We start from the raw sequence: 41,301 nt of genomic DNA on the forward strand, positions 1-41,301 counted from the left end.
GCACCCATCCCTGTATCTTATGGGAGTAAGCATCCGTAATCAGATGCAGATAACAGACTTCACCATTGGTAAGTGGTATATAAGTAATGTCACTGACCCACAAGTGGTTGGCTGAAGTCAAGGTCACTCCTTTGATTAAGTTCTTCCACTTGTGATAGCGATGGTTGGAGTTCGTCGTATGCCGGGTCTTGCGGGCAGGAAGCATCAAGCGGTGTTGCCGGAGCAATGCATAAAAGCTGTCCCGCCCAGGCATGAACCCGGCTCCAAAAAGCACGGTGAGCATAATCCACAGTTTGTAACAGCCTATACCCGGATCTTCGATACGGATATCACGGACAGCATCCAGCATGAGACGTTCCCTATGTATCTGACTCTCAATGTCAGCCTTTGACTGGTAGTAGGCTTGACGACAATGGCCAAACAGACGGCAGGCCAACGCAACTTTCAGGTTGCGCTGACTGACCAGTTCCGTTACGATTTGGCCCCAGATTTTTTTCTGATAGGGATGTTGAAGAGTTCTTCAGCACGCGTAATCATCAATTCACGGGCTTCTGTTTCCAGCTTGGAGAAAGACAGAGCTTTCTCCAGCTCTTTAATGCGCTTTTTTAATTGGGCATTTTCATCTTTGTAGGCTTCCTTGCTGCGATTGGACATATCTGGTGATTCTTGTTCAGAAGGCAAAGATAGCTCTTCTGCTAAATTTGAATACTTTTTAATCCAACTATTTAGCAAGGCAGGGCAACAAATGCCATGTGCCCGGCAAAAGGCATGCTTACTCATACCTGATTGGTAGTAAGAGTGAAGAAAAAACAGTTTTTCATCTTCACGATAAAGCTTTCGTTTTGAAGTCATAATAGTAACACATTTATTAGTTTGTAAATGTGTCTACCTATATCAAGATAAGACAGCTAAACATATTTACCGGATATTGAAGTCAAGTACTTTCCCTTCCCCAAGATAGCCCTGCAAGTGCTGTCCGATGCTGATGGGACCTACTCCCACAGGGGTACCCGTGAACAGCAAGTCACCGATTTTCAAGGTCATGAAGCGACTGACATAGGCAATGATATCATCTACCCGGAACAACATATCCGATGTATGGCCACGTTGCACCTCCTTATCATCAATCGTCAGATGGAAGTCCAGATTCTGTACATTGCCGCCCACTTGTTCCAAAGGGACAAAGGTGCCGATAGCTGCCGAATTGTCGAAACCTTTGCAAAGCTCCCACGGATTACCCGCCTCACGGAACTTACGTTGCAAGTCGCGTGCCGTGAAGTCGATGCCCACCGTCACCGCATCATAATAGCGATGGGCAAAGCGAGGAGCAATATTCTTGCCCAAACGGCAGATGCGCACCACCACTTCCGTCTCATAATGTACCTCGTTGGAAAAATCGGGGATAAAGAAAGGCTTGCCATCTTTCAGAATGGCCGAATCGGGTTTCAAGAAAATAACCGGTTCCTTATTCTCGTGTGTATGTCCCAGCTCTTTGTTGTGCAGAGCATAGTTCATTCCTACAGCAATAATCTTCATTACTTGATTTCGTTAAAGTTCAGTCTGTTAAACATCACGGCCAGATGGGCATAAAGGGAAGTGTTCTGCACGACAATGTTCTCGGGAACACGGATACGGAACGGGGTGAAGTTCCATACGGCCTTGATACCGCCCTCTACCATGGAATCCGTTATCTGCTGGGCTATTTCGATAGGTACCGTCAGCACGCCTATATTGACATCGTACTCCTGCATCTTCTGCTTGAACTCGTCCGAGTGATAGATGGGGATGCCGCTCAGTGTCGTACCCACCAGTTCGGGCTTCACATCGAAAGCAGCCACTATCTCCAAACCGAAATGGCTTAGGCCCGAGTCGCGCAGCAAGGCACCTCCCAAGCTTCCGACACCGAACAGAAAGGCTTTGTGTATATTGGTAAATCCCAGGAAGTCCTCCAGTACAGCTATCAGTGTGTCCACCTCATAGCCCACACGCGTACGCCCCGAGATATTGACATACGAAAGGTCTTTGGCAATTTGTGAAGCATCAATATTGATTTCCTTGGAAATCTGGGTGGATGATACGAATCGTTCCCCCTTTTGTTTCAGCAACTTTACATTAGAAAGGTACCACGGAAGCCGGCGCAAGGTAGGTTCCGGCACCTTCATGGTTTCTTTTTTCTGTAACGGACTGCTCATAGTTTCTTATTTAAGTTCTCAATATTGCGATTGACAAAAGTAGTGCTTTTTTTCTAATCAGTAACACGGATGCAACAAAAGCTTAACATAATTTCTAATTGCATAATTCCACATAATATCGTACTTTTGGGAAGTTTAAAAGAAAGAAGTATGAAGAATAATGATTGGAAAGAACGGTTGAATATAGTCTATTCCACCAACCCGGACTACAACTATGAGATGAATGACGATGAGGAGCAAGCTACCCTCCCCCCTGCACAACAACGCCTGCGTGTACAGCTGGACCGCAAGAACCGGGGTGGCAAAGTCGTCACTCTTGTCACCGGTTTCGTGGGCACCGACAATAATCTGAAAGAACTGGGCAAATTGCTGAAAAGTAAATGTGGAGTAGGCGGAAGTGCCAAAGATGGAGAAATCATCGTGCAAGGCGACTTCAAACAACGTGTCATCGACCTCCTGAAGGCAGAAGGATACACGCAAACCAAGCCCGTGGGATAAACGCATCATCCGTCTCACTGCAACTGTAGAGGCATAAAAAAGTGACCGTTTAGGAATTCAACTCCATATACGGCCACTTCTTTTTATAGAATCGTTTCTAAGCGGAATTATTCAGCGCGCAAAGTAAAACGTTTGAAGTCAACAACCTTCAATTCAGGATCAGCTTCTTTCAAGACTTCTCTAACTGTCTTCTTGCCGTCCATGATGTCTTCCTGGTTCAGCAAGCAAACTTCTTTCAAGAACTTGCCAAGACGGCCCTTAGCAATATTCTGAATCATTTGTTCAGGCAGATGTGCAGCTTTCTCGGCAGAAACAGTAGCAATGATTTCCTTTGCCTTTGCCACGTCTTCAGCAGTAATCCAGCCTTTGGCCATGTTGCTTTCCATGTGGTCTTCGCTGTCCACGTGAGCCGGGTTGATACCAGCCTTCTTCAAAGCAGCCTCAACAGCCTTCTGTACCTGTTCAGCTTTTGTCTTCTCGATAGCAACATCTATTTCCTTCTGCTTGATTTCTTCAGATACGCCATCTTCGTCTACTGCAATCGGGTTCATGGCAGCAATCTGCATGGCAATCTGCTTAGCCAGTCCTTCTTCAACAGCCTTGTTGAAAGCAACAATAGTGCAGAGGCCATTTCTGTTCATGTGGTTATAAACCACAGTGCTTGCACCTTCTACAGTCATGTAACCATCCAACTCCATCTTCTCGCCAGTGATACCGCTACGGTCTGTTACAGCATCCTGTACAGTACCGTTGCCCATCGGCAGAGCTTTTACTTCGTCCAGAGTCTTGCACTTGTTAGCCACGGCAAGGTCCAGAATGTCCTGAGTCAATTTCACGAAATCAGCATTCTGAGCCACGAAGTCAGTTTCGCACTTCAGAGCGATGATAACGGCAAAGTCACCCGTAGTCTTAGCCAGCACACAGCCTTCAGAAGCCTCGCGATCTGAACGCTTAGCTGCAACAGCTTGTCCCTTCTTACGGATAATTTCCATTGCCTTGTCGAAATCGCCTTCAGCTTCAGTCAAAGCATTTTTGCAATCCATCATACCAGCACCGGTCATCTTGCGGAGCTTGGTTATATCAGCCATACTTACAGCCATAATATCTTTTTATTTTAATTGTTAATAATATCCTTATAAAGTAATTGAGAGTTGAGAATAGAGAATTGAGAATTGCCGTAAAGTAACTCTCAACTTTCAATTCTCAACTCTCAACAGTATGATTAAGCCTCTTCTTCCTTCATGAAAGCAGCAGCCTTAGCGGCATTGATTGCTTCCTCGTCGGACTTGTCGAGTCTTGCTTTTGTAGCTTTCTTCTTACCTTTGTTGGCAGGAGCTTCACCGGCAGCTTCCATGTCTACCTTTTCGGCCTTACGTTCTTCCAGACCTTCCTGCATAGCAGCGCAGCAAGCATCAAGAATAACTTCTACTGACTTAGTAGCGTCATCATTTGCCGGGATTACGAAATCGATATTCGTAGGATCGGAGTTTGTATCAACGATACCGAATACGGGAATCCCCAGACGATTAGCTTCACGAACTGCGATGTTTTCCTTCATTACGTCGATAACGAACAGAGCAGACGGCAGACGAGTCAGGTCAGCGATAGAGCCCAAAGTCTTGTCCAACTTTGCACGTTGACGTGAAATCTGAAGAATTTCTCTCTTGGAGAGGTTTGAATAGGTACCGTCGCTTGTCAACTTGTCGATGGTAGCCATCTTCTTGACAGCCTTACGGATAGTCGGGAAGTTAGTCAACATACCACCCGGCCAACGCTCGATTACATAAGGCATATTTACAGATGCAGCCTTATCGGCAACCACCTGCTTAGCTTGTTTTTTAGTAGCAACAAACAGGACTTTCTTTCCTGATTTAGCGATTTGCTTCAAAGCTTCAGCAGCTTCGTCAATTTTAGCAACCGTCTTGTTGAGGTCAATGATGTGAATACCATTGCGCTCCATGAAGATGTAAGGAGCCATTGCAGGGTTCCACTTTCTTTTCAAGTGACCGAAGTGGCAACCGGCTTCTAATAATGTATCAAAATTTGTTCTAGACATTTTCTTTTAAATTAATCGTTTACTTTCTTTTTTGTTTCTTCTAAACCAACCGCCGGGTAGTCTGAATCTGAAGAGTCCCGGTAGTTTAGATACTAAACGCTTTTTCAGTTGAGAGTTGAGAGGTGAAAGTCGAGAATTAAGCAACTTGTCCGCCCCAACCGTTCTCCAACTCTTAACGTTTACTGAACTGGAATCTACGACGTGCTTTCGGTTGTCCCGGTTTCTTACGTTCAACAGAACGAGGATCACGAGTCATGAAACCTTCAGAACGGAGAGCAGCCTTGTCCTCAGCATTGATTTTCACCAGTGCGCGGGCAATTGCCAAACGCAAAGCCTGAGACTGGCCGGTGAAACCGCCACCGCAGAGATTAACTTTGATGTCGTACTTTTCAGCAACACCCAGCTTATTCAACGGCTGTTTAACTACATACTGAAGAATGCTTGATGGAAAGTACTCTGCGAGGTCTCTCTTATTAATAGTAATCTTTCCAGTACCTTCGCTTACGAAAATACGTGCAATTGCACTTTTACGTCTGCCTAATGCATTTACTACTTCCATTATCTCTTATTTAAGTACGTTAATATCAATCATTTTCGGGTTCTGAGCATCGTGTTTGTGCTCGCTGCCGGCATATACATACATATTGCCCAGCAATTTTGCGCCCAACTTGTTCTTAGGCAACATACCCTTTACTACTTTTCTCAGTAACTTGTCATCACCGTTCGGTTTTGCCTGCAAACGGGCAGGAGTGATTTCTCTCTGGCCGCCAGGATAACCTGTATATGACAGATATACCTTGTCATTCCACTTGTTACCGGTTAATTTTACTTTGTCGGCGTTGATAATGATTACATTATCGCCACAATCTACGTGAGGGGTAAAGTTAGGTTTATACTTTCCTCTCAACAGTTTCGCAACTTTTGCGCCCAGACGACCCAATACCTGGTCTGTAGCGTCAACAATGACCCATTCTTTAGTCACTGTAGCTTTGTTTGCAGAAATGGTCTTGTAACTTAAAGTATCCACTCTTAATTGTTTTTTAAAATGTTACTACTAAAATGTTTTTCTTCACCGCAAGCCAGTCATCCCGGACAATGGAAGATTAACTCGCTATGAATTAAATGCTTATCCTTTTGAGATAATAATCGGCTTGCAAAGGTACGGTTTTTCTTAGAACTGGCAAAAGTTTTCCACTTTTTTTTAGAGAGCCACTTGGCTGATATACAACAGACAAAGTTATCCTGCGGAGAAACGAAAGAATCTCCGCTAGAACAACTCTTTATGATGCGGCCTTCATCGGCCAATGCCATCATAGAAGACCTTCAAAGCTGCATTGAGAAAGAAACGGGAAAGAGAAAGAAATATCAACGGACAAGGTCCTCGGGGAATTTCGCGGGCATGCCCACCCGCTTCCATGTTTCATGGAACCATGTATTCAGTTCATTCCCATTCAAGTCCTTAGCTATAAAATACTTCAGGTACATTACCCCGTCGTCCCCTATTTCAAACTCCAATATATTGTCTTTGTGGTCCAACATGGGCAGATGGATGTTTTTCTCAATACTTTCCTTATAGGAATTATCCGTCAGCTGCTGATAAGTCCCATACCCCGTGATGATGGCATCCTTGCCAGGAATCATTGTAAAGTTGACAATGCGGCCGTCATCACTCAGCACTTTAAAGGTATTACTCGGTTTCAATATCCCGGGAACATCCGGGATTTCGGACACATAATGACATAACTGCCAAATTCCTGCCAGTTCCGCAGGCCTAAACTCTGCGCTCTCCTGCGCATTGGCTCCCGCTACCGCAAGCAGCACCGCTGCCAGCATGGTAAAGAAATAGTTCCGTTTCATATTCGTATGATGTTGGTTAACGTTATGTCGTTCCGCTAGACACAAATATAAAGATTTATTTTGAGATTATAACATTTTTGGGTATAAAAAAACCGCACAAACAACAGAATGTTTGTGCGGATGATTTTATCCAGTTTGTATATTCCGAAACTTAGAACTCGGCGTTGCGCGGCGTACGCGGAAACGGTATGACATCACGGATATTCGTCATGCCCGTAACGAACAGCAGCAAGCGCTCAAAGCCCAAACCGAACCCGGAGTGGGGACATGTACCGAACTTACGGGTATCGAGATACCACCACATATCCTTCATCGGGATGTGAAGTTCGTCAATGCGCGTCATCAGCTTGTTGTAATCCGATTCACGTTCGGAACCGCCAATGATTTCTCCAATCTTCGGGAAGAGTACATCCATGGCACGCACGGTCTTGCCGTCTTCGTTCTGCTTCATATAGAACGCTTTGATTTCCTTCGGATAGTCAGTCAGGATAACCGGACGCTTGAAGTGGTCTTCCACCAGATAGCGCTCATGTTCGGAAGCCAAGTCAACTCCCCAGTACACCGGGAATTCAAACTTATGCCCTTTGGCAACAGCCTCTTCCAATATCTTGATACCTTCCGTATAAGGCAGGCGCACGAAGCTTTCTTTCAAGACACCTTGCAGACGTTCAATCAAGCCCTTATCAAACATGTCATTGAGGAACTTCACATCGTCGGCACAGTTGTCCAAAGCCCACTGTACACAATATTTGATGAAATCTTCCGCCAGGTCCATATTGTCCGTAATATCATTGAACGCCACTTCCGGCTCAATCATCCAGAACTCTGCCAAGTGGCGGGGAGTATTGGAATTCTCGGCACGGAACGTAGGACCGAATGTATAGATGGCTCCCAATGCAGTAGCGGCAAGTTCGCCTTCCAACTGTCCGGAAACAGTCAGGCTGGCCTGCTTTCCGAAAAAGTCATCATCGTAAATAATGGAACCGTTCTCATCTTTCTTTAAGTCGTAAAGGTTCTTCGTAGTCACCTGGAACATCTGGCCTGCGCCTTCACAGTCGGAAGCCGTGATAATCGGAGTATGAAAATAGAAGAATCCTCTGTCATGGAAGAACTTGTGAATGGCAATCGCCATATTATGACGAATACGGAACACAGCCCCGAACGTATTGGTACGGGGACGCAGATGGGCTATCTCACGGAGGAACTCCATGGAATGACCTTTCTTCTGCAACGGATACGTGTTATCGCAAGTTCCCAGCACTTCGATTTCGCGGGCCTGCACTTCGGCCTTCTGACCGGAACCGACAGATTCCGTCAGCACACCGTTTACGCTCAAACAAGCACCGGTAGTAATCTCTTTCAGCATCTCCTCATCGAAGTTACCCAAGTCTACTACAATCTGCACATTATTTATTGTAGAACCGTCATTCAGCGCGATAAAGTTTACTTGCTTACTACCTCTGCGGGTACGAACCCAGCCCTTCACGTTGACCATAGCGCCAAAATCTTCACGCTTCAGCAGGTCAACAATCTTTGTTCTACTAATCTTTTCCATAAAACAGTTATTATACCTTATTATATATATTACTCAAAAGAACCCATGCGCAGGAAGTTCACCTCTTGTTCCGTGAGGTAACGCCATTCGCCGCGGCGCAGGCCTTTCTTGGTTAAACCGGCAAAATACACACGGTCCAGTTTCATCACCTTGTATCCCAGCGATTCGAAGATACGACGCACGATACGGTTCTTGCCGGAGTGGATTTCAATACCGACATCATCTTTCTTGAAGTCATCCGTATAGCTGATGGCATCTGCATGGATTTCCCCATCATCCAGTTGAATGCCGGCTGCAATCTGCTCCATATCGGCTTTTGTCAGGTTCTTGTCCAAATGCACATGATATATCTTCTTCTTCAGATACTTGGGATGCGTCAGCTTGGAAGCCAGGTCACCATCGTTTGTCAGCAGCAATACACCTGTAGTATTGCGGTCCAGACGACCTACCGGATAAATACGTTCGTCGCATGCGCCCTTCACCAAATCCATCACCGTGCGACGTGCCTGGGGATCATCCGAAGTAGTCACTGTATCTTTCGGCTTGTTCAGCAGGACGTAAATCTTACGTTCGATGCTGACCGTCTGGTCGTGGAACTTCACTTCATCGCCACGCTTAATCTTGGTTCCCAATTCCGTTACCACCTCTCCGTTTACAGAAACGACTCCAGCAGTGATGAATTCATCAGCCTCGCGACGGGAGCAAACACCGGCATTGGCCAGGAATTTGTTCAGGCGGATAGGCTCGTTCGGGTCCACAAACTGCTCCTTATATTCTATCTGTTTCTTCTTGCTGTACTTAGCATTGGGGTCATAATCGGCCGAACGACGGACTGGACGGCTATAGCTGTCTCTGTTGCCGTATCCGCCAGGTCTTCCACCACCCGAATTGAAGCGTGGACGATAAGGACGGTCACCACCCTCATTATTGTAGCGAGGACGCTGCGGACGGTCGCCATCTTCGCTGTTGTAGCGCGGACGATAGGGACGGTCCGTATTATAAGAACGGTCGCTGTTGTAGGAGCGGTCGCCGTTATAAGGACGTTGCGGACGGTCACCACCCTCATTGCCATAACGCGGGCGCTGCGGACGGTCACTATTATAAGGGCGTTGCGGACGGTCGCCACCTTCGCTGTTATAGCGCGGACGGTAAGGACGGTCACCCGAATTGTTTCCATAAGGGCGTTGCGGACGGTCGCCGCCTTCGCTGTTATAGCGCGGACGATAGGGACGGTCGCCATTATCGTTATTGTAACGAGGACGCTGCGGACGGTCACCATTGTCCGCACCAGGATTAAAGCGCGGGCGATAAGGGCGGTCACTGTTATAAGGACGCTGCGGGCGGTCCCCGTTTTCACTGTTAAATCTGGGGCGATAAGGACGGTCGCCATTATCACGGTTGTAAGACGGACGGCTGTAGCCACCTTCCTTGTTAAATTGGTTACCATCGCGGCCGGCACCTGAGTTCTCCTCTGCGGAAGAAGCATCACGCCAAGTTTCGTTTTCTGTACTCATTGTTTTTTATTCGAATAAAATTAAACCTTGGCCTCACGGCCATTCATTGTCTCTATTATACCTTGAATTTTATATGTTTCTATAACAATTGCCGGAGTAAAAAGTTGAAATTCCTCCGGTACACTTCTGTGGTTGCTTAAATTCCCGTATAAGTATGGGGGGTAATCACCCGCAATTCTTTCTTTATCTCTTCACTTACATTCAGTCCCTCTATAAATTCCTTGATAGACGCTTCCGTAATGGCCTGATTGGTACGGGTCAACGCTTTCAACGCTTCATAGGGATGCGGATAGGCCTCGCGGCGCAGAATGGTCTGGATAGCCTCGGCCACCACGCTCCAGCAATTGTCCAGGTCACGGTAGATGGCCGGTTCGTTCAACAGCAACTTACGCAAACCCTTCAAAGAACTTTGTATGGCAATAATGATATGCCCGAACGGCATACCCACATTGCGGAGCACGGTAGAGTCCGTCAAGTCACGCTGCAAACGGGAAACCGGCAGTTTTACCGCCAAGTGCTCAAGAATAGCATTCGCCATGCCCAGGTTTCCTTCCGCATTTTCAAAGTCAATCGGGTTCACCTTGTGCGGCATCGCGCTGGAGCCCACCTCACCGGCTTTAATCTTCTGCTTGAAGTATTCCATAGAGATATATTGCCAGAAGTCACGGTTCATATCAATCATCACCGTATTGATGCGCTTCATGGCATCAAAGATGGCAGACAGATTATCGTAATTGGATATCTGGGTAGTATACTCCTCGCGTTCCAAGCCAAGCTTTTCGGAAACGAACTTATTGCCGAATGCCTTCCAGTCATATTCCGGATAAGCCACATGATGGGCATTGTAATTACCCGTAGCGCCACCGAACTTTGCTGTCACCGGACAAGCCTTCAGCGTTGCCAACTGGCGTTCCAGACGGTAGACAAACACCATTACCTCCTTGCCCAAACGGGTAGGCGAAGCCGGTTGTCCGTGTGTCTTGGCAAGCATGGGGATAGCGGCCCACTCTTCCGCATAAGCACGGAGCTGCGCTATCAGTTCCTCTATTTGAGGATAGTACACCTGCTCCAACGCCTCCTTTACAGACAAAGGAACAGACGTATTGTTGATATCTTGTGAAGTCAGGCCAAAATGGATGAACTCCTTATAGTCGTCCATACCACCCAACTTGTCAAACTCTTCTTTTAAGAAATACTCCACAGCCTTCACATCATGGTTCGTCACGCTCTCAATGTCCTTAATGCGTTGCGCGTCGGCTTCGGAGAAGTTACGGTAAATGTTTCTCAAGGTTTCGAAAACGCCCTTATCCACCCCTTTCAGTTGCGGCAAAGGCAGCTCACACAGCGTGATAAAGTATTCTATTTCAACTTGTACACGGTATTTAATCAGTGCAAATTCTGAAAAATAGGCAGCCAAAACATCCGTTTTGCCTCTGTATCGACCGTCAATCGGAGAGATTGCGGTAAGTAAATCAAGTTTCATACGTCGTATTTATGATGATAATTATCGGACTGCAAAATTACTGCTTTTTTCTGAGTAACAAGACATAAAGGATAAAGATTTTAAGAAAAGGAAGTTAACGGATAAAAAAATGGCCTTACAATCACTTGCAAGACCACCTTCGAATGAAAATTTCCAGTGGGCGTTGACGGATTCGAACCGCCGACCCTCTGCTTGTAAGGCAGATGCTCTGAACCAGCTGAGCTAAACGCCCTTTTGATGAACGAAAGTGCTTGGATTTTGTGTGGGCGTTGACGGATTCGAACCGCCGACCCTCTGCTTGTAAGGCAGATGCTCTGAACCAGCTGAGCTAAACGCCCGTACACTTCCGTTTCAAAAGCGATGCAAAGGTACAGCTTATTTTGACATTACCAAAACTTTTGCATAATATTTTTCGATATTTTTTTAGTCATTTAGCGACACGCTCTGTTTCTCAAGCATTTAGTACGTTCACTTTTTTGCCTCATTTTTCCGGATGACCTTTGCCGGATTACCAACGGCTATGCTATCGGATGGAATATCTTTCGTCACCACACTACCCGCACCGATGATACAACGGTCGCCGACGGTGACGCCTGGACACAGAATGGCACCGCCGCCAATCCAGCAATCCTCTCCTATCGTCACCGGATAGGCATATTCCTTTTCCGTACGACGCTCGATATAATCCATCGGATGATGGGGAGTGTATATCTGTACGCATGGACCGACCAACGTATGGGCACCAATCGTGATATATCCCCCGTCCAGGAAAGTGCAATTGGCATTGACAAAGACATGCTCACCCAGCCGGATCCCATCCCCGTGGTCGCAATGGAAGGGCGGGCAGATGATGGAAGTAGCGGGAATACCTGGCACCAGTTCCTCCAGCAAACTCCGGTAATCCTCATCGTAAGTACTCATCACACGCATTTTTGCCAGCAAGCGCTTGGCATGCTCGAACTTCACCTGTATCTCCGGAACGGACATATCCGCCAACTGGGAGCTACGCATTTTTTCCACTTCATTCATATTATTTCTTCTTTTGATTCATACAGAGACTCAGCCCCGAACAAAAATACGGAAATAAACGCAGTATACCAAAAGAGCGGAAAACCTTTCGGCTTTCCGCTCCTGCAATCGTTTATAGAGCAAACAATTTATTTGTACTCCTGCCAGCTCTTAATCTGGATATCTTCCAGCTTCATTTCGCAGAATGCCTCGATAAAGGCACTTGCCAGGCGGGCATTGGTAATCAACGGAATGTTGTGGTCGATAGCACCGCGACGAATCTTGTAGCCATTGGTCAGCTCGCGTTTCGTATGGTTCTTCGGAATGTTGACAATCAGGTCGAAGGCATGGTCGGCAATCATCGTCATCACGTTGTTTTCCGCATCCGGGCGTTCATCCGGCCAGTAAACGGCTTCCGTCGTCACGCCATGGGCGTTGAGGAAAGCGGCTGTACCTGCCGTAGCATAAATCTTATAGCCTTTGGCAAAGAGCATGCGGCTGGCATCCAGCAAATCCACCTTGGACTTCATGGCTCCGGAGGAGAACATCACGCCCTTCTCGGGACGGGGGATTCTGAATCCGGTAGCAATCATGGCATTCAGCAATGCTTCGGAGAAGTCGTCGCCAATACAGCCTACCTCGCCCGTAGACGACATGTCCACACCCAATACCGGGTCTGCCTTGTGCAGACGGGAGAAGGAGAACTGGCTTGCCTTCACACCGATACGGTCGATGTCGAATGCCGACTTGTCCGGTTGTGTATAGGGAGCGTCCAGCATGATACGGGTAGCAGTCTCGATGAAGTTACGCTTCAGCACCTTGGATACGAACGGGAAGCTGCGCGATGCACGGAGGTTACACTCGATAACCTTCACCTCGTTGTTGCGTGCCAGGAACTGGATATTGAAAGGACCGGAAATATTGAGTTCCTTCGCAATCTGGCGGCTGATTTTCTTGATGCGGCGTGCCGTTGCAAAGTAAATCTTCTGTGCCGGGAATACCAGCGTAGCGTCACCGGAGTGTACACCGGCAAACTCTACGTGCTCGGAGATGGCGTATTCCACCACTTCACCGTTTTGGGCAACAGCGTCGAACTCGATTTCCTTGGTGTTCTGCAAGAACTGGGATACCACCACCGGATATTCCTTAGATACCTCAGCAGCCATCTTCAAGAAGTTTTCCAGTTCTTCTTCATCGTAGCATACATTCATCGCAGCACCGGAGAGTACGTAAGACGGACGCACCAGTACCGGATAGCCCACCTTCTCTACAAAGCCTTTCACATCTTCCAGGCTAGTGAGTTCCTGCCAAGCCGGTTGGTCGATGCCCAGCTGGTCGAGCATGGCAGAGAACTTGTTACGGTTTTCGGCACGGTCGATGGAGATGGGGGAAGTACCCAACACGGGAACTGACTGGCGGTGAAGCTTCATTGCCAGGTTGTTCGGTATCTGTCCACCCACGGACACGATGACACCGCGCGGCTGCTCCAGGTCGATAACGTCGAGCACACGCTCGAAGGAGAGCTCGTCGAAGTAGAGACGGTCGCACATGTCGTAGTCCGTAGAAACGGTTTCGGGGTTATAGTTAATCATGATGGACTTGTAGCCCAGCTTGCGGGCAGTCTGGATGGCATTCACCGAGCACCAGTCGAACTCTACAGACGAACCGATGCGGTAAGCGCCCGAACCAAGCACAACCACTGATTTTTCATTCTTATAATAGTTCACATCATAACCTTGAACGGCATACGTCATGTAGAGGTAGTTCGTCAGTTCCGGATGTTCGGAAGCCACCGTATTGATGCGCTTCACGGCGGGCAGGATGCCCAGCTCCTTACGACGGGCGCGTACGGTAAGGTTTTCCTTCTCCATATTGCCTTGCGGATTCAGCACGAAGCGGGCAATCTGGAAGTCGGAGAAGCCAAGCACTTTGGCTTCGCGCAGCACGTCGGCGGGGATGTCTTCCACCTTATTATATTGGGAAAGTTTCTGCTTGTAGTCTACGATGTTCTTCAGCTTGCCCAAGAACCAGGGGTCAATCTTGGTCAGCTCAAAGATGCGGTCGATGGCATATCCCTTTTCCAGAGCCTCGGCAATGGCAAAGACGCGCAGGTCGGTGGGATGTGACAGTTCGTAATCCAAGTCATCGAACTCCACTCCCTCATTGCCCACGAATCCGTGCATTCCCTGACCAATCATACGCAAGCCCTTCTGGATAATTTCTTCAAAGGAACGTCCGATAGACATGATTTCGCCTACCGACTTCATGCTGGAGCCAATTTCGCGGCTGACACCTACGAACTTCGTCAAGTCCCAACGCGGAATCTTGCAAATCAGGTAATCAAGTTGCGGAGCAGCATATGCAGAATTGGGAGTTCCCATCTCGCCGATTTGGTCGAGCGTATAGCCCAACGCAATCTTGGCAGCCACGAATGCCAGCGGATAACCGGTAGCCTTGGAAGCCAATGCGGAAGAACGGGACAGACGGGCGTTCACCTCGATGACACGATAGTCGTTTGTCTCGGCGTTGAACGCATACTGGATGTTACATTCGCCCACGATGCCCAGGTGGCGGATACATTTGGTGGAGAGCTCCTGCAACATTTTCACCTGCTCGTCGGTCAATGAGCAAGTGGGAGCCACTACGATGGACTCACCCGTATGAATGCCCAGCGGGTCGAAGTTTTCCATGCTTGCCACCGTGAAGCAGTGGTCGTTGGCATCGCGGATTACCTCGAATTCAATTTCCTTCCAACCCTTCAGAGACTCTTCTACCAGAATCTGCTTGGAGAAAGTGAAAGAGCTTTCGGCCAATTTAATGAAGGCTTCCTCGTCCGGACAAATACCGCTTCCCAGTCCACCCAGAGCATAAGCCGAGCGCACCATCACGGGGTAGCCAATCTCGCGGGCTGCCTTCAGTGCGTCCTCCATGCTCTCCACAGCGTGGCTCTTCGGAGTCTTCATCGGAATCTCGTCCAGCTTCTTCACAAAGAGGTCACGGTCTTCGGTGTACATAATCGCCTCAACGGAAGTACCCAGCACGCGCACGCCATATTTCTGAAGAATTCCGTTCTGATAGAGTTCCGTACCGCAGTTCAGCGCCGTCTGTCCGCCGAATGCCAGCAAAATGCCGTCGGGACGTTCTTTCTTGATGATTTCTTCCACGAAATAAGGAGTTACCGGCAAGAAATAAACTTGATCGGCGATACCTTCCGATGTCTGGATAGTAGCAATGTTCGGGTTTACCAAAACAGAACCGATACCTTCTTCGCGCAACGCCTTCAGCGCCTGCGAACCGGAATAGTCAAACTCTCCGGCCTGACCAATCTTGAGCGCACCAGAACCCAAGACAAGCACTTTCTTTAAATTCTTTTCCATATTCTCTTGTTGTCTATTAAGTTACGAGTTACAAGCTACGAACTACGAGTTGTAGCTATTTCACAAAAAAAATGCGTCACCCAATAAAGGATTAACGCATTACCAAAGAACTAAAAATATCTTTCTCGAAAAAAGAGAAACTGACGGCTCCCGAATGAAATTCATTCGAACGGAGGTTATATTTGCTTCTCATTTCCTGCGATTGCATAGTCTCTTTAAAATTTGTGCAAAGTAACGACTTATTTACGAAAAGAGCAAATTGTGGCATATTTTTTTGCATAAAAGAAACGTCATCCTCCATAATAGAAGAGCGGCCGTCGCCCACAACCGAAATCTTTTTCCGAAAAATGCGATTCCATATAAAAAAGAAAGACTATATCTCAGTAAAGGCATTTGCGGATAAATATGAAGATTCTCCCCACCAAAACTTGCTTTTCTCGCCACGGAAACTTACCTTTGTGCCTATACAAAAATAGAACAAGGATTCTGTTTCTACAAACAAAGCCTTTATTCTTAAAAATAAAATTTCTATTCCTTGGAATAAAGGCTTTATTCTAAGATTTCTCCGCCACCAAAAGAACTTTGCTCCGCAGGGAAAAGGACTTTGCAACGAAGGAAAGAAAAGAAAGGAGAACGCAACAATGACCACACGCTACCAAATGAAAGAAATGCCCGACTTGCAAGGCACGGGCGAACCAATCACCTACCCCAAGATGGTGATGACCGGACAGACCGGCACGCGCGAACTGGCGGAATACATCGCCATGACCTCGGGATTCTCGAAAGGCGTAACCGAAGGAATTATCTGCGAACTGGGCGAAGCCCTGGCCCACGAAATGGGAATGGGACGCTCGGTGAAGATAGAAGGATTGGGCGTATTCACCCCCGCACTGTCCATCTACCCCGACAAGGAACGCGAACAGCCCCAAGAAAGCACCACGAAGCGAAACGCGCGGAGCATCTACGTAAGTGGCGTGAACTTCCGCACGGACAAGGCCTTGATTAGAGAAACCAACCATTGGTGCGAACTGGAACGTGCCTCCTGGAAACCCGCACGTTCGTCGAAGAAATACACTCCCGAACAACGTCTGGCTCTGGCGCATCAGTATCTGGACAAGCATGCCTTCCTTACTGTCAGCATCTACCGGCAACTGACCGGACTCGTCCGCTCCACCGCCACCGTGGAACTGCGCAAATGGGCACATACTCCCGGCAGCGGAATCGATACAAGCGGCATCGGAAGCCATAAGGTATACGTGAAAAGGAAAGAAAGCGTCATCCCTTGAGGTTTCGATAATTATAGGTATCTTTGCCGGTCCTAATGGCTTTTATACAATGAAGAAACTAAAAAATACATAATATGGCAAAAGAAAAAATCATCCTTACGGGCGACCGCCCCACAGGACGCCTGCACATAGGACACTATGTAGGCTCATTGAGAAGAAGAGTGGAACTGCAAAACTCCGGCTTATACGACAAGATTTTCATCTTCATCGCCGACGCACAAGCGCTGACGGACAATATGGAGAATCCGGAAAAGGTGCGCCAGAACGTCATCGAGGTGGCACTGGACTACCTGGCTTGCGGACTGGACCCGACGAAGAGTACCATCTTCATCCAATCCCAGATACCGGAACTCTGCGAACTGACCTTCTACTATATGGACCTGGTGACCGTGAGCCGCCTGCAACGCAACCCGACGGTAAAGACCGAAATCCAGATGCGTAATTTCGAGACAAGCATCCCCGTAGGTTTCTTCACCTACCCCATCAGCCAGGCAGCGGACATTACCGCCTTCCGCGCCACTACCGTGCCCGTGGGCGAAGACCAGGAGCCGATGATTGAACAAGCTCGTGAAATCGTACGCCGTTTCAACTATATATATGGTGAAACCCTCGTGGAACCAGAAATCCTGTTGCCCGACAATGCAGCCTGCCTGCGCCTGCCGGGAACGGACGGCAAAGCCAAGATGAGCAAGAGCCTCGGCAACTGTATCTATCTTTCGGACTCTGCCGACGAGGTGCAGAAGAAGGTGAAGAGCATGTATACCGACCCCGACCACCTGCGTGTGCAAGACCCCGGAAAATTGGAAGGCAACACCGTATTCACTTACCTGGATGCCTTTTGCCGTCCGGAACACTTCGGCCTTTATCTGCCCGAATATCCGAATCTGGACGAACTGAAAGCCCACTACCAACGTGGCGGTCTGGGCGACATGAAAGTGAAGAAGTTCCTCAACGAAATTATGCAGGAGACACTGGAGCCTATCCGCAACCGCCGCAAGGAGTTTGAAAAAGACATCCCCGCCATCTACGACATGCTGAAGAAAGGTTGCGAAACTGCCAGGGAAACCGCTGCCGCAACCTTGGACGATGTACGCAAGGCTATGAAGATAAACTACTTTGATGATGCGGAACTGATTGCAGAGCAAGTAAAGAAATTCGGCGGAGAATAAGGGATAGGAGATACGAGTTACAGAAGTTACGAGTTACAAGGAGCTACCTGTTACAAGTTACTGGTTACAAAAAATGAGGGGCATGCGTCATAATAACGCATGCCCCTTCTCATTTCTATAACTCGTAACTCCTTGTAGCTTGTAGCTCGTAGCTTTCTAATTGGCAGATTTCACCAATACCACACGGTTCAGAATCGGCTGTCCGAACTTATCGACACCACCACCGGCATCCACCTTCAGGCGGTCAGCAGGAATTCCGTATTGTTTTACCAATACATCGACCACGGCTTGTGCACGCTTCAAACTCAACTCTTTGTTGAATGCCGGCGTACCGGTTGCAGAGTCTGCATATCCGTTTACAGTGTAAGTGGCGTTCGGGAACTGTTTCATCTGGTCTGCCAGATAAGACAAGTTCATTGCTTCACGTGGAGAGACTTCGGCAGAACCGATATTGAAGAATACGGTACGCGGTGCTATATCCGGATCGGGAACAATCACTTCGGTTTCCGTAACTTCGGCCACCGGCTGGTTCTGTGCAGCCACCAATGCATTCTGCAGCTGCTGGTTGGCAGCTCCCATCTCTGCAAGCTGTGCCTGCATGGCAGCCAGCTCTACCTGAGAAATCAACTGAGGCATCGGGCGACGGAATCCACGGGCGGGGAAACGGTATGTCAACCCTACCGTTGCACTCAGCACGCCATCATATCCATGATCGCCGCCAACTTCGCCATCGAACTTATCTTCAACGCCCATTGCGCTCAGCTCCAGGTTAATATCTATCGCATTGGAAATACGGAAGCGATTGATGATACCCGCGTTTACAGACAGAGCTTCGCGGTGAGGCTTTGTGTAGTTGTGAGTGAAGCCAGCACCTACATAAGGAATGATTTCATACACACGGTGCTGGTTGTATCCTCCAAACAGCGCATTCAGATTGAACATCACATCTCCGTGCAGATTCATATAGTCGAAACGCTGTTTGTAGTAGCCGTCATCCACCTGAGTGCCTTTCACGTAGTCAGCACCTGCATCATACGTATATCCTCTTGCCTGAAGGCCGCTATATTGCAGACGTACTCCCAGTCCCGGGGTGAACCATTTGCCGATGGCAAAATTCAGCGTCGGACTGATACGCTTGCCAAAACTTCCTGCCTTATCATTATCTCCAAAAGTTGCTTCGGCACCACCGCCTATAGAGAAAAACCAATTACTCCAGAACGGATTAGTGATTACCTGATATTTATCCTGAACCTGGATAACACCAAATTCTTCCACAACTTCAGTCTTTTGCTGCGCCATGGCAACAGAAGACACACCAGCTAAAGCCAGTAACATTAGAATCTTTTTCATATACCTTAAAATAGTTAAGTGGTTAATTAAACTCTTTATCATTCAAACTGTCTAATTAACGCCAACAGAACTAAAAGGTTCTGAATATTTGTACTTTTTTTGCCTTGATGCAAAAGAAAGTACTCTTCCTTATTTGGAGAAAAGCTTTTCTATGTCGTCTTCTTTAATGGTCGCCAGCACCGTCTTTCCGTCCGGAGTATAATTCGGGGATGGGCATGCAAACAGATTGTCCACGAGATTGGACATTTCCTCGTTGCTCAGCACTTGTCCATAGACGATGGCCGCAGCACGTGCCAAGGTCGATGCAAGAATTGTCTGCACCTCTTCCTTAACGTCATTCCCTTTTTCCATAGCAGTATGTACCATATTCCGGACCAATTCTACCGGGTTCAACCCCTCTATGCCCGAAGGTATGCCGTTGATGGCATAGCTGCCGCCACCCAGCGGGCTCAAATCGAAGCCTACTGCCGACAAATCTTCCAATATACTTTCCAGTACGGCAGCTTCCGAAGCCGGCAACTGGATAATCTCCGGAAACAATACCCCCTGGGATACGCCTTGTTTCTGTCGAATCTGGCTCATATAGCGGTCGAACAATACCCGGACATGCGCCCGGTGCTGGTCTATCAGCATCAGACCCGATTTAACGGAAGTCAGAATAAAACGCCCCTTGAACTGGAAGTGTTGCGCTCCTTTCTCTACCGTTGCCTCATTGCCATAGAAAGAGGCGCTTGCCCCGGAAGGAACCGTTTCCTGGAAATAAGGAACCCTCTCCTCCTCTCTTGGAGCCGTACCGGTAACCGTATCCTCTACAAAAGGCTCTTCCTCCATCGGCTCGTTCATCCTGCTGGCTTTTTCCAAACCGGAATAAAGCCCCTCCCACTCCACTTTGGGGCGCGAATAATTGCCACCGCCTCCATAGGAAGAAGCGGAAGACGTCTTGAAGGGATTGAAATCCGTGTTATAGTGTACCTTCGGAGGCTCTATCGGACGAGCCTGCTCGAATGCAGGAATATCCGGCATGTCCTCGGTATCAAAATCGATAGTAGGTATAGCGCTAAACTTGCCTAAGGATTCCTTGACCGCAGCCGACAGAATCTGCCAGATAGCCTGCTCATTCTCGAACTTAATCTCCGTCTTCGTCGGATGGATGTTCACATCGATATTGGCAGGGTCTACCTCGAAATAAATAAAGTAGGAGATTTGCTCACCGGCAGGAATCAGCTGCTCATAAGCGTCCATCACCGCTTTGTGGAAATAGGGGTGACGCATATAACGCCCGTTCACAAAAAAGTATTGGTGCGCTCCTTTCTTGCGCGAGGTTTCCGGCTTGGCAACAAAACCGGAAATCTTTATCATCGTCGTATTGACGTCTACGGACAGCAACTGCTGATTCAGTTTCTTTCCGAAAACTGCCATGATGCGTTGCCGCAAAGGCATTACCGGAAGATTGAACAATTCCGTATCATTACTATACAGATAGAAGGCTACCTCAGGATGCACCAGCGCTATACGCTCGAATTCCGTAAGGATATTGCTCAACTCCGTAGAGTTGGCTTTCAGGAATTTACGCCGGGCAGGAATATTGAAGAATAGGTTCTTGATGGAAAAATTGCTTCCCTTAGGGCAGGAAACGGCTTCCTGGCCCTCGACTTTAGAGCCGGCAATCAACAGTCGCGTCCCCAGTTCCTCGCTGGCTGGGCGTGTTTTCAACTCCACTTCAGCTACCGCAGCAATGGAAGCCAACGCTTCTCCACGGAAGCCCATGGTGCGTAGGGCAAACAAATCGGCAGCTTCGCGTATCTTTGAAGTTGCATGGCGTTCAAAAGAAAGACGCGCATCCGTTTCGGACATCCCCTTTCCGTCATCAATCACCTGGATGCAGGTCTTGCCCGCATCGGTAATCAGCACATGTATTTCCTCTGCTTCGGCATCAATTGCATTTTCCACCAATTCCTTCACAACAGATGCCGGACGCTGAATCACCTCTCCGGCAGCAATCTGATTGGCAACCGAATCGGGCAGCAAATGAATGATATCGCTCATGATAATGTTTAATGATTAGAGATTAATGATTAATCATTATTAAATGATTCCGTTACTGATGGCATACCACAGATAAATCAGCACAGCTATGACAACAAGGATTATGCCCAAATGCATCGGCTTACGTCCGCTCTCCTTGCGCCGCTTCAAGTGAGTTGTTCCTTCTATGAATTTGCCCCGTATATCCTCGGGCGAGAATTCCTTTTCCGGCAGCATACCCAGGTCACGCTTGGCGTTTTCTTCCATCTTCGCCAACTTCTCTTTCCGCTCATCCACATAGATATAGCTATGATTGAAGCCACGAGGCTTCCGCATTGCAAACATTCCCATGACGCTACTTATTATTTCGTTTAATATGCATATTCCTTGGCGAAGTTACAGGTTTCCGGTCACTTTTCTTCAATACTTCACCTGCTTTTTTAGCCCTCCACTCGAAGATGTCCTCCTTGTTGAGCGGACGGATGTAGTCGAACCAAACAAAAGAAGGCAGCCTGCTCTTATCTGGTGGAATCTGGTCCAAAGGATAGGCTGTACCGGTAGTCTTTCCAACAAAGACTCCGCGCTCCATTCTTCTCTCCTTCAAGTACATTTTCAAAAGTCCACCTTCCGAATAGTTCATCATAATCAGCGAACTGTCCTTCTCCTCTACCGGATAATACACCACCAATACATTGCCGTTTACCTCCACCAGACGCATGTCTCCATCTATGAAGAAAGCTTTCATCTCCTTACCGGAAACTTGGTTATAGTGAATACTGTCCTTTTTCTCTACCGTCAGGGCCTGATTGATGATATGTGCCCAGTCGATGGTACTATCGTTCATGTAAATTTTAATTTCCTCGCCCAACAACTGTTGTTCCCCGTGCCACAAGATAGGGTCGGTGTACATCGTCATGCAAGAGTCCTTGGAATTATACACCAACGAATCGCATACGGCCTGCACATCCGTGCGATAAGCACGCACCTTATGATAGGCACGCATCTCCCGGTACATGGAATCGGTATTCATATGGTAGGTAATCAGCCGCAAAGTATCACCGTGCATAAACAGACTGTCGCCCTGCGAATAGTCGATAGCTACGGCACGTTTGGTGGCAACGGCGCTTCCGGTCAGTTCGTTGTAGAAACAATAGTCGCCAGTCAACATGTTCCGGTTGACCGTATCATTCATCTGTACATTGTCAAAAGCCTCGCCGTATCCCAAGATGCGGTCGTAGAAAAGGCTGTCACCGGTCAGTTTCTTGCCTTCGTTAGTCAGTACGGAACGGTCGAGCAGTTCTGCCTGCTCAGTAGTCGTATTGTACACGCCACGTTCGGAATAAATATGATTTTGGTCACTCACAATGTCGGAGGGGCCTAAAATAGTAGCAATCTTGGTAGCTGTACTATACTTCAAGGTATCCGAAGTCAAGACAAACTTCGGATTGACCAGCTTCACGTCGTGATTGAAGACAGCCAACTTGGTGGCAGGGCTATATTCTCCCCACTCGGAAGTCAGCACATTATCCTCGTCGGTCAGCGTACCGCCTTCGAAGTAATAACCCAAATCGTACAGACGGTCATAGTTCAAACTGTCGGTTGTCAGCACCGTATTACGATTTATCATACGTACATTCTCACGCAGCATGGCCAGCTGCGACATGCCGTCATAATACAGATAGTCTCCATAGATAAACAAGGTGTCGCCCTGCTCCATACGCACATTGCCGAATGCCTCCACAGAATTTATCTTTTCGAATATCAGCGCACTATCACAGAACATGTACATACTGTCATGCTTCATCCTCACCGAACCGATGAGTACCTGCACATCAGGACGCAACTGTTTGTCCGCCTGCGCCTCATCTGCGTACAACAAATCGACGCGCGTCTTCTTCTTTTCCGACGTCTCCGTCTTTTTCTGTTCAATCGAGTCCACTTTCCTCTTCTCCGGTGCACCAGTACTCTTCTTTTTGTCCTGCGCACTCAGCAGACAGATGCCAAACAAGCATAGAATGCCTACCAGGAGGTATCTATGCTTGTTCAGGAAATGATTTTTTGTATTCTTCTTTTGCATACAAATCCATGTAAATCCTTCCGGATTATTCTTTGATCCAGCCCGGATACTTGAACGTACAGTTATTCTTCCAATTATCCTTGATACGGACATACGTGTGCTTCTGCTTCTCACGAATCCACTTGTCCAGCACTTCGTCGCGGCGTTTCTCCAACACAATCTCTTTCAAGTTCTGATAGTCATCGGCAATGGTAGCCTTGTGTCCCGTCGTACGGCTCTTCAGTTTCACAATCACACACTCTTCTTTTCCGGTCTTTTGCGGAATCATGGTGAAGGCTTCGGAGATTTCGCCCACTTTCATCTTATCCACCACCTTGGCTATTTCAGGGGGAAGTTCCTGCATCTCAAAACGGGAAGTGTTCGTATTGGGATTCGGCAACAAACCATGATTGTTACGCGTATCCTTATCCTGCGAAAGCACTGAGGCAGCCTCTTCAAAAGAGAACTTGTTATTGCGGATATCATCGGCAATAGAATCCAAACGGGCACAACCGGCAGCCAGAGCTTCTTCCGGAATATGCGGTTTCAACAGAATGTGGCGTGTTTTAATACGGTCACCGCGCTTCTCTATCAACTGAATGATATGGAAACCATATTCAGACTCTACAATCTTGGAAACCTTGCTGGGGTCTTGCAAGTTGAAAGCTACATTGGCATAAGCGGGGTCCAGCATACCGCGTCCCGAAAACTCTATTTCACCGCCACGCATGGCCGAGCCACGGTCCTCGGAGTACAGACGAGCCAACATGGAAAAGCTTTCGCCCTTATTGACACGGTCGGTATACTCACGCAGACGCCTCTTTACATCTTCTATTTCCTCCAAAGGAACCTTGGGCTGCTGAGTGATAATCTGCACCTCCACCTGGGTAGGGATATAAGGAATGCTGTCCTGCGGCAAATCCTTGAAGTAACGGCGCACCTCAGCCGGAGTTATCTTAATCTCACCCACCAGTTTCTGCTGCATCTTCTGAACTTTCAATCCTTCACGGGCATTCTCGCGCAGCGTTTCACGAATCTGGCTGGAAGTCTTATTGAAGTATTCCTCCATTTTCTCACGCGAACCGATGTTGGCGATATACATGTTCGTCATATAGTCCACACGCTGGATAACCTCACTCTCGGATACTTCGATACTGTCGAGGGCAGCCTGGTGAAGATACAGCTTCTGCACGGCTATCTCCTCCGGTATCACGCAATAAGGGTCACGGTCAAATTTGCGTCCTTCATACAATGCACTCATGCGTGCTTCTTCCACTTCGGACTTCAGTATAGCCTCGTCACCTACTACCCACACTACCTCGTCAATTACGTTGTCTTGTCCATAAACGGTAGAACCGACTAATAGCGTCAAGGCAAATAAAATTACAAACTTAAAGTTCATACACTGTTTCATTCTTGGTGTCTTATTCTAAATAATATTTAATCTTGTCTCTTTTCACCGCCCGTTGGTACAAATCATCCTTCACTTGCTTCATGAATTCCACCTGCTTCACGTTCAGCAGCATATCCTTCACTTGCCTACGGGCAAACTCATAGGGTTCCTGCTCTCCCACCGGGCGATAATCGCTCACATTCAGGAAATAATGGAAAGCCGTATCCTTCAGCTCTACATGGCGATTCTTGTCCAGATACTCGTCCACATTAGGAACCTTCAAGGGCAGCATATCCAGCACTTCCGATACCGGCACCCATTTATCATAAAAATACTCATACTTCACAGCATTCTGCAGACTGTACTTTTCCAGATGTTCCACCGCCTCACGGGTTTCCGTCTTGTACCAGCGACGAACATTGCCCAGCTGCGGGGCTGTCAAAGGAACTTTGATGAACAAGCCTTTCATCAACGGACGTTCCACCTTGAAGAGCGCCTGGTTCTTCTCGTAATACTCCGTCAAGTCTTGTTCTGAAATCTCCTCTGATAGCCGCTGATGTATTAAAGCCTGCTGATAGGTATGCATTATCAATGCTTTGCGATAATTCTCCACAAGTTTATCAATCTCACCGTTATTGGGAATATTGCTCTGCGCTTTATCGTACAGCAAAATATCTTCCACCCAATTACGGATATAATGTTCTGCAAACAACAGACTGTCGTCTTTGGACAAACCGGCAGGAAGTACCGATTGCAAATCTTCCCGGTAAAGGAAATTGCCGTCCAACTCCACTAACGGTGTCCACCCTTTATGGTCGTGCTGCTCGCTGCACGCCGCACAGAGAAGGAAAATTAAAAGCCCAAAGCAGGTTGTTCGCATCACCAACTGATATTTACTTCGTTTTGAGGTACGAAGATAGTGTTTTAATCGGTTGCATCAGTGATTATTAACGGTTTTTAAAACCTCTTGGTCAATTTCAACCTTACCGGCAGCACGCAACTTTGCCACCCAATGCGTTTCCAAATAGTTCCGATAAGCGGTTACGAGCGGCTCTCGCACCTCTTGCCAACTATCTGGTCCCTTCTGCTTACGACCTTGTACAGCAGTAAAGGGAAATGACAAAACCGGGGTTGCATTCTTCCCTTTGAACACCAATTCATCCACATATGCATTATCACCGGGAGCAAATAATCCTTGCTCTGCCCGCACCTTGGGAGTATCGCCGGCATTGAAAGTGAGACGGATGGCATCCATCCACTCCTCTTCCGGAATCTGTTTCAGAAATTTCCGTACTTGCTTCGCCACCCGCTTGGTAGTACAATGCAGCACAATACCCTTATAACGCGGTTCGTCCCAATGGAAGTCCGAACGGTGCGCCTCAAAATATGCTTTCAATCCCGCTTCATCCACCACACTCCTCTTTCCCACTTCACGGTCAGTGATTTCGGCAAGCAACATGCTGTCACGATGCCCCTGCACCAACGCACAGAATTCGGGATGCTTCAATTCCAGACGGGAGTTTTCATAGTCCAGAATCGTTTTTACTGTAAAAGCCTCCAACTGTCTGCGCGTCCCTGCCGGATAAACAGCGGCAAATCCGGCAAACTCTTTTCCACCGTATGCCTTGCCATCCAGTGTAAACAATACACGGGAAGTGCTTCCTTTGGCCAGCAGTTCGTCGATACCGGCTTTATCCGGCATATAGTGATATTCTTTCTTCAGTTTATCCACAAAAGCCCGCGTTCCTTTATCCATTCCATGACGACGGGTTTGACAACGGATTATCTTGTCCTTCATCCTCTCAAAAGGAAGGATTTCCTGCTGTTCGAGTACTTTCACGATATGAATGCCTTGAGGAGTGAGGAACGGACGGGAAATCTCTCCGGCATTCAACCCGAATACAATATCCTCAAACTCCACCGGCATCTGCAGCCAACCCACCCAAAACGCTTTCTTCTCATCGGAAAATTGCTCGACGCAAGCATCGAAAGACGGCACAGCTCCCCCTTCCTTTGCAAGAGCCCTGTAGATAGAATCCATCCTGGACTCCATCTCACGCAAGGTATGACCGGAAATATTCTGGGGAAGATATTTAAAAATATGCTTCACATATACCCGGCCCGCACGCCGGCCGGATTTCATCTTGTCATAATACTGCCGTGCCTCCTGCTCTGCCGTCTCCTCATCTGTCAAGTATGATTTAATCAGACAGCGGCGATACTCATCCTGCTCCTTCTGGAAGACACGGGAAGTATCCAATCCCGCAACTTCGGCAGCCTCTATTTTCAGCCTGAAGTCTATAAACTTATTCACATATGCATCCAATGCCTTCCGGCCTGCACCGACAGAGGTACCGCCCTTATTATAGCTACGTTCGAATTCAGAACGGAGGACCTCCTTTCCATTGATACGCATCAGTACCGGATCGTCCTGGGCCGAAACAGCCAATCCGAACCCGAGGAAGAAAAACACCCAAAACAATCTAACCATAAGCACCATCCGTTCTTTTTATACGGCTGCAAATATAAACAAAATGCCCGGAAAGCGGCAATCTCTCTCCGGGCATTCACTATTATTTTGTTATTATCTTACTCTGGACGGCTATAGTTCGGTGCCTCACTGGTTATAGATACATCATGCGGATGGCTTTCGAGTACACCTGCATTAGTAATGCGGGTAAACTTGGCATCGTGCAGTTTCTCTATATTGGCTGCACCGCAATAGCCCATACCGGCACGCAGACCGCCAACCAACTGATAAATCACTTCATACAAAGTACCTTTATAAGGAACGCGGGCAGCAATGCCCTCTGGAACCAATTTCTTCACGTCACTGGTACCGCTTTGGAAGTAGCGGTCCTTGGAACCATTTTCCATAGCTTCCAGCGACCCCATACCCCGATAGGACTTGAACTTACGACCGTTGAAAATAATCGTATCGCCCGGAGACTCTTCCGTTCCGGCAACCAGCGAACCGATCATCACGCTGTAACCACCGGCAGCCAACGCCTTCACCACATCGCCCGAGTAACGCAAACCGCCATCGGCAATCAAAGGAATACCCGTGCCCTTCAGTGCCTTTGCCACATCATAAACCGCAGACAACTGAGGAACACCCACACCGGCAACTACACGGGTAGTGCAGATGGAACCCGGACCGATGCCCACCTTTACTCCATCAGCACCAGCCTCGACCAATGCCTTCGCAGCTTCACCGGTAGCAATATTACCAACAACAATATCAATATGAGGGAAGTTAGCCTTGGCTTCTTTCAATTTTTCAATAACCCCCTTGGAATGTCCGTGAGCCGTATCAATGACAATGGCATCCGCCCCTGCATCCACCAAAGCCCGCATGCGCTCCAAAGTGTCATTCGTCACTCCCACTCCGGCAGCAACGCGCAGACGACCTTTGCTATCCTTGCACGCCATAGGTTTATCCTTTGCCTTGGTAATATCCTTATAGGTAATCAGACCTACCAATTTGTTGTCTTTATCTACTACCGGCAACTTCTCGATTCTATGTTCTTGCAGAATTTGAGAAACAGCCTCCATATCCGTCGTAGGATTGGTAGTAATGATGTTCTCCTTAGTCATTACCTCATCGATACGCTTATTCATATCTTTCTCAAAACGAAGGTCACGATTGGTAACAATGCCTACCAAATATCTTTCATCATCTACCACCGGAATACCACCAATCTTGTATTCAGCCATCAAAGCCAGCGCATCAGCTACCGTAGAACCTCTCTTGATAGTCACCGGGTCATAAATCATACCGTTTTCGGCACGCTTCACAATAGCTACCTGACGTGCCTGCTCCTCAATGGACATATTCTTATGAATAACTCCGATACCACCTTCGCGGGCAATGGCAATAGCCATCTTCGCTTCGGTAACCGTATCCATGGCAGCAGTTACAAACGGGATTTTTAACTCAATGTTTCGTGAAAACTTAGTCGAGAGTTCGACTGTTTTGGGCAAGACTTCAGAATAAGCGGGGATTAACAGTACGTCGTCATAAGTTAATCCATCCATTACAATCTTATCAGCAATAAATGACATAGGGCTATGCGTTTAAAATTTATTGCGTGCAAATATACGGTTTTTATTCCATTCCGTATACTTGCACGCAACATTTTTTTCTTTTTTATCAACTAAAACCAATCAGTTTGCCATCTCTGAAATAAACTTGATGCGTACCAAACGTACCTCTTCTTCCGTAAAGTCATCACCCAACTCATCCAGAGCATCGTCAATCTTATCAGTGGTAGATTCCTTGAAATAATCATAGATATCCAGCAAGTGGTCTTCATCCATAATATCCTCCAAGAAATAGTCGATATTCAATTTCGTTCCGGAGTAGACGATAGCTTCTATCTCATCCAGCAGCTCTTCAAACTCAATGCCCTTTGACATGGCAATGTCATCCAATGCCACCTTACGGTCAATGGCCTGAATGATGGCCACCTTCATTTTTGACTTATTGGCCACAGTACGCACACGCAAGTCCTCGGGACGTTCAATCTCATTCTCCTCACAGTGCCGCTTAATGAGTTTACAGAATTCCTCGCCGTAGCGTTTTGCCTTTCCGGCTCCTACACCCGGTATGTTCTGCAACTCGTCCAAAGTCACCGGATATATGGTCGCCATCGCTTCCAAAGACGGGTCTTGGAAAATGACATAAGGAGGCACTTCCAACTTCTTGGACAACTTCTTTCGTAAGTCCTTCAACATGGAGTACAATGCCGGGTCTACCGCACACGCACCGCCTCCACGTGCAGGTGCTTCCTCTTCCACATCCTCAAAGTCATTGTCTTCCACTATTTTGAATGATTTGGGATGTTTAAGGAACTTCTTACCGTCATCTGTCACTTTCAGCAAGCCATAGTTTTCGACATCCTTACTCAGGTAACCGGCAATAAGTGCCTGACGGATCACAGCATTCCACGTTTTGTCTTCTTCGCCCATACCAGAGCCGAACACTTCGAGATCTTCATGCAGATGCGCCTGCACTTCTGAAGTTTCCTTACCTTGTATTATGTCTATAATATAGTCCGCTTTAAAATTTTCTTTCACCGCGAGAATAGCTTCAATCACGGTACACAATAATTCTTGAGCTTCCACTTGTTTTTTCGGATTTAAACAATTGTCACAATTACCACAATTTTCTTCTATATATTCTTCGCCGAAGTAATGAAGCAATGCTTTTCGGCGGCATACGGAAGATTCGGCATACGCAGCAGTCTCCAGCAGAAGCTGCTTGCCAATTTCCTGCTCTGCTACAGGTTTGCCTTGCATAAACTTCTCGAGCTTCTGCAAGTCTTTATTGGTATAGAAAGTAATACACTGCCCTTCTCCTCCATCTCTTCCGGCACGTCCGGTCTCCTGGTAATATCCTTCCAGACTTTTGGGTATATCGTAATGGATGACATAGCGCACATCCGGTTTGTCAATCCCCATACCAAAAGCAATGGTAGCTACAATCACATCAATTTTTTCCATCAGGAAATCATCCTGGTTCTGTGTTCGTGTAGCCGAATCCATTCCGGCATGATAGGCACGGGCATTGATTCCGTTTGCCTGCAGGATTTCAGCAAGCTCCTCCACTTTCTTCCGGCTCAGGCAATAGATAATGCCTGACTTTTCGGGATTGTTCTTAATGAACTTGATGATGTCCCGGTCTACATTTGCAGTCTTGGGGCGTACCTCATAATAGAGATTCGGGCGGTTGAACGATGACTTGAACACCTGCGCATCCACCATACCCAGATTCTTCTGGATGTCATGCTGCACTTTCGGTGTAGCCGTCGCAGTCAACGCTATCAGAGGGGCTTTTCCTATTTCATTGATAATGGGACGGATGCGGCGATACTCAGGACGGAAGTCATGACCCCATTCAGAAATACAATGGGCTTCGTCCACGGCATAGAACGAAATCTTCACCGTTTTCAGAAACTCCACATTCTCTTCCTTCGTCAGTGATTCCGGAGCTACATACAACAGCTTTGTCTTACCACTGAGTATGTCGGACCGGACCTGGTCTATCGCGCTCTTGTTTAGGGAAGAATTGATGAAGTGGGCTATCCCATCCTCTTCGCTGAAGTTACGCATCGCATCGACCTGATTCTTCATCAAGGCAATCAGAGGAGAAATCACGATACCCGTGCCCTCCATCAACAAGGACGGCAGTTGGTAGCACAAAGATTTTCCACCACCGGTAGGCATCAACACGAATGTATCATTACCCGCCAACAGATTCTCTATGATTGCTTCCTGATTTCCTTTAAATGTATCGAACCCGAAGTATTTCTTCAGCTGGTCTATCAAATTAATCTTCTTCCCTGCCATGATTCATTAGGTTGTTGTTTATTGAGTTAACTTTTAATAGTGGTACTCCGCCTTGTTTTCACAAAGAACCCTAACAAAGTTATAAACAACTTCTTAAATTTCAAGCATAATCCATCGAATATTTTTCAATAAAAAGTAAAATAGTCGGTTTTACCCCGTATTACCATCTGATTCTTAAGCACTTTGCAGTCGTGCTATATTTGCCTTTTCAAGCTGGCGCTTGGCGTAGTCCAACGTCACAACAAAATTGTCCTTCTGTTCTGACGGAATTTCGAACATGGCATCCATCATAATTGTCTCCACAATGGAACGCAAGCCGCGGGCTCCCAACTTATATTCTACCGCTTTATCCACGATATATTCAAATACAGCATCTTCAAACGTCAGCTTCACATTGTCCATCTCAAACAGTTTGATGTATTGCTTGATGATGGAATTCTTCGGTTCCGTAAGAATGGAGCGCAATGCCGCACGGTCCAACGGATTCAGATAAGTCAGCACCGGAAGGCGGCCGATAATCTCGGGAATCAGTCCGAACGACTTCAAATCCTGCGGAGCAATGTACTGCATCATGTTGCTCTTATCAATGGTTGCCGTATTGCGTACAGCGCTATACCCGACAACGTGCGTATTCAGCCGCTGGGCAATTTTCTTTTCAATGCCATCGAAAGCCCCACCGCAAATGAACAGAATATTCTTGGTATTGACCGGAATCATTTTCTGGTCGGGATGCTTGCGCCCACCCTGGGGAGGCACATTCACCACAGAACCTTCCAGCAGTTTCAGCAATCCCTGCTGCACGCCTTCACCACTCACATCACGGGTTATGGAAGGATTATCACCCTTGCGCGCTATTTTGTCTATCTCATCAATAAACACGATACCTTGCTCTGCCTCGGGCACGTTATAATCCGCCACCTGGAGCAGACGTGTCAAAATGCTTTCAATGTCCTCACCCACATAACCTGCCTCTGTCAGAACTGTTGCATCTACAATAGTAAAAGGAACATGCAGCAACTTTGCGATAGTACGCGCCAATAACGTCTTTCCCGTACCGGTACTGCCTACCATGATGATGTTCGATTTTTCAATCTCCACATCATCACCGCCGTCCTTCTGGAGCAGACGTTTGTAATGGTTGTACACCGACACAGACAAGAAACGCTTGGCATCGTCCTGACCAATGACATATTGATCGAGGAACTTCTTTATTTCTACGGGTTTAGGAAGTTCTTTCAGATTCAGCTTCGTGGCACTTGCCTTCTTGCCAGCCCCCAAAGCCTCCTGAGTAATCTCATAAGCCTGGGTGGCGCAACTGTCGCAGATATAGCCATTCATCCCCGTTATGAGAAATCCGACTTCATCTTCGGTGCGACCACAAAAACTGCATCTATTTTTATTCTTTCTTGAATCTGCCATATTTATTTTTTAATCAAAACCTCATCTACCATACCATATTCTTTGGCTTCCTGGGCTGTCATCCAGTAGTCACGGTCAGAATCTGCCCATACCTTGTCAAAGGGAGTGTGGGAGTGGTCGGCGATAATGGTATAAAGTTCTTTCTTCAACTTCTGGATTTCACGTGCCGTGATTTCAATATCCGAGGCCTGCCCCTGGGCACCTCCCATCGGCTGGTGTATCATCACGCGGGAGTGGGTCAATGCGGAGCGTTTGCCTTCGGCACCGGCAACCAGCAATACGGCTGCCATGCTTGCCGCCATTCCAGTACAGATGGTAGCCACATCACTACTGATGAACTGCATGGTATCATAAATACCCAGACCGGCATATACCGAACCGCCCGGCGAATTGATATAGATGGAAATATCCTTACCCGGATCCACCGAATCCAGATAAAGCAACTGAGCCTGCAAAGTATTGGCTGTATAGTCATCAACCTGCGTACCGAGGAAAATGATGCGGTCCATCATCAGACGGGAAAACACGTCCAACTGCGTTACATTGAGCTGGCGTTCCTCGAGGATATAGGGATTCAAATAGCCGGCTTGTGATTTAATCACATCGTCCAGCACCAAACTGTTCATACCAAGATGCTTGGTAGCGTATTTTCTAAAATCATCCATTTCTTTCTATTTTTTAATTTATAAGGATACAAAGAAACAAAAAAGAACACAGAGACACAAAAAAACACAGAGTTATAGTTTGTCAAACTCTGTGTTTCTTTATAAATTTTAGCCGTAGGCTCACATTACTCTTATGCAAACATCTTATTGAACTCTTCAGCAGAAACGTTCTTATGCTCCAGTTCCACCTGAGACTTCAATGCTGTAGCCAATTTAGATTCAACCACACGATTAACCAAGCCTTCTATGCTCTCTTTCTTCTTAAGCATTTCCTTTGAGTAGTTTTCCAGGATTTCTTCAGGCACACTCATCATACCATATTGTGCAAACTGTGCGCGGGTAGCTTCCTTAGCCATGTTTGTGATGTCTTCCTGCTCAACCTTGATATCATTGGCTTTCACCAGCTGTTCTTTAATCAGGTGCCAAGTCAGCTCTTCGATGCTCTTGTCATAGTTGTCCTCTACAAAGCTTTCTTCCTTGTCAGGATTGTTCAGACGCATAATGCGCTTCAGTAATGCATCCGGGAATTCCAGCTTGCCTACTTTCTCTGTCAGCATCTTACGTGCGTCAATCAAGAACTTATAGTCACTGTCTGCCACGAACTGGTTGGCAATAACTTCCTTCACTTTGGCACGGAATTCCTCTTCCGTTTTCACATTACCTTCGCCAAATACCTGGTCGAAAATTTCCTGAGTCAAGTCACCCGGAACGAAACGTGTGATTTCTTCTACCTGGAAGCTGAAATTGGATTTTACTTCGGGAGCAGCTTCCTTGTCAATCTTCAATAAAGAAGACAATTCGGCAGCATTTCCGTCCCAAGCAGTATTCGGATTGAATACAAGCACATCGTTCACTTTTGCACCGGCAAAGATAGCTTTCTGTTCATCATTTTTCATGTACGAAGGCATCATTACAGCACCTTCCACCTGAATACCACCCTCTTTGGTATTACCTTCTTCATCCAGTTCAGCAAGCAAACCTTTCAGCATGTCATTGTCCTCGTAAACGTCTACCTTGTCATACTTGCCGTTACGTTGAGTGTAAGCCTTGACCTGGTTATCCACCATTTCGTCTGTAACTTCAATAGTATAGTAATCTACCTTATCTTTTGCACTGACTTCAGCTTTAAATTCCGGAGCCAAAGCAATATCAAACAAGAATTCGAACTCTTCCATAGTATCGAAATCAATTTCCTGCTGCTTGTCTTCGTTGGGCAAAGGCTCGCCCAATATATTTACCTTATTGTCCTGGATATACTTATATACTGTTTCTGAAAGCAGCTTGTTCACCTCTTCAGCCAATGCAGACTTACCATACATTTTCTTAACTAAGCTCATAGGAACCATTCCCTTACGGAAACCGGGAATCTGTGCCTTCTGACGGAAGCTCTTCAATGATTTGTCTACTTTTTCCTGATAATCTGCTTTCTCAAGCTTTACAGTAAGCAGTGCGCTTACTTTGTCAATGTTTTGTAATGAAACGTTCATTCTGACAATTATTTATTTGATTTATACTTTGTTCCATATCTCAAATGGGCGTGCAAAATTAGCGTTATTCTTTCAATTATCAAAAGAACATTGCCGATTTATTTCAGTTTAATTCTTGGATAGAGCGGTAGAAGAGCCCAACCATCGGACTGACAACGGAGGACGTTTATGGGAAAGATACTCAGGGAAAAGACGATGATAAACCGAACCGTCCAGTTTCTATGAAGAGAAATGGGAGTTGCCCGAAGGCACGACAATCTACAAAAATAATTAAGGAAAAACATTGTTTATCCGAATTTTATGCGTTTCTTTGTCGCGGAATGATGGCGCATTAGTTTTTCGATTTCCATTACATGGTTTTTACTTCCGTTTTCAAGAACGCTTTTGTAAACTCTCTGTCGTTGTAATCCATTTATTATTCAGCCTTCCTTCCAAGAGAGTTTTATTCATTATATTTATTTTATCAATTTCATTATGAACATTTATGTTGGAAACCTTAACTACCGCGTTAAGGAGAGTGACCTGCAGAAGGCAATGGAAGATTACGGCACAGTATCTTCTGTAAAATTTATCAATGACCGCACCACCGGACGTTTCAGAGGCATCGCTTTTGTAGAAATGGAAGATGACGCTGCTGCAGCTAAAGCTATTGCCGAACTAGACGGTGCTGAATTCTTCGGCCGCCAAATGGTAGTGAAAGAAGCAAGACCTCCAAAATATTAATCATAGAGATTTAAGGAGAAATAAAAAAAGGCCACTGAATGAGTGGTCTTTTTTTATTTCTATCAATCGACAGTATCCGGGATTACTTCATAAAATCCTTGCGACGAAGTACGAAGCTATTACTCAGATACTTTTCACGTACAATCTTATTCTCGGCCAACTCTTCCGGCGTACCCTGGAACAAAATTTTTCCTTCAAATAGCAGATAAGCACGATCGGTAATGCTCAGCGTCTCCTGCACATTGTGGTCAGTAATCAAAATGCCGATATTCCTATCTTTCAACTTCCACACAATCTGCTGAATATCCTCCACTGCAATCGGGTCTACACCGGCAAAAGGCTCGTCCAACATAATAAATTTGGGGTCAATGGCCAGACAACGGGCAATTTCTGTACGGCGCCGCTCGCCACCTGACAACTGGTTACCCTTGTTCTTCCTTACCTTCTGCAAGCGGAACTCTGCAATCAGGCTCTCCAGCTTGTCTTTCTGATACTCCAAAGGCTTGTCGGTCATTTCCAGTACAGATGCAATATTGTCTTCCACACTCATTTGACGGAACACGGAAGCCTCCTGCGCCAAATAACCGATACCCGTCTGCGCACGCTTGTATACCGGATATTTCGTTATATCCAAATCATTCAAGAAGATACGTCCCTCATTGGGAGTAATCAGCCCTACGGTCATATAAAACGAAGTTGTCTTACCGGCGCCATTCGGCCCCAGCAAACCGACAATCTCCCCTTGCTTCACATCAATGGACACATGGCTCACTACCGTACGCTTTCCGTACTTTTTCACCAAATCCTCCGTACGCAGCACCATGCTACCTTCCTCCCGTGGCTCTGCCCCAGCAGTCAAGCTTGGTCCGGCCTGCAGATTTTCCTTAACTTCCTCTACATTGTCCTTTATGCCTTTTTCTTCTTCCATACTCTAAAGGTTTTCGCCGCAAATGTAGCAAAAATAAGCCGAAATAGTGTACATTTGCATTCAAATACTTATATGTTATGTTTAAAGCACTTAAGACAGTGGGACGATATATCATACTGATGGGACGCGTATTTGCCCGTCCCGAACGTATGCGTATGTTTTTCCGCCAATATGTCAACGAGTTGGAACAGCTCGGCGTGAACTCTATCGGCATCGTATTGCTGATATCGTTCTTCATCGGAGCTGTAATCACCATACAGATAAAGTTGAACATCGAGAGTCCTTTCATGCCTCGATGGACAGTGGGATATGTAACCCGAGAAATCATGCTGCTGGAATTCTCCTCCTCCATCATGTGTCTGATTCTGGCAGGAAAGGTCGGGTCAAACATCGCCTCGGAGCTGGGCACCATGCGAGTCACCCAGCAGATAGACGCCCTTGAAATTATGGGTGTCAATTCTGCCAACTATCTCATCCTACCGAAAATTGCCGCTATGGTGACAACCATTCCACTGATGGTGACGTTCAGTATATTCGCCGGTATCATAGGTGCCTTCTGTACTTGCTGGTTCGGCGGCATCATGTCGGCGGTAGATTTAGAATACGGCTTGCAGTACATGTTTGTCGAATGGTTTATTTGGTGCGGCATCATCAAGTCGCTGTTCTTTGCCTTTATCATTGCCAGCGTATCGGCATTCTTCGGTTACACCGTCGAAGGCGGTTCCATCGAAGTGGGCAAGGCGTCCACCGACTCCGTAGTATGCAGCAGCGTACTTATCTTATTCGCCGACCTAATATTAACTCAACTTTTAATGGGATGATTGAACTGAAAGGACTTTGCAAATCATTTGAAGAAAAAGAGGTACTGAAAGATATCAATGCCACTTTCGAGAATGGAAAGACCAACCTAATCATAGGGCAGAGCGGTTCGGGAAAAACCGTACTCATGAAATGTATCGTGGGTCTGCTGACACCGGACAAAGGAGAATTGTTGTATGACCACCGCAACTTCCTCGCCATGGGAAAGAAGGAAAAGAAAGCGCTCCGCCGGGAAATGGGAATGATTTTCCAAAGTGCCGCGCTGTTCGATTCCATGACGGTACTGGACAATGTGATGTTTCCACTGAACATGTTCAGCAACGATACCCTGCGCGATCGGACTCGTCGTGCCATGTTCTGCTTGGAGCGTGTAAACCTGATTGAAGCCAAAGACAAATTTCCCGGAGAAATCAGCGGCGGTATGCAGAAACGCGTAGCCATTGCCCGTGCCATTGCCCTAAACCCGCAATACTTGTTCTGTGACGAGCCGAATTCAGGACTTGACCCCAAGACCTCGCTTGTCATCGACGAACTGATACAAGATATAACCCGAGAATACAATATGACTACTCTCATCAACACTCATGACATGAACTCTGTAATGGGTATCGGAGAAAAAATCATCTATATTTACGAAGGACACAAAGAATGGGAAGGCAATAAAGACGATATCTTCACTTCCACCAACGAGCGGTTGAACAGTTTCATATTTGCATCTGACCTATTCCGGAAAGTCAAAGAAGTGGAGATACAGAACCTTGAAGGATAAAACCACACCTCATTTTCTAACCTATTACATAAGAAAGCGTCCGGAAGCTATGTTCCGGACGCTTTCTCTTCATAAAACCAGTTAATAGAATCGACTATATCATCACGATATATTTTACTTCTGCCGGATATAGATATTTATCGGAGTTCCGGTCAACTTCCATTTCTCACGCATCTTATTTTCCAGGAATCGTCTGTAAGGCTCTTTCACATATTGTGGAAGATTTGCAAAATAAACAAATGACGGCACCTGGGTATTGGGCAACTGCGTAATATACTTTATCTTGATATACTTACCCTTAATTGAAGGGGGTGGATACGCCTCGATAAGCGGCAGCATTTCCTCGTTCAAACGAGCTGTCGGAATACGCGTCATACGATTTTCGTACACATCACGCGCCTCTTCCAATACCTTCAGAATACGCTGTTTGGTCAGTGCCGAAGCAAAGATGATAGGAAAATCCACAAACGGAGCGAAACGGTTGCGGATAGCATCTTCGAAAGTCTTCATCACCTTCACAGTCTTGTCCTTCACCAAGTCCCACTTGTTCACCACAACCACCAGCCCCTTGGCATTCTTCTGTATCAAGGAGAAGATATTCAAATCCTGGCTTTCGATGCCACGCGTAGCGTCTACCATCAAAATACATACATCTGCATTCTCAATGGAACGAATGGAACGGATTACGGAGTAGTACTCCAAATCCTCATTCACCTTGTTCTTCTTACGGATACCCGCCGTATCTACCAGGTAGAAATCAAAACCGAATTTATTGTAGCGGGTATAGATAGAATCGCGCGTGGTACCGGCAATCTCCGTCACGATGTTGCGGTCTTCTCCAATAAAGGCATTGACTATGGAAGACTTTCCGGCATTAGGGCGTCCCACTACTGCAAAGCGGGGAATATCCTCGTCCAGAATTTCATCAGATTCCTTCTTGAACTTGCTGACGATAAGGTCCATCATATCGCCCGTACCGCTACCCGTTACAGCAGAAATACAATAAGGGTCACCCAAACCCAAACTGTAAAACTCAGGAGCATTGTATTGCAGTTCATGATTATCAGTCTTATTGGCAACCAGCAACACAGGCTTCTTGGCACGACGCAAGATGGCAGCCACCTGCTCGTCGAGGTCCGTAACCCCGTTCATCACATCCACCACGAACAGAATCACGTCGGCTTCATCCACCGCCATCAATACCTGCTTACGAATCTCCTCTTCGAAAATATCATCAGAGTTCACTACCCAACCGCCGGTATCTACCACGGAGAACTCACGTCCCAACCATTCGGTCTTTCCATATTGGCGGTCACGGGTGGTTCCCGCTTCCTCATTCACAATTGCCTGACGTGTCTTGGTCAGACGGTTAAATAATGTAGACTTTCCCACATTGGGACGTCCTACGATTGCAACTAAATTTCCCATAGTTCACACTCTTTGTTTTTTGCGACTGTCACAGTCGTATGAATAACTCTTAATCCAGCTGATAACCAAAATTACGCAGTTCCTTGTCCGAACTCCGCCAATCCTTATCAACTTTCACAAACGTCTCCAGGAATATCGTTTTCCCGAAAAACCTCTCCAAATCACGGCGCGCTTCAGTAGCCACTTTCTTCAAAGCCTTCCCCTGCTTGCCTATGATAATACCTTTTTGCGAATCACGCTCCACATAGATTACGGCACTGATATGAATCTTCTTTGCCTCCTCCTTAAACTGTTCTACCATCACCTCCACCGAATAAGGGATTTCCTTATCGTAGTACAACAGAATTTTCTCACGGATTATTTCGGTCACGAAGAAACGCGCCGGCTTGTCCGTCCACTGGTCCTTGTCGAAATAAGGAGGTGAGTCGGGCAACAGCTCCTTCACCCGCTTCATGACATAATCCACATTAAATTTCGAAGTAGCAGAGATAGGAATAATTTCCGCCTTCGGCAGCAATTCCTTCCATGCTTCCACCAGTTCCACCAGCTTTTCCTGGTTGCTTAAATCAATCTTATTGATAAGCAGCAATACCGGAACGTCCAAGTGTCCTACTTTCTCCACAAAGTCATTATGCTTGTCGGGAGTCTCAACCACATCTGTCACATACAGCAACACATCCGCATCCGTCAATGCCGAAGTGGAGAAATTCAGCATGGACTCCTGTAACTTATAGTTTGGCTTCAATACACCCGGAGTGTCCGAAAACACAATTTGCATGTCATCCGTATTATAGATGCCCATAATCCGATGACGGGTGGTCTGCGCCTTGAAAGTGGCGATAGAAATGCGCTCACCTACCAAAACGTTCATCAATGTGGATTTGCCCACATTCGGATTTCCCACGATATTTACAAAACCTGCTTTGTGCATGACTTCAGTATTTGAATTGAGACAAAAAAACGCATCGAATCGAAATAGGATGCGTTTTTATCATATTATATTTAGCAATAGTATGTTACTGCTTCTTTCCGTCGTATCCCCACTTCACATACACGGCTCCCCAGGTAAATCCTGCGCCGAATGCAGTGAAAATAAGGTTGTCGCCTTTCTTCAGCTTATCTTCAAAGTCCCAGATGCAAAGAGGCAACGTAGCAGCACTGGTATTGCCGTAACGTTCGATATTAATCAGTACTTTCTCACGAGGAACTTCCAGACGATGTGCCACAGCATCAATGATACGAAGATTGGCCTGGTGCGGAATCACCCAGTCAATGCTATCCTTTGTCAGACCGTTTTTCTCGGCAATGGCCGCGCTAACATCCGACATATTGGATACGGCATACTTAAACACAGTACGTCCTTCCTGATAAATGTAATGCATGTGGTTGTCTACAGTAAAATAAGAGGGAGGACAAACCGACCCACCCGCTTTCATATGCAGGAAAGGCAAACCTTTGCCGTCGGTTCTCAGAATAGCATCCATAATACCTACATCTTCTGTTGTCGGCTCGAGCATGAAAGCTGCAGCGCCGTCTCCAAAGATAGGACAAGTAGCACGGTCTGTATAATCAACCATTGACGACATCTTGTCGGCTCCCACAATGATAACCTTCTTATATCTTCCAGAACGGATGAAATTGGCCGCCGTCTCCATCAGATAGAGAAATCCGCTGCAGGCTGCCTGCAAGTCAAAAGCATATGCATTTTTCAGCCTTAACTTATCACATAAAATAGAAGCTGTAGAAGGGAAATGATAATCCGGAGTGGAAGTAGCTACAATCACCAGATCTATATCATCCGGATCCGCGCCAGTACGTTGCATCAGCTGTTTGGCAGCTTTACGCGCCATATAGGAACTACCTAACCCTTCTTCATTCAGGATACGTCTTTCC

Annotated in this window: 36 protein-coding genes and 2 tRNA genes (2 of these 38 only partly in view); 6 read left to right on the forward strand and 32 right to left on the reverse strand. The window is 46.8% G+C overall.

Annotation, left to right across the window (positions count from 1 at the left end; all coding sequences use genetic code 11):
- The 4 genes from NQ510_RS01615 to NQ510_RS01630 all read right to left on the reverse strand — a co-directional run.
- Positions 1-349, reverse strand: the 5' portion of a protein-coding gene (locus NQ510_RS01615; RefSeq protein ID WP_005829613.1) for a DDE-type integrase/transposase/recombinase. It extends 92 nt beyond the left edge of the window; the window shows 349 of its 441 coding nt (coding positions 1-349); its start codon is at positions 347-349; its stop codon lies beyond the left edge, outside the window.
- Between the two features lie 122 nt (positions 350-471).
- A complete protein-coding gene (locus NQ510_RS01620; RefSeq protein WP_005829611.1) occupies positions 472-852 on the reverse strand; it encodes a transposase in 381 nt (126 codons plus the stop codon).
- Between the two features lie 66 nt (positions 853-918).
- On the reverse strand, positions 919-1,536 hold the full coding sequence (locus NQ510_RS01625; RefSeq protein WP_005829609.1) for a fumarylacetoacetate hydrolase family protein: 618 nt from the start codon (positions 1,534-1,536) through the stop codon (positions 919-921).
- Positions 1,536-2,192 carry a redox-sensing transcriptional repressor Rex gene (locus NQ510_RS01630; RefSeq protein ID WP_005829607.1) on the reverse strand — a complete coding sequence of 219 codons (657 nt, stop codon included), beginning with the start codon at positions 2,190-2,192 and terminating at the stop codon, positions 1,536-1,538. The genes NQ510_RS01625 and NQ510_RS01630 overlap by 1 nt, the downstream gene beginning before the upstream one ends.
- Positions 2,193-2,342: 150 nt before the next feature.
- Between NQ510_RS01630 and NQ510_RS01635 the strand changes: the two genes are divergently transcribed.
- Positions 2,343-2,690 (forward strand): translation initiation factor, encoded by a 348-nt coding sequence (locus NQ510_RS01635; protein ID WP_005833443.1) that lies wholly within the window; start codon positions 2,343-2,345, stop codon positions 2,688-2,690.
- 107 nt (positions 2,691-2,797) lie between these two features.
- Here NQ510_RS01635 and tsf read toward each other — a convergent pair whose 3' ends face one another.
- The 12 genes from tsf to carB form a co-directional block, all read right to left on the reverse strand.
- Complete coding sequence (tsf, locus tag NQ510_RS01640) at positions 2,798-3,790, reverse strand: translation elongation factor Ts (protein ID WP_005829605.1); 993 nt, start codon at positions 3,788-3,790, stop codon at positions 2,798-2,800.
- Positions 3,791-3,912: 122 nt separating this feature from the next.
- The gene (gene rpsB / locus NQ510_RS01645) at positions 3,913-4,746 is read right to left on the reverse strand and encodes a 30S ribosomal protein S2 (RefSeq protein WP_005829604.1); all 834 of its coding nucleotides are present in this window, start codon (positions 4,744-4,746) and stop codon (positions 3,913-3,915) included.
- A gap of 172 nt (positions 4,747-4,918) precedes the next feature.
- The gene (rpsI, locus tag NQ510_RS01650; RefSeq protein ID WP_005829603.1) at positions 4,919-5,305 is read right to left on the reverse strand and encodes a 30S ribosomal protein S9; all 387 of its coding nucleotides are present in this window, start codon (positions 5,303-5,305) and stop codon (positions 4,919-4,921) included.
- 6 nt (positions 5,306-5,311) lie between these two features.
- Complete coding sequence (gene rplM / locus NQ510_RS01655; RefSeq protein WP_005829602.1) at positions 5,312-5,773, reverse strand: 50S ribosomal protein L13; 462 nt, start codon at positions 5,771-5,773, stop codon at positions 5,312-5,314.
- A gap of 338 nt (positions 5,774-6,111) precedes the next feature.
- Positions 6,112-6,603, reverse strand: coding sequence for a DUF4488 domain-containing protein (locus NQ510_RS01660; RefSeq protein WP_005829599.1), 492 nt, complete (start codon positions 6,601-6,603; stop codon positions 6,112-6,114).
- 151 nt (positions 6,604-6,754) lie between these two features.
- Positions 6,755-8,158 (reverse strand): asparagine--tRNA ligase, encoded by a 1,404-nt coding sequence (asnS, locus tag NQ510_RS01665; protein ID WP_005829597.1) that lies wholly within the window; start codon positions 8,156-8,158, stop codon positions 6,755-6,757.
- Positions 8,159-8,187: 29 nt separating this feature from the next.
- The gene (locus NQ510_RS01670; RefSeq protein WP_008664272.1) at positions 8,188-9,672 is read right to left on the reverse strand and encodes a pseudouridine synthase; all 1,485 of its coding nucleotides are present in this window, start codon (positions 9,670-9,672) and stop codon (positions 8,188-8,190) included.
- A gap of 136 nt (positions 9,673-9,808) precedes the next feature.
- Entirely contained in the window at positions 9,809-11,155 is a 1,347-nt protein-coding gene (purB, locus tag NQ510_RS01675; RefSeq protein WP_005829591.1) for an adenylosuccinate lyase, read from the reverse strand.
- 157 nt (positions 11,156-11,312) lie between these two features.
- Positions 11,313-11,387: transfer RNA gene (locus NQ510_RS01680), tRNA-Val, on the reverse strand.
- A 31-nt stretch (positions 11,388-11,418) separates the two neighbouring features.
- Positions 11,419-11,493 (reverse strand) — tRNA-Val (locus tag NQ510_RS01685).
- A gap of 130 nt (positions 11,494-11,623) precedes the next feature.
- On the reverse strand, positions 11,624-12,184 hold the full coding sequence (locus NQ510_RS01690; RefSeq protein ID WP_005829589.1) for a sugar O-acetyltransferase: 561 nt from the start codon (positions 12,182-12,184) through the stop codon (positions 11,624-11,626).
- 128 nt (positions 12,185-12,312) lie between these two features.
- Complete coding sequence (carB, locus tag NQ510_RS01695) at positions 12,313-15,540, reverse strand: carbamoyl-phosphate synthase (glutamine-hydrolyzing) large subunit (protein ID WP_005829587.1); 3,228 nt, start codon at positions 15,538-15,540, stop codon at positions 12,313-12,315.
- 641 nt (positions 15,541-16,181) lie between these two features.
- Between carB and NQ510_RS01700 the strand changes: the two genes are divergently transcribed.
- Both NQ510_RS01700 and trpS read left to right on the forward strand, forming a co-directional pair.
- Positions 16,182-16,826, forward strand: coding sequence for an HU family DNA-binding protein (locus NQ510_RS01700; RefSeq protein ID WP_005833449.1), 645 nt, complete (start codon positions 16,182-16,184; stop codon positions 16,824-16,826).
- A 74-nt stretch (positions 16,827-16,900) separates the two neighbouring features.
- Complete coding sequence (gene trpS, locus NQ510_RS01705) at positions 16,901-17,995, forward strand: tryptophan--tRNA ligase (protein ID WP_005829577.1); 1,095 nt, start codon at positions 16,901-16,903, stop codon at positions 17,993-17,995.
- Positions 17,996-18,151: 156 nt separating this feature from the next.
- On the opposite strand, the gene NQ510_RS01710 is transcribed toward trpS, so the two are convergent.
- From NQ510_RS01710 to tig, 12 genes are all read right to left on the reverse strand, one after another.
- Positions 18,152-19,345 (reverse strand): OmpA family protein, encoded by a 1,194-nt coding sequence (locus tag NQ510_RS01710; protein ID WP_074668669.1) that lies wholly within the window; start codon positions 19,343-19,345, stop codon positions 18,152-18,154.
- Positions 19,346-19,474: 129 nt separating this feature from the next.
- Positions 19,475-21,391: a DNA mismatch repair endonuclease MutL gene (gene mutL, locus NQ510_RS01715; protein WP_005829573.1), complete on the reverse strand. Its 1,917-nt coding sequence runs from the start codon at positions 21,389-21,391 to the stop codon at positions 19,475-19,477.
- A 39-nt stretch (positions 21,392-21,430) separates the two neighbouring features.
- Positions 21,431-21,721, reverse strand: a complete 291-nt coding sequence (locus tag NQ510_RS01720; RefSeq protein WP_005829571.1) for a hypothetical protein — start codon at positions 21,719-21,721, stop codon at positions 21,431-21,433.
- Positions 21,722-21,725: 4 nt separating this feature from the next.
- Entirely contained in the window at positions 21,726-23,447 is a 1,722-nt protein-coding gene (locus NQ510_RS01725; protein WP_005829570.1) for an OstA-like protein, read from the reverse strand.
- Positions 23,448-23,472: 25 nt separating this feature from the next.
- Positions 23,473-24,840: a peptidylprolyl isomerase gene (locus NQ510_RS01730; RefSeq protein ID WP_005829568.1), complete on the reverse strand. Its 1,368-nt coding sequence runs from the start codon at positions 24,838-24,840 to the stop codon at positions 23,473-23,475.
- A gap of 10 nt (positions 24,841-24,850) precedes the next feature.
- Positions 24,851-25,699: a peptidylprolyl isomerase gene (locus NQ510_RS01735; protein WP_005829565.1), complete on the reverse strand. Its 849-nt coding sequence runs from the start codon at positions 25,697-25,699 to the stop codon at positions 24,851-24,853.
- A gap of 57 nt (positions 25,700-25,756) precedes the next feature.
- Complete coding sequence (locus tag NQ510_RS01740) at positions 25,757-27,319, reverse strand: peptidylprolyl isomerase (RefSeq protein ID WP_005829563.1); 1,563 nt, start codon at positions 27,317-27,319, stop codon at positions 25,757-25,759.
- 89 nt (positions 27,320-27,408) lie between these two features.
- Positions 27,409-28,884, reverse strand: coding sequence for an IMP dehydrogenase (gene guaB, locus NQ510_RS01745; RefSeq protein WP_005829561.1), 1,476 nt, complete (start codon positions 28,882-28,884; stop codon positions 27,409-27,411).
- 102 nt (positions 28,885-28,986) lie between these two features.
- Complete coding sequence (gene recQ, locus NQ510_RS01750) at positions 28,987-31,170, reverse strand: DNA helicase RecQ (RefSeq protein WP_005829559.1); 2,184 nt, start codon at positions 31,168-31,170, stop codon at positions 28,987-28,989.
- Positions 31,171-31,344: 174 nt separating this feature from the next.
- Complete coding sequence (clpX, locus tag NQ510_RS01755) at positions 31,345-32,589, reverse strand: ATP-dependent Clp protease ATP-binding subunit ClpX (protein WP_005829557.1); 1,245 nt, start codon at positions 32,587-32,589, stop codon at positions 31,345-31,347.
- Positions 32,590-32,591: 2 nt separating this feature from the next.
- Positions 32,592-33,254: an ATP-dependent Clp endopeptidase proteolytic subunit ClpP gene (gene clpP, locus NQ510_RS01760; RefSeq protein WP_005829555.1), complete on the reverse strand. Its 663-nt coding sequence runs from the start codon at positions 33,252-33,254 to the stop codon at positions 32,592-32,594.
- A gap of 131 nt (positions 33,255-33,385) precedes the next feature.
- Entirely contained in the window at positions 33,386-34,741 is a 1,356-nt protein-coding gene (gene tig, locus NQ510_RS01765) for a trigger factor (protein WP_005829551.1), read from the reverse strand.
- 474 nt (positions 34,742-35,215) lie between these two features.
- On the opposite strand from tig, the gene NQ510_RS01770 reads away from it, so the two are divergent.
- The gene (locus NQ510_RS01770) at positions 35,216-35,464 is read left to right on the forward strand and encodes an RNA recognition motif domain-containing protein (RefSeq protein WP_005829545.1); all 249 of its coding nucleotides are present in this window, start codon (positions 35,216-35,218) and stop codon (positions 35,462-35,464) included.
- Positions 35,465-35,546: 82 nt separating this feature from the next.
- Here NQ510_RS01770 and lptB read toward each other — a convergent pair whose 3' ends face one another.
- Positions 35,547-36,287: an LPS export ABC transporter ATP-binding protein gene (gene lptB, locus NQ510_RS01775; RefSeq protein WP_034523256.1), complete on the reverse strand. Its 741-nt coding sequence runs from the start codon at positions 36,285-36,287 to the stop codon at positions 35,547-35,549.
- Between the two features lie 182 nt (positions 36,288-36,469).
- Between lptB and NQ510_RS01780 the strand changes: the two genes are divergently transcribed.
- Both NQ510_RS01780 and NQ510_RS01785 read left to right on the forward strand, forming a co-directional pair.
- Positions 36,470-37,213 carry an MlaE family ABC transporter permease gene (locus tag NQ510_RS01780; RefSeq protein ID WP_005829541.1) on the forward strand — a complete coding sequence of 248 codons (744 nt, stop codon included), beginning with the start codon at positions 36,470-36,472 and terminating at the stop codon, positions 37,211-37,213.
- Positions 37,210-37,980, forward strand: a complete 771-nt coding sequence (locus tag NQ510_RS01785) for an ABC transporter ATP-binding protein (protein WP_005829539.1) — start codon at positions 37,210-37,212, stop codon at positions 37,978-37,980. Before NQ510_RS01780 ends, NQ510_RS01785 begins: the two co-directional genes overlap by 4 nt.
- Before the next feature lie 114 nt (positions 37,981-38,094).
- On the opposite strand, the gene der is transcribed toward NQ510_RS01785, so the two are convergent.
- The 3 genes from der to NQ510_RS01800 all read right to left on the reverse strand — a co-directional run.
- Complete coding sequence (der, locus tag NQ510_RS01790; protein WP_005829538.1) at positions 38,095-39,408, reverse strand: ribosome biogenesis GTPase Der; 1,314 nt, start codon at positions 39,406-39,408, stop codon at positions 38,095-38,097.
- Positions 39,409-39,457: 49 nt separating this feature from the next.
- Positions 39,458-40,339 (reverse strand): GTPase Era, encoded by an 882-nt coding sequence (gene era / locus NQ510_RS01795; protein ID WP_005829536.1) that lies wholly within the window; start codon positions 40,337-40,339, stop codon positions 39,458-39,460.
- An 85-nt stretch (positions 40,340-40,424) separates the two neighbouring features.
- A protein-coding gene (locus tag NQ510_RS01800) for a beta-ketoacyl-ACP synthase III (protein WP_005829534.1) crosses the window boundary here: on the reverse strand, positions 40,425-41,301 show its 3' portion. 128 nt of this gene lie beyond the right edge of the window; the window shows 877 of its 1,005 coding nt (coding positions 129-1,005); its start codon lies off the right edge, out of view — the gene reads right to left on this strand; the stop codon is at positions 40,425-40,427.

This window comes from Bacteroides uniformis (assembly GCF_025147485.1).
GTDB classification, from domain to species: domain Bacteria; phylum Bacteroidota; class Bacteroidia; order Bacteroidales; family Bacteroidaceae; genus Bacteroides; species Bacteroides uniformis.

Bases quoted from the DNA above. Each gene is read 5' to 3' on its own strand.
- der (WP_005829538.1), bottom strand. From the start codon at position 39,408: ATGGGAAATTTAGTTGCAATCGTAGGACGTCCCAATGTGGGAAAGTCT.
- guaB (WP_005829561.1), bottom strand. From the start codon at position 28,884: ATGTCATTTATTGCTGATAAGATTGTAATGGATGGATTAACTTATGAC.
- NQ510_RS01770 (WP_005829545.1), top strand. From the start codon at position 35,216: ATGAACATTTATGTTGGAAACCTTAACTACCGCGTTAAGGAGAGTGAC.
- NQ510_RS01670 (WP_008664272.1), bottom strand. From the start codon at position 9,672: ATGAGTACAGAAAACGAAACTTGGCGTGATGCTTCTTCCGCAGAGGAG.
- NQ510_RS01735 (WP_005829565.1), bottom strand. From the start codon at position 25,699: ATGCGAACAACCTGCTTTGGGCTTTTAATTTTCCTTCTCTGTGCGGCG.
- lptB (WP_034523256.1), bottom strand. From the start codon at position 36,287: ATGGTGCTGCGTACGGAGGATTTGGTGAAAAAGTACGGAAAGCGTACG.
- NQ510_RS01620 (WP_005829611.1), bottom strand. From the start codon at position 852: ATGACTTCAAAACGAAAGCTTTATCGTGAAGATGAAAAACTGTTTTTT.
- NQ510_RS01635 (WP_005833443.1), top strand. From the start codon at position 2,343: ATGAAGAATAATGATTGGAAAGAACGGTTGAATATAGTCTATTCCACC.
- NQ510_RS01660 (WP_005829599.1), bottom strand. From the start codon at position 6,603: ATGAAACGGAACTATTTCTTTACCATGCTGGCAGCGGTGCTGCTTGCG.
- recQ (WP_005829559.1), bottom strand. From the start codon at position 31,170: ATGGCAGGGAAGAAGATTAATTTGATAGACCAGCTGAAGAAATACTTC.
- purB (WP_005829591.1), bottom strand. From the start codon at position 11,155: ATGAAACTTGATTTACTTACCGCAATCTCTCCGATTGACGGTCGATAC.
- NQ510_RS01720 (WP_005829571.1), bottom strand. From the start codon at position 21,721: ATGGGAATGTTTGCAATGCGGAAGCCTCGTGGCTTCAATCATAGCTAT.
- rpsB (WP_005829604.1), bottom strand. From the start codon at position 4,746: ATGTCTAGAACAAATTTTGATACATTATTAGAAGCCGGTTGCCACTTC.
- trpS (WP_005829577.1), top strand. From the start codon at position 16,901: ATGGCAAAAGAAAAAATCATCCTTACGGGCGACCGCCCCACAGGACGC.
- clpX (WP_005829557.1), bottom strand. From the start codon at position 32,589: ATGGCAGATTCAAGAAAGAATAAAAATAGATGCAGTTTTTGTGGTCGC.
- NQ510_RS01690 (WP_005829589.1), bottom strand. From the start codon at position 12,184: ATGAATGAAGTGGAAAAAATGCGTAGCTCCCAGTTGGCGGATATGTCC.
- NQ510_RS01730 (WP_005829568.1), bottom strand. From the start codon at position 24,840: ATGAAACAGTGTATGAACTTTAAGTTTGTAATTTTATTTGCCTTGACG.
- NQ510_RS01780 (WP_005829541.1), top strand. From the start codon at position 36,470: ATGTTTAAAGCACTTAAGACAGTGGGACGATATATCATACTGATGGGA.
- rpsI (WP_005829603.1), bottom strand. From the start codon at position 5,305: ATGGAAGTAGTAAATGCATTAGGCAGACGTAAAAGTGCAATTGCACGT.
- NQ510_RS01625 (WP_005829609.1), bottom strand. From the start codon at position 1,536: ATGAAGATTATTGCTGTAGGAATGAACTATGCTCTGCACAACAAAGAG.
- era (WP_005829536.1), bottom strand. From the start codon at position 40,339: ATGCACAAAGCAGGTTTTGTAAATATCGTGGGAAATCCGAATGTGGGC.
- mutL (WP_005829573.1), bottom strand. From the start codon at position 21,391: ATGAGCGATATCATTCATTTGCTGCCCGATTCGGTTGCCAATCAGATT.
- NQ510_RS01725 (WP_005829570.1), bottom strand. From the start codon at position 23,447: ATGCAAAAGAAGAATACAAAAAATCATTTCCTGAACAAGCATAGATAC.
- asnS (WP_005829597.1), bottom strand. From the start codon at position 8,158: ATGGAAAAGATTAGTAGAACAAAGATTGTTGACCTGCTGAAGCGTGAA.
- NQ510_RS01785 (WP_005829539.1), top strand. From the start codon at position 37,210: ATGATTGAACTGAAAGGACTTTGCAAATCATTTGAAGAAAAAGAGGTA.
- NQ510_RS01740 (WP_005829563.1), bottom strand. From the start codon at position 27,319: ATGGTGCTTATGGTTAGATTGTTTTGGGTGTTTTTCTTCCTCGGGTTC.
- tig (WP_005829551.1), bottom strand. From the start codon at position 34,741: ATGAACGTTTCATTACAAAACATTGACAAAGTAAGCGCACTGCTTACT.
- NQ510_RS01710 (WP_074668669.1), bottom strand. From the start codon at position 19,345: ATGAAAAAGATTCTAATGTTACTGGCTTTAGCTGGTGTGTCTTCTGTT.
- carB (WP_005829587.1), bottom strand. From the start codon at position 15,540: ATGGAAAAGAATTTAAAGAAAGTGCTTGTCTTGGGTTCTGGTGCGCTC.
- NQ510_RS01700 (WP_005833449.1), top strand. From the start codon at position 16,182: ATGACCACACGCTACCAAATGAAAGAAATGCCCGACTTGCAAGGCACG.
- tsf (WP_005829605.1), bottom strand. From the start codon at position 3,790: ATGGCTGTAAGTATGGCTGATATAACCAAGCTCCGCAAGATGACCGGT.
- NQ510_RS01630 (WP_005829607.1), bottom strand. From the start codon at position 2,192: ATGAGCAGTCCGTTACAGAAAAAAGAAACCATGAAGGTGCCGGAACCT.
- clpP (WP_005829555.1), bottom strand. From the start codon at position 33,254: ATGGATGATTTTAGAAAATACGCTACCAAGCATCTTGGTATGAACAGT.